Raw genomic sequence first — 49,790 nt, 5'->3', positions numbered from 1 at the left:
TTATTTAAAATTAGCACAAAATGCGTACCGCTTTGCACACCGAATTGCACACCAGAAGGGTGGTTTCAAACGATATCATATGATTGCAGAAAAAATGAAAAACCCTGATAATCATACGATTAGCAGGGTTTTGATATTGCCAGAATGGCAGTTCGTCGGGATGACAGGATTTGAACCTGCGACCCCACGCCCCCCAGGCGTGTGCGCTAACCGGGCTGCGCCACATCCCGAAATTTGGGATTCGAAACTTCTTTTGTAAAAGTTCCTTAAGATGTTGACTGACTAAGAATTTGAAAAACGCCAAACTTTAAAAATCAGACCAACGGACCTTATCCCTAAAAATCGAACGCAAAAATAGCAATTAATTAGTATTGAAACCGGTAAAAAAGTACTTTAATTTCGAGTAAGTTAATTAGTTACCAATTAGAAATTCCCGAATATCAAGATAAAGGGCCTCCCGTGCCTCGGCAGAGTCATTTTGAGGATTTAATAAAAAATAGCTGATGGTATGTTTCTCACAAAACTCTTCTATATCACTACCCTTCCAAGAGTGGTAGCTCATTAAAAGCGTATTAAAATCGATGGCGTAAGGTTTACTGGCATAATTCGGGGTGTTCAGATAGAGACTTAATTTAAGAAATGAAGACTGCTCTAGCTCGTTCTCACTATTCATTAAGAATGAACTTCTGAGACTGGTACTATTTTTTTTCATTAAATACCAATTATGATAATTAGGTTAATATTTTGTAAGACCGTTAAAGCTACGAAATAAAACTTTGCAAATAATATTTGGTCTAACTAAATAATAAAATGCCTTAAACACGGGTTGAATGACGCATATGAATGGTTGAGCTTAAAATACCCGTGTACCACAAAACCTTACCCATAATTCTTACCTGGAAAAGCCTCCTAGCTTTAATGGTTTTCGTTTATCGATACAAGGTAAAATGCCCAACGAACTGTTGTTTCTCGGTATCATTGGCATTGACCACATACCAATAATCACCTGTGGGCAAAGGACTGCCTGAATACGTACCGTCCCATTTTCGTACTTGATCCAACTCGGCCACCACCCTTCCGTAGCGATCATAAATGATGACATCGATGTCAGGAAAGAACTCTCGATTCTTCGGAAACCACTCGTCATTTAATCCATCACCATCGGGGGTGAAGAAATTTGGGAACTCTGGCATACCCTCAAAATTGAATGGAAAGACAACCTCCACAAAACAACCTTGGGCATCCACTACCCTCACGGTTATCGTTGCATCAAAGATAATATTGAAAACATTTTCACTTCCTTGCGACTCTCCTTGAAAGAAATATTCATAGTCGCCAAATCCACCTGTAGCTATTGCCGTTACCTCATCAGCATCAGTTTTCATCACTTCAACGGAAAGTGGTTCGTAGGCATCTATTGTAAATTCCACGAATGTGGTACAACCATTTGGATGATACAGAAATGCGGTATGATCTCCCGCAGGTAAATCCGCCCATTGTCGTTGTTCCGTAGCTATACTGATATCATCCACATCCAAAGAAATCAATACATCGGATAATGAAGACGAGTTAATCGGTACAATGGTTGCCGTACTATTAGGAAAAATCCCTTCACATCCGTATTCTACTTGGGCCTCTGCATTTATATCGACCCCTATACCGATAGGGACCACGATGTTCTCGGTACAGCCGTTAGCATCACGTACAAAGAACACATAGCTTTCGCCACCAACCAAATTGTCAAAAAACAGATTATCATTTCTAACAAAATCAATATCATCGGAAGAGTTTATGGCAACCTCGTAATAAGAGGCCCCCATGGCATCTACAAACGGTGTACCGCCTAAAATTGTCAACTGGGCCGTTCCGTCTGCGAAACCAAGACAAATTTCAGGGGTTTCAACAGAAGATATCCGGATTGTCTCAGGTTCAAAAACCTCAACAAACGCAGTTTCGGAACACCCTTCGGAGTCTTGGATCAAAATAGTATATTCCCGTCCATTTTCATCACCCTCCAAATCTTCGAAGGTGTAAATACCAGGATTATCGGGATCATTAAAGAACTCATTGAAATTAGGTCCGATGGCAAATTGTATCAGCCCTACACCCCCACTATTCACCTCAACAGTGATTGTACCATCTTCTTCACCACTACAACTTACAGGAGTCGCCGTGGCATTGAATACGATAGGTGCCGGTCTTGAGACCACGTATGGACCTTCAATATCTTGACAGCTTGCACCACTGGTGACCGCTATGTAATAATCCGTGGCGTCATCGAGTCCTTCAAACGTACCAAAATCATTTGATGCCACCATCGTAGCCATAGCCGATGGATTGAACGCATCTACGGGATCGCCCAAATACAAGGTGTAGGTATTGGACCCGACACCACCTGAGGAAAACGATTCTATACGACCATCAATTTCATTGGCACAAGAAATATCGTCGGGTTGGTTCACCACTAAATCGATATTCTGGGCATCTACCAAGGTCAATCCGTTTGAGTTTATGGTTCCGCAAGTATTTGTAGCATTAATCTTACGGACTTCATATTGATAAAAACCTTGAACCCCATCAATCAATACCTCGGTAGAAGGGTTACCAAGACCATCTTCGATTCGGATAAAAGGGTCGGTCAGATTACCTCCAGCAGTAATGGCCAAACGATATTCGTATTCAAATCCAACTTCAGGGTTTTCAATGCTGAGACGCATTTGCCCCATACCCCCACAACCTGGTGCCTGTACCTGCACCAAATCCGGAATTATAGGTGGTGGTGGATCGACATAGTATGGCTCCGTTACGCCAAAACACCCAAAACTTGAGGAAATTTCTATGGCATACCATCCTTGACTGATAAAACCACCACTTGCGCCTGTAAAGGTTGGCGAATCTTGCAAACCACTTCTAGAACTTTCGGTCAATGTTGTTGGATCAGCACTTGAATCTGTTTCTGAATAATAGATCAATTGATAAATGTATCCCGCGCCAGGTACTCCGCCCGCTGCACCAGGTACTGCTGTTGCCACATCCCCTGTTGACGGATCAAACGCTTCCAATACGGCATTGTTACCATCTGGGCACACCAAAGCCTGTGGTTCTCGTATACCCGCTAGAATTGGGTCTATGGCATTTAAGGTAATGTCAAAAGTAGCGGGGCAGCCTTCAACATCCCTAAATTGCACTTGGTAATCACCACTACTCAAATTCTCAAATCGATTGTTAATACTCCATGTTTGGACCTCTGTTTCAAAACTACCATTCGTATCACCATCTTGCATTAATCGGTATTCATAAGCCGCATAATCCCAACCTCCATTCAGATTGGCTTCGATTACACCACTATCATCATTACAACTGACATTTCCAATTTCAATGGCATTGGGCACCAAAGGTCCGTTTGGCGCACGTACCGTTGCCACGTTACTAAGCCCTGGACATTGGGGGTCAGCTGACGTCGTTACGGCGACCTCATAGTTTCCACCGACCAATCCCATGATACGTGCAGCGTCGCCATTACCATCTGGAAAATTGTTGGTATCGAAACTTCCCGTGGTCTGTGCGGGTAAAATCCTATTTCCATTAACATCCAATAAAAATGCCTCATAATTAAATACACCTGTATAATCGGTGACTTCAATAAAAAGACTTCCGTTGGCATCACCATCACATAATACTGGGCTAGCCTCCGTAATAACTACCGTAGGGCTGATAGGCGGATGAACGGTATACCTAGGTAGTGGGTAACTACATCCATTTGCACTATCATCTTGAACTTCAATTAAGTAATCGCCGGCATCCGGTAATTCGACGACTGCCGTGCCACCACCCGTTACAGTGACATTGTTGACCGTGGTACCCGAAGGCGCCGATGTGATTACCGTAAAGTCGGATGTGCCGACTACGGAAATCTCGACGCGTTCAGGATTTGCACAGGTCAAATCATTCAAGGTAGTAAGACTTGGTAGTACATCGGTCGGAGCAAAGACGTTCACTGTAAAACTGTCTTCGCATCCATTGGAATCTATAGCATAAATTGTAATTGTCTGGTCGGTACCAATGTCGACGATATCGAAATCAGGACTACTCTGATAACTGTCGGTAGGGTCAATACGATATCCGTAAGGTCCACCATTGCCCGGGCTTACCAATTGTGCGGAAATGGTTGCGGTACTAAACCTGTTGGTACCGTCTTCACAAATTAAGGTCTCATCATTCGCCGTTATTTCGAAAACCGGGGGTTCCGTCAGGGTAATCTCTGCTTCATCAGTACATCCTTTATCGGTAACCACTTGAACCACAAACGTACCCATACCAAGGCCATTAAAAGAACCTGAACCATTGGTTGCAATTGGCGTTTCGGTACCCGAAAGCGGTAATGAAGTAGCATACAACCGAAACTCATCAATACCATCACTGTCAGTACCTGGGCTAAGAACGGCATTGATACTACCGTCATTTGCTCCGTTACAGCTCACATTGGCCTCACCCATATCAGCTATGATAGGGCTTACCGGGGCGTCAGCAATGATACTGTTTACCATAGTGGTACAATTAGTGGTACCATCGGTCACAAGGTTGTCGGTTACCTCAACTTGATAAGTTCCTGGTAAAATATTTTCAAAAATACCATCTGCATTGGGATCAGTAATGTCCACCGCATTCGAATTAAGGTCGGTCCCTGTAAGACGATAGGTAAAATCACCACTTCCCCCATTCGCCAAAATAGTTATGGTTCCATCTGCATCTTCACAGGTGGGGTCCGTTGAAAATCCCCCGGATGCCGATAGTAGTTGGAATACTTCCGCGGTTGTGGTAATGTCGCAACCATTGGCATCGATAACATACACGTCGTATACCCCAACACTAGGAACATTAAAGCTTGCCACAGTTGGGTTGATACCATCATAAGCAGGGGTCAATGTCTGTCCCGCCAAAGTGAACGTAGGGTTATTAACGTTAGCCGGCATTTCTAAATCAATCTGAAAACCACCTACAGGAGGAGTTACATCACATTGATTGTTCACCGAAATAGTAGGTAGCGGCAAATCGGGATCTAACTGCACAATGGCTGCGGATGTCATAAATTCACAACCCCTAGAATCACGTACCCAAATATCATAAGATGTTCCCGGCGCAAGGGACCCCGCTAAGTATACGGTTGTTGCCGTATCGTAGTCCCCGGGCGTGGGCGTAAACCCTGCATCAACAAATGCATATTCATATGGGGAACCATCAGGGAGGGATCCAGCACCACTCGGAGGAAAAGGTGTACCGCCACTTCCCCTGACGGTTAATTGACCAAGTTCGTTACAATTTGCATTTTGATTGTCAATAACATCTACACGAGGCATGTTTAAGGTGGCATCAGCGGTTGCCCCACCCGTACAATCGGTTCCATTGTCAATGACAGAAATACCGTAGGGACCTTGTGGCACCAAAAAGCTATCATTAGTCGTAGTAGTTGTCGTATTGGTTACAACGGCACCCGTATCTAAATTAGTGATCACAATATCAAAAGTAGGGCCTGTTGCACCAGTGATCGTATATTCCAATGCCACATCATCTCCATTACAACTGCCATTGTCAATGGCAAGGGCAACATTTAACGGGTTAGGTCCGTCAGGTATATCTACGGTTTCAATCGTGGTACAACCAGTGGCCGTATCCAATACCTCAACAGTATAGCTGGCACCCGGAACTAAGTCGGCAAAGCAGTGTCTTCGAGGGCCACTATTGGGTGATACAAATGCAGGGTCGCCAACCAATCTAATATCAAAAGGTCCTGTACCATTTACGATATCAACACACTGCGCAATATTTCCCCTATCACAGACCAGCGGGGTGATTAAATCTGGAACAATATCTAAGTCAGTAACGGAATCAATAATGAGGTCATCAAAATCAATACAACCCCTAGAGTCTAATGTGATTACCGTATAATTTCCTTCAATGAGCGATGGGTCTGTTATGGATAAAGGTAAATCGGCGAGGGTCACATTCTCCCTACGCACCAATTCATTTCCAAAGTTATCTTCAACAATTATGGTAAAATCCGCCACTCCGTTGGCAATACCGGTTATTTGAACACCACCGGATAATACGCCTGCACCACACAAAGCATCAATAGGTGCAATGGTAGCATCGGGAGGATTAGTGGTATCTGGATTAACCGTTACCGTTTGAACACCAGTGGTACAGTTACGTGCGTCTTTTACGATATATTCATAGGTGCCAGCCGCCAAACCGGAATATATAGTCTGTGAACTGTAGTTGTATACCCCTAATGGATCTGGATTAAAAGGATCATCGACAAGACCGGTTCCACCTGGGGCAAAAGCGACTTCAAATGGTGGGGTCCCTAATGAAACATCAGGTATGATCTCAACATAACCACTACTTAAATCTCCACAACTTGGCCCGACCACATTCGTTGTGGCCACAATACTGGCCGGGGGTGAGAAATTTAAAGGAGGTGAAGTATTGGTACAGCCATTGCTATCCGTGACTTCCACGGTGTAATTTCCATCATTTCCTAAAGGCACCGTGTAATTAAAAGGGTTGGAAGGTAAGGGAAGACCAATGTGGCCCGCTACTGGGGTTCCATCCAAGAATATCGTATATGAAGTACTCGCCAAGGTGGTTATATCGCCCCCATTGACCGTAATCTGCATTTCTCCATTGCCACCGCAGGGGATTTCCGTAATTAAATCCAAATCAATCTGTACTTGTGGAGGAATGGTTACCTGCAATTGGTCCGTACAATTATTCCCATCTTCCACTTCCACGGTGTAGGTACCAGGTACCAAGCCGGTAAAAGTAGGACTTCCTTGTAAGGCACCACCATTAATACGGTATTGATGGGTACCCAAAGCTGCCGTACCCGCTGTTGAACTCACGGTAATGGAACCAGGATTAGTAGGTGAAAAACAATAGTCGACCGCCCCTAATGCAATCGTAGGTGGATTGACCGCACTTAAAGTAAAAGTAGTTGATGTAGAACAGCCTTCCGCGTCCGTAACGGTTAGGGTATAGGTACCTTCTGCCGTTAGGTTACCAAAAACACGACCACTTTTAGGTCCTTGGGTGATTCCAGGTGGCGTTGGCCATTCCAATTCATAACGATATGTTCCAAAACCTCCCGTAGCATTTGCCCGAACACGACCGATATTATTATTGGCACAGCTCATATCGGTGACATCCGCCGTTAAACCCAAGGGCGTCGTAGGTTCTTGTACGGTAATAGTTGCCGTATCTTGACATCCGCTATCTACATCGGTAACCGTTATGGTATAATTACCAGCACCCAATGCCGTGATAGGCACCTCTGCGTTATTTTGTGGTCCACTTTCGGCCCCGCCATTGATATTATAGGTATAATCTGTAGTAAAACCATCAATGATAAATGCACCATTGCCGTCCATTGCTCCCGTACATACATTCAAATCACCTCCTGATTTTACACGAGCCCGTATCGAACTTATAACCGCTGGGGTAAAGCTTTCTTCATAAATACAACCATTGACATCAGTAATTCTGAAGGTATGGTTGATATTATTGGTAAGCCCCACAAACGTATCACTGGCACCGTTGTTTATGGTAACCGGGCTTATTACTTCATAGGTTGCAATTGCAAAGTTTGCCGTAGGTGTCAATACCACATCTGAGGTATTGGCTGCACAATTGGTATTGCTTTGAACAAAATCAATATTCGTCGGGGGGTCTACAGCTGCAATCGTGATTGCAGTGAAGTCCCTGCGGCATCCTGAGGCATTACGAACTGCAGGGGTATAGGTTCCAGCTGGTAAATTGTTAAACGTTTGTTGTGTGAAAAAATCGCTACCATTGATACTAAATTCATAGGGACCTCCTCCAGCACCGGAATATGCGCCTGGAAAGGTAATGGAACCGTCATTTATACCTCCTGAACCATCACAGGTCAAATCGGTCCTCGTAGGGTCCGCCCCATTGATAGCCCCGCTCTCAGCAACTGTAATGGAATCAGGTAACGTAATAAAACAGCTAAATCCACCCTGTTCGTATTGTACTTGAATGGAATTGTACGTTCCGGCAGAAACCGATAATAAAGGATCCGTACTCCAAGGGTCGGTCGGTGTTGCCCGAAACGAAAGGTTATATCCTTTGGCATCCAATACGGTAATATCCAATCGTGCCCCACCATTGGTACAGGTTCCATCAATGCCGACTACCGAAACATCTGGCGGTGTCAATTCCTGCACATTTGCGGATGCCGTAATAATACACCCATTGGCATCGGTAATGGTGAAATCATAGGTGCCAGCAGTATTCACATTATAGCTGGTCTGGGTAGTGTAGGTACCACCCGAGTTACCTCCATCACTGGCTGTAAAGGTATAGGGCGGGGTACCCCCTGATGTTCTAACAATGATATCAACCGTTGCGGAACCACAACCAGGTTCAGAACTCAAACTTTCATTGACCTCCGTAGATGCGGATAATGGTACAATACCATCCCCTATGGTTATAGGGTCACCATTAACATCAAGACCTTGTCGTGGAGGCGGAATACCAGCGGCAATATCACCAGTACATTGTTGGGTCTCTACTTGTACACTATACGTACCAAAACCTACCGCGCTAAACGTGTAGGGATTGGATGTTATAAAAGTAGTAAACTCGATAGGGATACCTACCTCATCCAATAAGGTGTATTTGTAGGGTCCGGGAACATCATTTACCGATACCGTAATACTTCCGGTATCGCCAAAGCATTGGGCATCGATGAATTCAACATCGATACTGATATCCAATTGTTCAATAACAATGGGCTCATAGGGATACTCGCAGGTATTCGGTGTATTCTGTAATCTCGCTTTTACGATATAAGTACCTGGAGCAAGTCCATCGAATATCGGTGAGGCTTGCCATGCCCCAAAACCACTACCGGAATCAATACTAAACTCATAGGCACTGGAAAGGTTGGTAATTTGAATACGGCCATCAACGCCACAGATATAGTCCCTTTTTACAAAAGTCTGCGTAATCGTACTTTTTTTGACCTTAAAAAAGTATTGTTGCCCATCGGCAATTACCCGAAACTCGGCTCCGGAACCTGCGGGAATGGTACTGGCATCTAAATTAAAAGTTTGTGCGGTACCTACCGTAGTGTAACATGAAGTGGTGGTGTTGGGGCAATCTTCATTAATGTCAGGCGAACATGATCCTCCAAGAATCTGCCATTGTACCGAGCCATAAGGTCCGCCAGTAAGTGCGATAGTACGGTCATCAGAATCCCCACATAAATTAAAACGGGCAACCGTAAATCCGTTATTACTACATCCAACTTCTTCATCAGCACCTTGAATGATGGTCGTGAACATTGGTGCGACGGCGTTTGATACCTCGGTGAAATCTTTCTTTTTGGTATCTAAATCAGACTTTTCTAAAGACGAAGTGGTTTTCTCCTCTTTAGACATACCGATTACTGAACCAAATGCTAAATAATTTGGTCTTAATACTGCCGAATAAACTACAACTGATGATAACACCAATAGCAGGACATACAGATGACGCCTTGTTTTCTTGCGGGGCATAGGTTAAGCTAGGTTTGTTAGTATACCGGGATTTGGGAGCCTAATACACTAATTTGTAATTATCTAAACTTATAAAATCTAAATTAATTTTAACGTTTCATTGAACTACAGAAAAAAGCAGTTCAACTATTTTTATATACACTCTAACGATAAAATTATGAAAAAGCGTGCATTGTACCCCTATTTTTTCGTTGTACTGCTCTTTGATGCCTGCGGCCAGACTACGGATAAAAACATTACAACACCCTTAACTAATTCATTTACAGCATCTTTAGTGGTTGATGGACTTCAAAATCCATGGGGAATGGTTTTTTTACCCAATGGGAAAATTTTAACAACTGAAAAAGCCGGAAAACTCCTATTATTCCAAAATGGCTCTAAAACGGAAATAACCAATTTGCCCAATATTTATGTACGCGGACAAGGTGGCTTTCTAGATGTGGAATTGCATCCTAACTATAATGAAAATGGTTGGATCTATTTTTCCTATTCCTCTTCAGAGGGTAATGAAAGTGGGGGAAATACAGCCATTATGAGGGCGAAGCTAGTTGCAAATCAACTGACAAACAAAGAACTACTCTATAAAGGGGTGCCCAATACCCGTAAAGGGCAGCATTGGGGTTCACGACTGGAATTTGATGATAAAGGATATCTATACTTTTCTATTGGCGATCGCGGAAATCGGGATGTCAATCCACAAGATATCACACGGGATGGGGGTAAGATATACCGAATTCATGACGATGGGCGTATTCCAGACGACAATCCCTTCATAGACCGTAGAGGGGCAAAAAAAGCCATTTACAGCTACGGACATCGCAATCCGCAAGGTTTGGTAAAAAACCCCTTTACCGGAGAAATTTGGAATCACGAACATGGTCCGCGTGGAGGCGATGAAATCAATATCGTGGAAAAAGGAAAAAATTACGGATGGCCGATCATCACGTATGGCATCAATTATTCAGGGACCAAGATTACCGATCAAACCGCAAAATCAGGTATGGAACAGCCAGTTTACCAATGGACGCCTTCCATTGCACCATCTGGAATGACCTTTGTGAACTCAGAAAACTATCCCGATTGGCAGGGAAGTCTATTGGTAGGGTCTTTGGCTTTTCAATATTTGGAGCGCTTAGAACTAAAAAATGGAAAAGTGGTCCGCCGTGAAAAACTGATGGATGGTCTGGGTAGGGTTCGAAACGTTCGCCAAGCCCCAGATGGTTTTATTTATGTAGCCGTTGAGGGCAAGGGCATTTATCGATTGGATCCTAAATAAGCTATCCACACTATTTCTTTTTAGCTTTTTAAAAAGGTTTTCAACGATAGTTTCATGTTATCTTGAGCGCAGTCTAAGGACTATTGCCATAAGAAGAAACCATATTGTTTCTTGATGTTTTATGCTGCATACCCTTTTCGAATACGCTTGAGATATATGTTCAATTCTTCCTTCGCCTTTGGAAATAAAAATAACAACCCAATGATATTTGGAAAGACCAATGCCAAAATCATGGCATCTGAAAATTTCAAAACGGCATCCAATGTAATCGCGGCCCCCATCACGGTAAACACTAAAAACAACAATTTATACAGTAATTCGGTGTACCTGCCACGGCCGAAAAGATATTTCCATGATTGAAGCCCATAATACGACCAAGAGATAATGGTAGAAAAAGCGAACAATACCACGGCAAATACCAAAACATAAGACGATCCAGGAATAGCATTCTCAAAGGCCATAGCCGTCAAGTTCACTCCCCCTACCCGGGTGCCATCGCGCAGTAATGCGTGTTGGTCAATAACATCACCGTATACAAATGCCCCATCCATATTGAAAATAATAATGACCAGTGCCGTAATGGTGCAGATTACCACTGTGTCGATAAAGGGTTCCAATAGTCCTACCAAACCCTCAGATGCGGCATATTTCGTTTTCACCGCCGAATGTGCAATGGCGGCCGAACCTGCACCTGCTTCATTGGAGAAAGCGGCACGTCGAAAACCCTGGATCATTACCCCTATGAATCCTCCCGTTATGGTAGCCTTAGGTGAAAAAGCTTCGGTTACGATCAAAGCCATGGCTTCCACTACCCTATCCAGATTTAGAAAGATAATGACTAGAGCGGCACCAACATAAAGAGCGGCCATAAAGGGAACTATTTTCTCGGTTACCTTGGCTATTCGTTTAATACCGCCGATAATCACAATACCAACCAAGATGGCGAACAAGATTCCTATAAAAGTACCTGTACCATCTCCTTCAATACCAAACCTGCTGATAATCTGGGCGGCCGCTTGATTGGTTTGAAAAGCATTTCCCCCGCCGAAGGAAGCCCCAACACAAAGCAGGGCAAAAATGGTCGCCAGTAGCTTTCCCAACCACTTTTGACCGTTCTCTTTGAATCCGCGTGATAGGTAATACATAGGCCCCCCAAATACATTGCCCTCTTTATCAATATCCCGATAGTGCACGCCCAGGGTACACTCTACAAATTTTGATGACATGCCCAAAAGTCCAGCAATAATCATCCAAAAAGTGGCTCCAGGACCACCAATGGATATCGCTACGGCGACCATGGCGATATTGCCTAGACCTACCGTGCCGGAAACTGCCGTGGTCAACGCCTGAAAATGGTTGACTTCTCCTGAATGGTCATTATTACCATCCTTTTCCAACTCATCGTACTTCCCCCTGACAACACGTATCGCCATCGGAAAAAATCGAACATTGATAAACCCAAAATAAACCGTGAAAAACAATGCTCCGAACAACAATAAAATCAATACGATTGGAATACTGGAACCTAAGAGGATCACTTCAGAGAAAACAAGGTTTTCCCACCATATTGCGAAAGGCATAAAGGCTTCGTTGATACGTTCATCGAGTCCTTTTTCTTGGGAACATACCACAGAAGGCATTAGACCTACTAGTAAAAACAATACCGTCCGTTGTGCTTTTTTAAAATACATAAATCGCTTTTTAATGAAGTTGAAATTGGCGACCCTGTGTACAAAATGAGCGAATGGTCAGAAAAAATTTAAAATTGTCGGAAAGTTGGCTTCTGACATTTTTTTGAAAAATAAGATATGGCTAAAGAACGATGGGTTTTGATTTCGACTGAAAACCGGCTTAAGATAAAATTGTTCGAATCAACGCTATACTTACATCGCTTTGCGCCTTTTTTGCGTGAAGTGTATAGCGCAAAGTGAACGGCGAATCAAACTAAGGTCTTCCTCTAAAGGTTAAGGATTTCATCCAAAATGACACACTAAAGGCTAATGTTTGTAGGATGTAAGCGGAGTCGTATTTTTCGCTCGCGCTTTTTCGAAAGTTCGAATAGTGTTTCTTTCAGCGGAATCAAATGAACGTCTTTATTCCAATTGCCCCTACCGAACAGACCATCTAAAAGCGCCACAAGCAGACGTTTGATCTCGTTATAATCGCTGATATCGTATAATTTCCCTTTTACGGGAAGGCTCTTCGGTCTGATTTCCAACCAATCGTTGCCATCTTTCTTTCTTTTGTTGGCAAAACAAAGTAACAATTCGTATTGGGCAGCCGTTAGTCTTATACTTCGTTCTTCATCACCCATAAAACCTTTTAGCAATAATAAACGTTCGACTTTGTCATTATGACGTTTGACCAAAAAGCGCATCCCTATTTTTTCTGCAGAAGGAATATGGTTCTCTGATAATTCTTTAACCCAACTTAAGGCTAGGGCAAAGAATATCATGATCAAAGAGGTTTTGAATATGGCGGAAAATAGGGTAACATTAATAGTTGATCCCGTTAGCTTGTAAAACTGTGCCAATAACGTTATCAAAACACAAAGTAACGAAAGGTAGGCCAAAGACTTGAGACGTCTCTTAGCAAAAGAGTACCATAATACGCCACCTAAAAAAAGTAATGTCAGAACAGCATAATACACATCGAGTTCGTTGATTACTTCAGAACGGCCAAAAAACACCTTATTCAGTGTGGGCAACAACGAAAAAAGAAATGGAAGGCCTACAATGAGGTTCCAGTATTTAGACTTGATAATGGGTTGTAAAAAGCTTGGTAAATAGCGAAACCAAGGCAAGGCCAATAGAATTAACAGGCTATTGAACAATGACAACACACTTCGAAAACCGTCAACGACCACAGCATCCATTTCCGGTCGTTTGGCGAAATACACTTCTACCAAACCTGACATACTCCAACACAAAACGGAAAGTGCCAACCAAACTTGCCCGAAGTCATTCTGCTTCTTGCCAATATGCCACCAAATGGACAACAAGGCAACAAAAGCAAACAAACAAGTGCCGAATTGCCACCAGCCGTAGAACAGAAATGTCTCGTTTACCGCGTTCGGTAATTCAAGATTCACTAAAAACGCCATAAAATTGATTACATTCAAATATAATGAATCAATGATTGTAGTGGTTCCTTTTGACTATAGGGCATCTTGGGTCTTTTTCGCCTTCTTGGCTACTGATTTTCGTGGGTCACTAGCCAGGCGTTCTAAGTGAGGTAGCAGCCAATTGGCTAATTTGGCATCTTTTTTGGCCCATCGCCCGAGGGTTTCCATAGTTTGGTTCAGTACGATCCAATCTTCATGGTTCGCAAGGTTATGCTTCATAATGTCACTGGCCTGCTTACGTTGTATTTCAGACATATGCCTTTCCAACATCAAAAACAACTGTGCCAAAGTCCATTGTGTAGAAGCTTGGTCTATTCTTGAGATTTCTTCCAGAAACCTATCTAAATAAGGTAACAGTAGTTTTAGGTTGACCTTGGCAATCCGCTTCATGGCATTGGAAACCCGTAATCGTACTACCTCATCGGCACTAAAATAACAATTAAAGAGTTCGTCGAAATGTTTATTATCGGCCAATACTTGGTCGACTACTGCGATGGTATTTCCTAAAGAATTCGGGTGCCCGCCCGCCAATTGTATTTCTATAGATTCCATTAGTTGTATTATACTGTTTTATGAAGTGTTCTAATAACATTAAATCCATTTGTTAGTTTTTCATTATGATTTCGATGGACTTCCCAACTCAATTACCTAGAGGCCAAGAATAACACTGGCCCTAAAGATTAGTCTCTTTTTCTAAAAACCAAATCCCCTCTCCTCCTAATTCTTTGTATTCAAGTAAATCCTGTAAATCAATTTCAGTGATGGTCCATTTACCAAACAATTTAGTCTTTGTATCGTCAAACTCACCGAAATATTCTATTTCGTGACTTTCATTGACAGATGTAGAAAAGGGATAGGTCTTTAAGAATGAAATTGTATCACCTTCATAAAAGCCTCTAATTTCAGATTTACCGTCTATTGAAATAGCACTTTTTTCTTCTTTACAATTTCCAGAAATCGAGCCATTGTCATCGACGATTTCCACTTCAATTGCTACCTTTTTGCCAAAGAAGTCTAAATCATAACCAAATCCGTATTGATAATAACCTTTCCATTTCCCTGATAAGTTCATATCAAAAGTCAATTATTAAGATTTAAGCGCGCTAATCGCCTCACGAACGGAACCATATTTTTTTAGTGCGGCCTTGGCATCAGAATATTCTAAATTAAGGGCCTCTACCAAATATCGCGTGCCACGGTCCACCAATTTGTTGTTGCTCAATTGCATATCGACCATTTTATTGCCTTTCACCCTACCAATTCGAATCATCAGTGCTGTCGAAATCATATTCAAAGCCAGTTTTTGACTGGTACCACTCTTCATTCGCGTGCTTCCGGTAACAAACTCGGGACCTACATTGATGGCAATGGGTATATCGGCCTGCTCTGCCAAAGGAGCACCCGGATTATTTGTAATACCGGCAGTCAGTATTCCATTGGCCTTGGCATCACTAATGCCGCCTAAAACATAAGGTGTCGTACCAGAAGCGGCAATACCGACCAATACATCGTTGGAATCAATATTGAAATCTTGTAAATCTTTCCATGCCTGAAAGGTATTATCTTCAGCAAATTCCACCGCCTTTCGTATCGCGATATCCCCTCCAGCGATAATTCCGATAACACGGTCGTGGGGCATGCCGAACGTTGGCGGAATCTCAGACGCATCCAGAATACCCAATCGACCACTAGTACCAGCCCCAATATAAAAAAGGCGTCCGCCTTTTTGAAAACGTTCGACGGTAGCATCTACCAGCTTTTCGATTTGAGGAATTACCTTGGTAACGGCTTGGGCAACTTTCTGGTCTTCTTCATTGATTTTTTGCAAAAGATCACCCGTTGAAAGTTGTTCCAAATCATTGTGAAGTGATGCTTGTTCCGTGATTTTTGTATACTCCATAAGTTATAACAAACGTATATTTTGATTTTTAAAAGGACGCAATAATTGATGGCTCGGCGGTAATTCGGTAATCATGGTATTAATCGCATTTATTTCGCAGGTCTTATACCGGTGTTGCGAGTTGAGCTTCTCGGAAATACACAATAACACTGGTTTTTTTGAAGCATTGATAACCGCTTTTTTGGTCTGTACGATATCCCAATCGAGTTCTGTCAATCCGTAATCCGCATCCACGTAACCCGTACCGATAAAGGCATAATCCGTTTTGATTTCAGATAGGTTGTGAATTGCACTGGAGCCAATGGCAATTTGGGAATCTTTTGAAAGTTTACCTCCGATGAATATGGTTTCTACGTTCGGCTTGTTCAATAACTCACTCGCTACTGCCAGACTTAAGGTGAAACAAGTCAATTGAATCTTTGGGGGTAGCAAACGTGCAAGTTCCAAGCAGGTAGTACCGCCATCAATCAGTACCACGCTATTCTCTTTAAGCAACTTTACGGCTTTCTCGGCAATCACCGTTTTTTCTTCTAAGGCATACACATTATTTCGAGCGGGGCTGTAATTTGCAAAGCCTAGGGAAACCGCGCCCCCATGTACTTTACGCAGGCGGTTTTCGGCATCGAGTTCTTTCACGTCTCGCCGAATCGTATCGATGGAAACGTCTAGTTTCTCGGCAATATCGGTTAGTAATACCCTATTGTGCAACTCTACCTCGTTTAAAATAGTTCGTTGCCGCTCTTCTTTAAGCATAGTTTTTCCTTTCGGACCACAAAGATATACAATTCCTTGAATTGCCGTTTTAATCCGTTTTTAGGTTAAATAATTGTTACTTATAGCAAAAAACAGCAAGTAAAAAAGCAAAAAACAGCAAATACTATTTATATTTGTACCGAAAACGAGTATAAATTGGTATAATGAAAGTAGCGATAGCGCAGTTTGAACCTAAAGATGGGGATAAGTCTTACAACTTATCCGTAATAGAGGCCCTAGCTCAAGAGGCGGGCAATCGCGGGGCCGACCTTATCAGTTTTCATGAAATGTCGATTACGGCATATACCTTCACAAAGGACCTAACTTATGATCAACTGCTTGACTTGGCGGAAGAAGTACCGAATGGCCCAAGTACGGAACAGTTGCTGAAAATCTCGAAGGCCAATGATTTGGCCATTCTTGCGGGATTGGTAGAAAAAGAGGGAAAAGAACTGTTCAACACCTATATCTGCGTGCATCGAGGCATGGTTGTAGCCAAATTTAGAAAACTACACCCTTTTATTAGCCCATTCCTATCCGCCGGCAATCATTATGAGGTATTTGACTTATTGGGTTGGAAGTGCGGCATCCTCATTTGTTACGATAACAATATTATAGAAAATGTAAGGGCAACGGCCTTGTTGGGAGCAGAAATCATTTTTGCGCCCCATGTCACTGGATGTACCCCTTCGGCAATGCCCGGAAGGGATTATGTAGCCGATGAATTTTGGCAAAATAGGGAAATAGACCCGGTTTCCCTGAGATTGGAATTTGACGGACCCAAAGGAAGAAGATGGTTGATGCGATGGTTACCGGCAAGGGCATACGACAACGGCGTGTATTATGTTTTCACAAACCCAATAGGATATGATGGGGAACACTTGAAAAATGGGAATTCAATGATCATTGATCCCTATGGCGAAGTGCTTACTGAGGTCAACTCTTTTGATGATGCCATTGCGATGACAACCCTTACTAAAGAAAAAATCCCCCTTGCCGGGGGGTTCAGATACCGAAATGCCAGAAGGCCCGAATTGTATCGAAACATCATCGGCAAAGCCCATGAATCAAATTTCAAACCCGTTTGGATAAAAGAAAAATGAGGTCACTATTTCAAAAACGGCTTCACCATCACATAAATCATCTAACATCAAGCTTATTCTAAAAAAAATGGATACCACAACAATACAACAAAAACGTTTTGACATCTCGTACCGGCCGGTCGGGCAGTTCGAGGAGACCCGTTTCGAAAAAATACACAATGTGATTTTTGATAGCTCTGGTGATGCATCTATCATTGTGGCCCAAGAAATCGCCGAACTCATCAGGGAAAAACAAGCCAAGGCACAGAATTGCGTTTTAGGTCTTGCCACGGGTTCTTCCCCGATTCGTGTTTATGAAGAGTTGGTTCGTATGCATAAGGAAGAAGGGCTCAGTTTTGCGAACGTAATTACCTTCAATTTAGATGAATACCTCCCTATGGAGAAAGATAACCGCCAGAGTTATTGGTATTTTATGCATGAGCATTTGTTCAACCATATCGATATTCCAGAAGGTAATATCAACATCCCCGATGGTACTTTAAGCGGTGAGGACATCATTCCTTATTGCTTGGCCTACGAACGTAAGATAAAGGATGCCGGTGGACTTGATTTTCAACTACTGGGTATTGGTAGAACAGGGCATATCGGGTTCAACGAACCCGGCTCACATCGCAATTCGGGTACCCGTGTGATCACCTTAGATCATATCACACGTGTTGATGCGGCCCCTGCCTTTCTTGGTATTGACAATGTACCCCGTCGCGCCATTACCATGGGCATTGCCACGGTACAAAGTGCAAAACGCATTGTTTTATTGGGCTGGGGACAGAACAAGGCGGATATTATCAAAAAAACCGTTGAGGGCGAAATTTCGTCAGAAGTACCTGCAACTTATCTGCAAGAACACGGCAACTGTACTTTTGTCTTGGACAATGGTGCCGGTAGTAAACTTACCAGAAACAAAACCCCATGGCTGGTAGATGAATCTTGTGAATGGACTGAGATCCTAACCGCGAAAGCAGTATTATGGTTGAGTATCACGCTGGGGAAATCCATTCTGAGCCTAACGGATAAAGACTACAACGATAATGGTATGTCAGGTCTTTTGGCCCAACAAGACTCGTATGACCTCAACATTCACATGTTCAACCGTTTACAGCGCACCATTACGGGTTGGCCAGGTGGCAAACCCCATGCCGATGATTCCAATCGACCAGAAAGGGCAAATCCAGAAAAAAAACGGGTCATCATTTTTAGTCCGCACCCCGATGATGATGTGATTTCAATGGGGGGTACGTTCGATAGGCTTATTGAACAAGGGCATGATGTGCATGTAGCCTATCAGACTTCCGGTAATATTGCCGTTACGAATACCGAAGCCCTAAAGTATGCAGAAATAGCCAAAAGCATTAATGGTTCAAAAGAACCGGAAGCCCTTATTGCTGCGATAAAAAGTAAAACGGAAAGTAGTATCGATACTCTAGAAGTAAGAAAACTCAAGGGTAATATCCGTAGAAGTGAGTCTTATGCAGCAATCAGATACTTGGGCCTGAATGAAGACAATGTCCATTTTTTAGACCTTCCTTTTTATGAGACCGGAACGGTCAAAAAGAACGGTTTGACCCAAGCCGACATCGATATCATGATCGATATTATCAGCAAGGTCAAACCGCATCAAATCTATGCCGCAGGTGATCTCGCGGATCCGCATGGCACCCACAGTGTTTGTTTAGATGCTGTTTTTGCAGCATTAGAGACCCTTAAGGCAGAACCTTACATGAAAGACTGTTGGGTATGGCTGTACCGAGGGGCATGGCATGAGTGGGATATTCACGAAATAGAAATGGCCGTACCCATGAGCCCGGCGCAGGTCATTAAAAAACGCAATGCTATTTTCTGCCATCAATCGCAAAAGGATAATGTTATGTTTCAAGGTGACGATACCCGCGAATTTTGGATGAGGGCCGAAGAACGTAACAAAAATACCGCGGACAAATATCGAAAACTTGGCTTGGCCGAATATGCGGCAATGGAAGGTTTTGTACGACACCATTTCATGTAATTCAACATTAAAAACCGATTTAAAGTTCTTTATATTTAGCCATTGCGGATTCATACATGCGAAAAATCTTATTCTGTTTAATAATTCTACTTGGTTCTTGCGCCAGCTTAAAATATGAGAAAGACCCAGAACGGGAATTTCGGGGTACATGGGTGGCTACGGTAGTTAATATTGATTGGCCGAAACAAGGCGAGGATTCCACAGAAAAGCAAAAAGCGGATTTTCTAAGACTCTTGGATTTTTATGGGGATTTAAACTTTAATACCATGATTGTGCAGGTAAGAACTGCCGGTGATGCATTCTATCCCTCTGAAATAGCACCATGGTCGCGTTTTTTAAGTGGTACCGAAGGTGAACCAAAAACGGATTTTCAAGATGTTCTCGAATGGATGGTTGAACGTACCCATGAAAGGGGGATGCAATTTCATGCATGGTTGAATCCGTACCGGGCAACTTTTGATTTAGATACCACACTACTTGCCGAAAACCACGATTTCGTTAAAAATCGTAATTGGATGGTGAAATATGGCAACAAATACTATTATGACCCGGGAATAAAGGAGGTTCAGCAACACTTGACAAAGGTGGTCAGTGAAGTGGTCGGGAATTACGCCGTTGATGGTATACATTTTGATGATTATTTCTATCCATATAAAGTTGCAGGTCAAGTATTCAATGATTCGCTTTCTTATGAGGAAAACAGGTTATCTGGGCAAAGCTTGGCAGCTTGGCGCCGAAGTAATGTGGACTCATTGGTTAAAAACGTCCACAAGGCCATTAAGGCCAAAAAGCCATGGATCCGTTTTGGCATAAGCCCTTTTGGTGTTTGGAAAAACAATACAACCGACCCGAAGGGTTCAGCGACCAATGCGGGGCAAACGACTTATGAGGATTTATTTGCCGACCCATTGCTTTGGATGGAAAAAGGCTGGGTAGATTACATGGTACCCCAAGCCTATTGGAGTATGCATTATGCGGCAGCTTCGCATGAGACCATAGCCAAATGGTGGGCCAAGAACACGAAGAACACCAATTTATATATGGGCAACGGAGCGTATAAAATCAGAAATAATGCCGACGACGCTTGGAACGATAAATCAGAGATCCCAAAACAACTCGCCTTGGCACGCAATACCCCACAAATAGGTGGCAATGTATTTTTTAGTGCAAGATCATTGATGAATGTTGGTGATGATATCAAAAAGCAACTGAAGAAAAAATTCTATCGAAAAGAGGCATTGCACCCACCTATGGCCATCAAAAAAAATCGAGGTATTACCACCCCTATAGTAACCAGTGCAGTAAGAAAAGATAAGGAAATCGAAATCCGTATATCACATTTTGATTCGGTTCCGCGCTTTCTACTGGTCTATAACGAAAACAAGGCAACCAAAAAATTATTGAAAAAAGCGTACATTCCCAAGAATAGGGCTAACTCATGTATTACCCTTGACACCAACATCAAAAGAATAAAAAAACACCTGGCAATCGTCATTGAAGATGCCTTTGGAAACCGAAGTACGATGATTTCGTTGACCAAACCGAACTAAGTATAGAATAAATGGCTGAAATACAAAAGAACAAATGGGCATGGGCATGGGTACCCATCCTCTATTTTACACAGGGCTTACCATATGTTATTGTAGTTACCGTATCGGTCATTATGTACAAAAAATTGGGTATAAGCAATGCTGACATCGGGCTTTACACCAGTTGGCTCTATTTGCCATGGGTACTCAAACCCTTGTGGAGCCCTTTTGTGGATTTAAAAGGAACCAAACGCAAATGGTTTTTATGGATGCAGTTATTGATCGCGCTTGCGTTGTTCGGAGTTGGCCTTACCCTACCAACAAATCTCTTCTTTACCACTACCCTTGCCTGTTTTTGGATGGCTGCTTTCGCTTCTGCAACTAATGATATCGCTTCTGATGGCTATTATATGATAGGGCTTTCCGAGAAAAAACAATCTTTTTTTGTGGGTATTCGAAGTACTTTTTACCGCTTGGCCATGGTCACTGGCGAGGGACTTATTGTAATTCTGGCGGGTTTTTTAGAAAACCATTATGGTGATAATACCAAAGCGTGGAGCGTAACGATGACAGCAACTGCCTTTTTAATGTTGGCCCTAACTGCCACCAACTTTTTTACCACTCCTAAATATGAAAGTTCGACCAAAATTGTCCTTGATAAACCACAGGGTTTTTTAGAGGTCTTTGTTTCCTTTTTCAAAAAACCGAATATAGGTATCGCACTCGCTTTTATCTTAACATACCGATTGGGCGAGTCACAATTGGTAAAAATGGCAGCGCCGTTTCTTTTAGATCCTTTAGAAAGTGGGGGGTTAGCCTATTCCACAGAAAAATTAGGGACCATTTTTGGCACAGTAGGGGTAATAATGCTCTCCATAGGAGGTATTTTAGGGGGTATCCTCATTTCTAGGGATGGCTTGAAAAAATGGATGCTTCCCATGATTTTATCGCTAAACGTACCCAATATACTTTATGCTATTTTAGCTTGGACGCAAACCACGAATACTATTGCCGTTACCATAACCGTAATTTTTGAAAAGTTTGGTTACGGGTTCGGCTTTGCCGCCTTTCTCATGTACCTGATTTATATTGCCGAAGGTAAATCAAAAACCTCCCATTATGCCATTGCTACCGGATTTATGGCCTTAGGCATGATGTTGCCCGGAATGTTAAGCGGATTCATGCAAGAATGGTTAGGCTATGGTGGCTTTTTCATTTGGGTTGTCATTGCGGCCTTACCCGCACTATTTCTATTGCCCTTTTTAAAATATCCTGCCGACTATGGTAAAAAAAATGAAACTGAAAATGGCTGATCTGATTCCCTATAATAAAGCAAAATCCCAACTTAGCACCATTGAAAAAATCGGGCAGTTTTTTATGCCTGCCGTTTTCATCAATGACACCGAAGAAGAAATCCAAAAAATGGAGCGGCTCATCGCTGAAAAGGGTATTGGATCCATCTGTTTCTTTCACAGTCGCGCCAGTGCCGCAACCAACTATGAAGGTAAGAAGGAGGTGCTTTACAATGCCAATAGCCTTGATAAGCTAAAAGAGTTGATCTCGCGTTATCAGGCTGTCTCTAAATATCCGCTTTTAATAGCCATCGATGCCGAATGGGGGCTTGCGATGCGTATCGAAGAAACCCCACAATATCCTTATGCATTGACCTTAGGGGCGATACAAGACAAAGCCTTGATCGAAAAGGTAGGTATGGCGATAGGCGATGATTGTCAAGAAGCTGGTATTCATTGGAACCTATGCCCGACCGTTGACATCAATAACAATCCTAATAATCCGGTAATAGGTTATCGATCTTTTGGAGATAATCCGGAGGATGTTTACGAAAAGTCCAGAGCTTTCATTTCAGGAATGAACAAAAGTGGTACCCTAAATTCCATCAAACATTTTCCGGGTCACGGCGATACGGCCGTAGATTCACATTTGGGCCTACCAAGAATCGATAAATCCAAACAAGAACTATTGGCCTATGAATTGTATCCGTTTAAAAACCTGATTGATGAAGGTGTAGACTCCGTTATGGTGGGTCATTTGGCCGTACCGAGCATCAGTAAAAGTAATACCCGGTCATCGACACTGTCAAAACCGATAATCACCGACTTGCTTCGTAACGAATTCAAGCATTCAGGGGTAATCATTACCGATGCATTGAACATGCATAGTGTCTCTAAGTTATACGATACCAAGGGGCAGTTGGAATGGGAGGCCTTTGAAGCGGGCAATGACGTGTTATGTTTTGCTGAACATACGGCAGAAGGTATCGAACTCATTTTACAAAACGCCACGGCTACACAAGTCGAGGCAAGTTTTGAACGGTTCTGGACCCTTAAGGAAAAAGGGCTGGGCACTAAAACCAATAGCCATAGCGTCGACTACGATACCATAATGAAGCAACTGGCAAAAGAAACGTTGACCTTGGTAAAAGGAACCGATGAAGGGATTCAAACCATCAGGGAATCCGAATTCGAATATATCCAAATGGGAAAAACGATCGACACCCTTTTTTCAAAAAACATTCCTACAAATCATACACAAACCGCAAACAAGGTCATTGCCCTTTTCCCCCCTGAAATGAAACCGACCCAAAATTTTGGGCTGAAGAAAAATGAAATTGAACGTGTGAACGAGGTATTATCGTCGCATAATTGTGCACTCTATCTCTTTGGCAATCCATATGCACTTGACCTCTTTCATTGGAAAGATGCAAGTTCGGTTGTTGTGGCGTATCAAGATTTCGAGGCTTTTCAAGAAAACGCCATCAACCATTTTAACGGTCAGGTAACGGCCAAAGGCCAGTTGCCGGTAACATTAAATAGTGCGACCCCATGAACGATGCGGTTTTAAAATCGTGGCAACAAAATGCCGGCGAATGGATAAAAGCCATTACTGAAAACACCATTGCCTCCAGGACATACACGAACAAAGCGATTGTTGATACGGCTTTAAAGTTGGATAGGGCTAAAATCATCGATATCGGATGTGGGGAAGGTTGGTTGGTCAGGGTACTTGAAAATCAGGGTAAAAAAGTTTTGGGTATAGATGCAATCGCCGAACTGTTGCAGAGTGCGCAAAGCAAACGCATTGGCACTTTTCATCAAATGACATTTGAAGAAATCATGGATGGTAAACCCTTACCAAACGCTCCTTTCGATATGGCCATTTTCAATTTTTGCCTGTACCAAAAAGAAGGCTTGGTAACATTGCTTTCAAATACGGCAAAAGCGCTCAATGACGATGGGCATATCTTGATCCAGACCTTACACCCGTACCTATTGATGCAACAGGGAAAGGCTTATCAGAGTCAGTGGTTATCAGACTCGTGGAAAGGCTTGTCAGGAAACTTCTCCAACGGCCATGCGTGGTATGCGCGAACCCTTGGCGACTGGTCAGAAACCTTGAACGAAATTCCGAACACCAAAGTTGTTTTTCAAGAAGTGACCAATGAAGAAGGCAATCCAATTTCCCTATTGATACATATTGAAAAGCATCTATGAAAATTTATAAAACCATAGGAATGATGTCGGGTACCTCTTTGGATGGGCTTGATATTGCCTATTGCCATTTCTGGAAAAAAGCCAACCAATGGGATTTTGAAATACGCCAGACTTCGGCCATTTCATATGATAACACGCTATATGAAAAATTGAAAAATGCCATCCACCTTACGGCGGAAGAACACCAACAATTACATTTAGATTATGGTGTTTGGTTAGGTAAGCAGGTAAAATCATTTATTGAAAAACATGATTTAAAAATTGATTTTATCGCCAGTCATGGCCATACCTCGCACCATCGACCTGAAGAAGGTGTCACTTTTCAATTGGGTGATGGACAATTGCTTGCCAATACCTCAGGGCAAAAGGTCATCTGTGATTTTCGCTCTTTGGATGTCGAATTGGGCGGACAGGGAGCACCGCTCGTACCTATAGGTGACGAATTACTACTTTCTGAATATGAGTTTTGCCTGAACCTGGGCGGCATCAGTAACATATCTTTTCAAAAAAAAGGGGAACGTGTTGCTTATGATATTGGCCTCGCAAATATGCCCTTAAACTATATTACCGAAAAAATAGATTTAAAATATGATGAAGGGGGTGCCATGGCCAAAAGCGGAACGTTGCTACCAGGTTTATTAAAAGCGTTGAATAATCTAGACTATTACCACCTACCCTATCCAAAGTCAACGGGTTATGAATGGTTTTCATCGGCGATTATACCACTACTGGAAAAATATAGTAGTGCGACCGAAAACCTATTACATACGGTAATCCACCATAATTGTGAGCAAATTGCATTCGCCATCAAAAAAGAAAAGCCTGAGAAAGGAAGTCAGGTCCTGGTTACAGGTGGGGGCGCTTTAAATGACTTTTACATCGCAACGCTGAGGGAAAAGCTCGGAGCAAGTTGTGAGGTTAAGATTCCCCCAAAAAAGTTCATAGAATACAAAGAGGCCTTGGTATTTGCCTTTATGGGAGTATTGTATGAATTGGGGCAGACTAATGTATTTTCATCGGTTACCGGGGCTAGACAAGATTCTTGTAGTGGGGTCGTTTTCAGGCCGAAGGAGTGAACTTTCATGCTAAATTCGTCACAGAAGCCGCTTTTAAATTCAGGTTTCATCACAAACTACACTTTTGTGTGGCGGCATTTTCAACTTATTCCTTTTAATTTGTTTTATAACAGGGCCATGAGGTCAATTCAAACCTCTTTCAAATCGTATTGATAATGTTGATTTGATGCGTTCAGACCAAAATGATATTAAGATGGGTTTTATAGGATCAATGAAGTATTTCGGCATAATGATCGTTGCCACTTTCCTCACATTTTTTTTTCACGAAATGAGTCATTGGATTGCTTATGGACTCTTGGGGTATGATGCCGGATTTACCCTTAATGGAGCCTCATTAAAAGATTCCTCTATCGTGTTATCCAATACGCATCGCGTAATTACCAGTGCCTCAGGGCCCCTATTTACGATAATACAAGCGATCATATTTTATTTTATACTCTTAAAGTATAAGAGCAAAATGCTTTATCCATTTTTGTTCTTGCCTTTTTTGATGAGATTGGGGGCTTCTTGGGCCAATCGATTTGAGCCTAATGATGAAGGGCGAATCAGCCTAATTTTAGGATGGAACCTCTATACGCTCTCTGCTATCGTCGTCACTTCTTTGTTAATTCTGGTATTTCAGGTCTCACGAAAGAACAAATTCTCGTTGATTTTCAACATCGTAACTTTTGTCGTTAGTGCCATACTGATGTTCGGCCTTGTCTACTTGAACATGAAACTTAAAATTAGATTTGTTTAAAAATGGGCATGAAATACCCAAGAGTACGGAAATATTGAGCTTCTTCAAGTCAAATATAAAATAACTCATTGTTGAACCATGGCATAGCGTATACCTCTTTTCAAGACCCGGTTTTATTCAGAAAAACCGGTTTCTTTCTTCTTGAAAGTAAAATTAGTGCTACGGCACCCAAACCACAGCAAGCCAAACCAACGAACAAGGGCAATGCCAAATCTTCAAGAAATGAACCTATAAGGGTGGCAATAGGTACGGAAATCAAGGTCGAAACAAAACCGTTGATGGCGGCACCGATACCGGCAATATGCCCTATGGGCTCCATGGCAATGGAACGAAAATTACCCCACATAAAGCCCAAACAGAAAAACTGTAAAAACAGAAAAGCTACCAAAACGCTAACATTGGGGTTAGGCCCATTCCAAAAAAACAGCACATAGCCTATGGCAATCAAACTAAAAAGTACGGTTGCCGCAAATGATAAGTTTCGCATGCCGAAACGCATGACCATGGTGCCGTTAGTAAAAGTCGAGGTTCCGATAGAAATGGCAAGCCCTGCAAAAATATATGGAAATGCTTCTCGAAGTCCGTATTGGTCTTCAAAAATATGCTGTGCTGAACTCAAGTATACCAAAAAAGCACCGGTAACCAAACCCGAAACGAAAGTATAGATTACCGTTTCAGGATGTCGTAACATTTCTTTGGTACCAGCTATAAAGCTCTTTGATGAGAACCTGACTTTATATTCAGGCTTAAGGGTCTCTTCTTGTCGTTTCCAGAACCAAATCCACAATACCAGACCCAAGAAAAGATGCACGTAAAATATGCTCTGCCAATTAAAATGGTCTAGAATGAACTTCCCTAAAGCAGGTGCCACTACGGGAACCAAAATAAAAAACGCGGTGATGAATGACATGACCCTTGCCATATAATCACCACTATATGAGTCACGTATGATTGAAATGGCGATAGTACGGTGGGATGAAAGCCCAATCCCCTGCAAAATTCGACCAATTACCATTACTTCAATGTTGGGCGCCAACAGACAAATGAAACTGGCTACACCAAAAACAACGAAACCCGCATACACCATAGGCTTACGACCATATTGGTCTGACAACGGACCAAAAAACAATTGCCCCACCCCTAGACCTAAGAAAATCATGGTCACGAACATTTGGTTCGCTTTTGGGTCTGTACTATGAATCGTTTCACCAATAGCGGGTATCGCAGGCAGAAGCGTATCAATTGCCAAGGCCACAATGGACATCAACGAGGCCATCAGTGCAATAAATTCAAAGTGGGGTTTCTGCTGCGTTTTTTGCATTGGACAAAAGTACGGCTACTGATTTTCCTGATTTATTTTTGAGCAAAGTATTTTTGCCAAATCACCATTAAGTTTTGATTAGGACAGAAGTATTCAAAATCTCGCAAATTAAATAGCAAACCCTAAATGTCAGGTCGAGCGCAGTCGAGACCTCAATGTATGATGAAATGCTACTACGTCTATATTCTCCTTTGTTCCGACGGTATGACCTATACCGGGATTACTGACAACATTAACCGTCGATTCAAAGAACATCAAAACGGATTCAATAAAACTTCATTCACTCATAAACGACGTCCTGTAAAACTTATCTTCCATCAAGAATTCAATGATGTACTTCAAGCCATTTACTTTGAAAAGAAAATCAAAAAATGGAGCGCTAGAAAGAAACTGGCCTTAGCAAACGGTGATTTCGATATGTTACGGATTTTAGCCGAATGTAGAAATGCCTCTCATTTTAAATATGCTGACCCAGATTGAGGTCTCGACTGCGCTCGACCTCACAAACTAGTCTTATAAAAATGTTGTTTCCCTTATAAAAGCACTTGAGTCTTTTGATACTTTTTTAAAGATAAATTCATAAAGGAATATTCCCATGCTTCTTCTTCGGGGTCACTATCTTCTTATTTTCCAACATGGCAAAAGCTTTTAGCAATTTACCCCTGGTATTCTCGGGTAAAATAACCTCATCGATGAAGCCACGACTTGCCGCTCGGTAGGGATTGGCAAACTTATCGGCATACTCAGCTTCTTTTTCTTTTAATTTGGCTGCTGGGTCATCAGAAGCGGCGATTTCCCTTCTAAAGATTATCTCACTGGCCCCTTTGGCCCCCATTACCGCAATTTCTGCCGTTGGCCAAGCAAAGTTGAAATCCGCACCAATATGTTTCGAATTCATTACATCATAGGCACCTCCATACGCTTTTCTAGTAATGACTGTTACCCTAGGTACCGTTGCTTCACTCAATGCATATAAAAGCTTGGCACCATGCATGATAATACCGTTCCACTCTTGGTCAGTACCCGGTAAAAAGCCCGGCACATCAACCAATACCAATAACGGAATATTAAAGGCATCACAAAAACGGGTGAAACGGGCAGCTTTTGAAGAGCTATTGGAATCAAGTACCCCTGCTAAGAACATAGGTTGGTTCGCAATAATCCCGACACTTCTTCCCCCTAATCGGGCAAAACCCGTTATGATATTTTCGGCATAGTCTTTATGGATTTCGTAAAATGATTGCGCATCAATGATCCCTTCAATGACCTCATGCATATCATAAGGCTTGTTCGCATTATCTGGAACGATATGGCGTAATTGCTCCCTAACCTCGTCACCTAGCTCATAGAAGCGTGTCGAAGGTCTTTCCCGATTGTTTTGTGGTAGGTAATCCAATAGTTCTTTAAGGTCTTCTAGACAAGCGGCATCGTTGGCCGATGTTTTATGGGCAACACCGGATTTAGAGGCATGGGTCAACGCTCCACCTAATTCTTCAGAGGTTACTTCTTCATTGGTAACGGTCTTTACCACATTAGGTCCGGTAACGAACATATAACTGGTCTGTTCCACCATCACAATAAAATCGGTCATTGCCGGCGAATAGACCGCACCACCAGCACAGGGACCCATAATTGCGGATAATTGCGGAACGACTCCCGATGCCTGCACATTACGGTAAAAGATATCGGCATAACCTCCTAAAGATTTCACTCCTTCTTGAATTCGGGCCCCGCCAGAATCATTCAAACCGATAATTGGGGCCCCGACCTTCAGGGCCAAGTCCATCACTTTGCATATTTTTTCAGCATGCGTTTCTGAAAGTGCCCCGCCAAACACCGTAAAATCTTGGGCGTACACATAAACCAATCGACCATTGATCGTGCCGTAACCGGTGACTACCCCATCACCATAGTAGATTTCCTTTTCCATTCCGAAATCCGTGGTACGGTGGGTAACCAAAATACCCATTTCTTCAAAAGAACCTTCATCCAACAGATAATCAATCCGCTCTCGGGCAGTTAATTTCTTCTTGCCATGCTGTTTTTCTATTCTTTTCTCCCCCCCACCTAAATGAGCTTTTTCGATTCGGTCTTGTAACTTTTTCAATTTGGCATCCATTTGCATCAATTTATGGGCAATCGCACTATTTTTTGGTCCTCGAAATATTGTTTTAAAGCAATCTTTGCGGCTATTTTAGCATTTTGTTCCCTTTTTGCCTGCAATACCTCTGGCGCATAATGATCTTTGACGAAATGTGTGTCAAAATTGCCCGACCTAAATGCTTCATGCTGCATTACATACAGGCCGAATGGTAAGGTGGTCTCGACACCTTTTACTTCATAACCTACAATGGCCCTTATCATTAATTCAATCGCTTCTTCGCGGGTCTTACCGTATGTAATCAATTTTGAGAGCATGGGGTCATAGTAAATGGGAATATCCATACCTTCTTCAAAACCATTATCTACACGAACCCCTTCACCAATAGGCAATTGATACCGTGCTAAGTTCCCTACACTCGGTAGAAAATCGTTAAGTGGGTCTTCGGCATAAACACGAAGCTCCATGGCATGGCCCTTTATTTTCAAGTCCTCTTGACGTATATCCAATTGCTCCCCTCGCGCTACCTTGATCTGTAGCCCTACCAAGTCCACCCCTGCGATCAGTTCCGATACGGGGTGTTCAACTTGCAATCGGGTATTCATTTCCAAAAAATAAAACCTCATGTCGGCATCCAATAAAAACTCCACTGTTCCCGCGCCTACGTAATTGCAGGCTTTCGCTACTTTGACCGCCGCAATCCCCATTTCATTCCGTAATTCCGGTGTTAAAATGGAAGATGGTGCTTCTTCCACCACTTTTTGGTGCCTTCTTTGAATACTACATTCCCGCTCAAAAAAGTGTAGTACAGTGCCATGGGTATCGGCCATTACCTGAATTTCAATATGTCGCGGAGAGGTGACGTATTTTTCAATAAATACGGATCCATCCCCGAAAGCGGACGTGGCTTCACTAATGGCCCGCTTCATTTGGGATTCTAGATCTTCTTCCCGGTCTACAACCCGCATTCCTTTACCACCACCGCCGGCAGAGGCCTTGATAAGCACAGGAAAACCGATTTCCCTAGTAACCTCAAGGGCTTTATCTATATCGGTAATTGCTTCTTCTATGCCGGGAACCATAGGTATATCATATTCCTTCACGGCTTCTTTCGCCGCCAACTTACTGCCCATGATACGAATGGCGTGTGATTTAGGCCCGATGAATATCAGTTCATTTTTTTCTACGGCTTCTGCAAAATCAGCATTTTCACTTAAGAACCCATACCCTGGATGAATTCCATCAACATCCAAGTCTTTTGCAACAGCGATTATCCTATCCCCCAACAAGTACGATTGATTGGAAGGGGGTGGGCCAATACAGACTGCTTCATCAGCAAAACGAACGTGCGGTGCGTCCCGGTCCGCTTCTGAGTAGACCGCAACGGTTTTAATACCCATTTTTTTTGCGGTACGCATCACCCTTATCGCAATTTCGCCCCTATTGGCGACTAATATTTTTTTCATTTTATGATGGTTATTCAAAAGTGATTAAGGTCTGCTTCTTTTCAACTGCCTCACCCTGTTTGATGTTGATGCCTTTAATAATTCCGTCGCGGGGCGATGTAATTACATTTTCCATCTTCATTGCCTCCAATATAAGTAATGGCTCGTCCGCTTTTACCTCTTGACCTTCCACCACCGAAACTTCCAATATCAAACCGGGCATAGGCGCCTCAATAGTACTGACAAGGTTGGAAGCATTGAGTACATAACCCATACTTTCGATAAGATTGTCCAATGGGGTCGCTATGACTACCTCATAAATGGTATTATTGATTTTAAACCTGTAGCATTTATTCCTAAAATCACTGGTTATCAATTCAATATGATACGATTCCTTATTTTCCAATAAATGATAGGCGGCTTCAGTAGTGGTAATAATATCCAAGTTGTCGATATCTGCCGCTGAAAGCTGAAATTCATGTTGGCCATTTACGGTCAATTTATGCGTTTGCCCCATAATTTTAATTTGGTTTTAGCCCTTTCAATATAATTCATTCTTATGCAATCACCAACAAAACCATTCTAAAGATAATTTGTGTTTTGTGAAAAATAGCGTATTCCAAAAAAAGGGAACCCCATGACTACGCAAGGTGTTTAATTGTGGGGCCATGTACCTAACTATACTATCAAATTCTTACTTTTGGGTCAAATTATTTTATATGCTGATTATCGGAATAGCTGGGGGTACAGGTTGCGGAAAGACCACGGTAGTCAATCAGATAATTGAACAATTACCTGAAAACGAAGTTGTTGTAATCTCACAAGATTCGTATTACAATGATTTGGCACACCTCACTAAAGAAGAACGAAGCAAAGTAAACTTTGACCACCCGAATTCAATAGATTTCGAACTGCTGATCTCACATTTACATCAGTTACGCGAAGGCAATTCCATAGCCATTCCCGTTTATTCTTTTGTTGAAGAAACCAGATTGGCCGAAACAGTGTCCACTTCACCGAAAAAAGTGATTATTGTCGAAGGTATCTTAGTTTTGAGCAACCCCGAACTCCGCAAATTATTCGATATTAAAATTTACGTACATGCCGATTCTGACGAGCGTTTGATACGTAGGTTGCAACGGGATATCAAAGAGCGCGGTCATGATCTTGAAAAAGTGCTACACCGTTATCAAACAGCAGTAAAACCAATGCACAATGAATTTATAGAGCCCTCAAAGGAATTTGCGGATATTATAATACCCAATAACCACTATAATAATGTAGCCGTTGATATGGTACGCACCATTATCATTGAAAAATTAGTCTAAAATGGGGTGGGCAGCTTTAAAACAGAAAAAATGGTTTAGGATCGTAACCAATATGTATGTACTCGTATTGACCTTATTTGTGATTTGGATGAGTTTTTTTGATACCAATTCGCTGCTTATCCATCTTGAGCTGAAAAAAGAGATCGATAAACTGGAACAACAGAAGACCTTTCTCAAAAATGAAATCGAAAAAGATAGGAAAGCACTTGAAAAATTGGATGATGATGATGAACTTGAAAAATTTGCCCGTGAACAGTATTATATGAAAAAAGACAATGAGGAGATTTTTTTGATTGAGCATAAAGATAGCATTGAACGTAAACCGTAAGCTGCAGGCAAAAATCATAGCATAGCGATGGACATAAAATCACTTTTTTCAGAGTTTCCGGAAGTTTCGGCAAAACAGTGGAAACAAAAAATCCAGTTTGATTTAAAAGGTGCCGATTACAACGAGACCTTGCTTTGGGAAACCCTTGAAGGTATCCACATCAAACCTTTTTATCATGCTGAGGATCTAGAGGCCATCCCTACTTTTCCCTTACCACCCAATCACTCTTGGCAAATAGGCCAGTCGATATATGTCGCCAACGAAGTATCTGCCAATAAAAAAGCGCTGGACGTGCTGTCTCGAGGGGCTACCAGTCTGTTATTCGTTGTAGCGAAAACCAAAATTTCTTGGAAATCATTGTTTAAGGGAATCGCCCTTTCAAGCACCCCTATCTATTTAAAATTTGAGTTTTTAGACCCTATTCCAGTTACGAATCTCATGAACTATGTGGGTACGGAACCCTGTGGGATTTTCTTGAATATTGACTTTATCGGTCATTTGGCCGCGACCGGAAATTGGTATCATCATAAAGATAAAGATTACCAATATTGGAATGAAATTTTGACCATATGCCAAAAAAATAGGGGTATTTCGGTTTCAGGAATAGGCATTTCCTTATATCAAAATTCTGGTGCAACCATAGTACAACAACTGGCTTATGCACTTGCACAAGCCAATGAATACCTAAATTCGATGGCGGAACAAGGTGCCGTCGAAATCAAAGCGAATCCACTAATGGTTTTTAACGTCGCCATTGGTAGCAATTACTTTTTTGAAATCGCAAAATTGAAAGCCCTTCGATGGCTTTGGAGGAGCCTAGTTGTTGAATATGGCATTGACAGTGATTGCCACATCGTTGCACACCCAACCAAACGGAATAAGACAATTTACGATTACAACGTAAATATGCTTCGTACGACTTCAGAGTGCATGGCCGCAGTACTTGGCGGTGCCAACATGGTACACAACATCCCTTACGACTCGCTATACCATAAAGACAACGAATTCGGGGAACGCATCTCACGTAACCAGTTGTTATTGCTAAAAGAAGAGAGTTATTTCAATGAGGCCTTACATGCTGCGGAAGGCACATACTATATTGAGGCACTTACAAAACAACTTGCAGAAAAAGCCTTGGAACTCTTTAAACAGATTGAAGCCTCAGGTGGTTTCTTGAAACAGCTCGAACAAGGTACGATTCAAAAGAAGATCAAGGAAAGTGCTGCTAAGGAACAAGGGAAATTCGATACTGCCGAACTTGTGTTGGTAGGAACGAATGCCTATCAAAACCCACAAGACAAGATGAAGGCCGATTTAGAACTGTACCCTTTTTTAAAACGGGAAAAGCGAAAAACCGGTATAGCACCTATTTTGGAAAAACGACTTGCGGAAACGCTAGAACAGAAGAGACTGCAAGATGAGCATTGATCCACACTCAGTTTTACACAAAAAAAATAAAGAAAGAATAGTAAAATCATTATTCTTCGTTTGTAGCCTGCTTTATTCTTATTGTAGTTTTTCCCAAGCTTATTTTCTAAAAGTTGATAGACTTAAAAAGGGGGAGATTGTTAAAACTAAAACCTATTACGAAGGGCATTGGGTAAAACTGAAAACCATTAATGGAAGTAAGTTAAAAGGCAACTATTTTATTTATGATGAAAACACTATCATCGTAAACGATCAAAAAGTGGCACTGAATGATATATTAAGAATCAGATTTGATAACAGGCACTTGTTCAGTGGAACTTTACTTACCATTTTGGGTCCGCCAACATTCTTAATAGGTCTTACGGCTACGGCACTTGAAGATTCTTTTTCTAGGGAAGATAACAATAGTAATGCCGAAATAGCCACAGCACTTGGGCTAGGGGCTTTAATTGGGGGAATCGTAATTTTATCCAACAAAAACAAAAGACCGCTTAAAAAGAAATGGAAAGTCTCAATATTGGTACAATGAGTAGAAAAGACGTTCAACATATTAGATTGATCAATGATGTCGAGCCCAACCCTGCCGAAACCCCAAAACCTTTTACGGGTGATTTTGCAGCGGGAATACCACCGTTTTTGAGGGGACCATACTCCACGATGTACGTACGTCGACCATGGACGATTCGCCAATATGCCGGTTTTTCTACTGCAAAAGAGAGTAATGCGTTCTACAGAAGAAACTTAAAAGCAGGTCAAAAAGGGTTATCGGTAGCTTTTGACCTACCCACCCATCGGGGTTATGATAGTGATAATGAGCGTGTAATCGGTGATGTAGGTAAAGCGGGGGTTGCCATTGATTCCGTAGAGGATATGAAAATCCTATTTGACCAGATTCCGCTTGATAAAATGTCCGTTTCAATGACTATGAACGGCGCCGTGTTACCCATAATGGCCTTTTATATCGTAGCTGCCGAAGAACAGGGCGTGGGTCTAAACCAACTCTCCGGTACCATACAGAATGATATCCTCAAAGAGTTCATGGTGCGAAACACCTATATCTATCCACCGGCTCCATCGATTCAAATCATCGCTGATATCTTTGAATATACCAGCAAAAATATGCCGCGATTCAATAGTATCAGTATTTCTGGGTATCATATGCACGAAGCTGGGGCCCCTGCTGCCCTCGAAGTAGCGTATACCTTGGCCGATGGTATCGAATACATAAGAACGGGTATCAAGGCAGGATTAAAAATCGATGATTTTGCCCCTCGACTATCCTTTTTTTGGGGTATCGGCATGAACCATTTTACGGAAATCGCAAAAATGCGGGCCGCCCGAATGCTCTGGACGAAATTGGTAAAACAGTTCCATCCTAAAAATGAAAAATCACTGATGCTCCGCACGCATTCACAAACAAGTGGTTGGAGTTTGACCGAACAAGACCCCTTCAACAATGTAGCCCGAACTACGATTGAGGCAATGGCCGCAGTTTTTGGAGGAACACAAAGCCTACATACCAATGCCTTGGATGAAGCGATTGCCCTGCCGACCGATTTTTCTGCAAGAATAGCAAGAAACACCCAGATTTATTTGCAAAACGAGACCTTGATAACCAAGACCGTAGACCCATGGGCCGGAAGTCATTATGTTGAAAAATTGACTGGTGAAATAGCAGGGGAAGCTTGGAAACTCATCAATGAGGTAGAAGAACTGGGCGGTATGACAAAAGCAATAGAATCAGGCATACCTAAACTGCGAATAGAAGAGGCGGCTGCCAAAAAGCAGGCGAGGCTTGATAGCGGACAGGAAGTTTTGGTGGGCGTAAATAAATACGCTTTAGAAGATGAGGAAGAATTGCAGATCTTAGAAGTAGACAATGCCAAGGTACGACAACAGCAATTGGAAAGAATCGCAAAAACAAAGGCGGACCGTGATACTAAAAAGGTAGCAATCGCTTTGGAACATATTTCTTCTGCAGCGAAGCAAAAGATGAAGGATGGTAAAAGTGAAAATTTATTAGCTTTAGCCGTAGAAGCTGCCAGACATCGTGCAACACTGGGTGAAATAAGTGATGCCTTGGAAAAGTCTTTTGGCAGGTATCGGGCACAAATACAATCAGTTAGCGGCGTGTACTCAAAAGAAATCAAAAATGATGGTAATTTTCAGCAAGCAAGGGAACTAGCCGACAGGTTCGCCGAGAGCGAAGGTAGAAGGCCGCGCATCATGATCGCCAAAATGGGCCAAGACGGGCATGACCGCGGGGCGAAGGTCGTTGCGACAGGCTATGCGGATCTAGGCTTTGATGTTGATATCGGTCCCTTATTCCAGACGCCTGAAGAGGTGGCCAAACAGGCTGTGGAAAACGATGTGCACATTCTTGGTGTTTCTTCCCTTGCTGCAGGACATAAGACCCTAGTACCAGCAGTCATAGAAGAATTGAAAGCGTATGATCGAGAAGACATCATGGTCATTGTCGGTGGGGTTATACCCAAACAAGATTATGATTTTCTTTATGAAGCTGGGGCTTTGGCCGTTTTCGGACCTGGAACGAGAATAAGCGATACCGCCATCGAAATCTTAAAAATTCTTATGGATGGGAATTAGGATTTTGAACTTTAACCAAAGTTAACGATAGTCACTTCCATTATTCACTTTCTGTTAACAAAATTCATTTTTTAACGTTGTAAATAATTGTATTTTTACCCTTTAACTTACTTAGTGAATGGGCAAAATTATTGCTATTGCGAATCAGAAGGGCGGTGTCGGAAAAACCACGACGACCGTCAACTTAGCCGCATCTTTAGGGGTTTTAGAAAAAAAGATCCTTTTAATTGATGCAGATCCCCAAGCAAATGCGACCTCAGGTCTTGGTGTGGATGTTGACAATGTAGCCATTGGCACCTATCAGCTCTTAGAGCACACCAGTAGCGCCAAAGAAGCCATTGTACAGACGAATTCGCCGAACGTGGATTTGATTCCTGCACATATTGATTTGGTGGCCATCGAAATCGAATTGGTCGATAAGGACAATAGGGAGTATATGATGAAACAGGCCATTGAGGGCTTAAGTGCCATATATGACTATATTTTGATAGACTGCGCACCTTCGCTTGGTTTACTGACCCTAAATGCACTTACCGCTGCTGATTCCGTTATCATTCCCATTCAATGCGAATACTTTGCACTTGAAGGTTTGGGTAAGTTATTGAATACCGTAAAGAGTGTTCAAAAAATCCATAATGCCGATCTTGATATCGAGGGCATGTTGTTAACGATGTATGATTCTCGGTTGCGATTGTCAAATCAAGTGGTAGAAGAAGTTAAAAAACATTTTGCCGATATGGTTTTTGAGACCATTATTCAACGCAACGTAAAATTGAGCGAAGCCCCAAGTTATGGGGAAAGCATTATTAAATATGATGCTAGTAGCAAAGGGGCATCAAACTACCTCAATTTGGCAAATGAGCTCCTACAAAAAAATAAGGAAAAGGTTTAAATGGCGAAAGCAACCAAAAAACAAGCTTTGGGCAGGGGGTTATCAGCCCTACTAAAAGACCCGGAAAACGATATTCAATCGGTGGCCGACAAGAATGCCGATAAGGTTATTGGCAATGTGGTCGAACTCGAAATCGATTCCATAGAAGTCAATCCGTTTCAGCCCAGGTCCAACTTTAACGATGTGTCGCTACAAGAATTGGCGAGTTCCATACGTGAATTGGGCATTATCCAACCTATTACGGTTCGAAAACTTGATTTCAATAAATTTCAATTGGTATCAGGGGAACGCAGATACCGTGCCTCAAAATTGGTAGGCCTTCAAACGATACCGGCTTACATAAGAATTGCCAATGATCAAGAGTCATTAGAGATGGCTTTGGTCGAAAATATACAACGTCAAGATCTTGACCCCATTGAAATCGCACTTTCTTACCAACGTTTGATTGATGAAATTCAATTGACCCAAGAAAAAATGAGTGAACGGGTTGGCAAGAAGCGTTCTACCATAACCAATTACCTGCGACTTCTAAAATTGGATCCTATCATACAAACGGGAATGCGCGATGGTTTTTTAAGTATGGGGCATGGACGGGCTTTGGTCAATGTCGAAAAGAAAAAGAACCAGCTTGCGCTCTATGAACAGGTTCTTGCTAGAAAACTATCCGTTAGGGAGACAGAACAATTGGTAAAGGAGTTGCGGGAGGGCAAAAAGGAAACCCCTACCGCAACGACTGAGGATACGACCAAAGAATTGCCTGGGTACATCACGAAAAATGTAGATGCCATTAAAAAACATTTAGCGGTGAAAGTCGCTATTACCTCATCTGCTTCCGGAAAGGGCAAAATTGTCATTCCGTTCCATTCCAAAGAAGAATTTCAGCGCTTAAAAAAAATACTATCGGGTGATTAGATTTTTATCCATTTTTAGTTTTGTACTTATGGGGTTCGTTGGCTTTTCACAAGAAAATGACCCACCTATCACAGAAAAATCGGCAGATTCCTTACAAAACAATTTGGCCGATAAAGGTGTTGTTTTTGAAGAAGTCGTGTATGAACCGGTAAAAATCAATCCATTGGCCCCAAGTAAGGCGGCATTTTACTCTGCCCTATTGCCCGGGTTAGGCCAGATTTACAACAAACGATACTGGAAAGCCCCTATTGTATGGGGTGCAATTGGCACTGGTATATATTTTTACTCTTTAAATAATTCCGAGTACAATAAATTTAGAGACGCCTTTAAAAGGCGTAAGGCCGGTTTTATCGATGATCAGTTCTTTCCACAGAATGATGGTACCGTAATTCCAGGTAGTCCAAGATTTTCGGATTCTGCTTTGCAAGATGCCCAAGAATCGGCCCAAGAAAACAGGGATTTGGCCTTGTTGGTCACCATTGCCCTTTATGCCTTCAATATTATTGATGCCAATGTCGATGCCCATCTTAAACAGTATAATGTTGATGGCCGGTTGGGTATAGACCTCAAACCCTATATGGATTTGAACCCTATTGATTACAACCCAAATTATGGCTTAACTTTGGTCGTTAAATTCTAAGTAATGAATATCGCATTGTTCGGTTACGGTAAAATGGGTAAGATGTTAGAAAAGCTAGCTGTTGACCGTAGTCACAAAATTGTGGCCAAAATTGATGAGGATACCGCAGCCATTGATTTTTCGAATGTCGACGTAGCCATTGATTTTAGCACACCCGATGCCGCGTTTCAGAACATCACCTCTTGTTTTGAAAAGAATATACCCGTGATTTCGGGTACCACGGGTTGGTTGGCCAAATATGATGAGGCATTAGCATTGTGCGCTCAAAAAAAGGGAGCTTTCATCTATGCCTCTAACTTTAGTCTTGGCGTCAATATTTTTTTTGAACTCAACATTCAATTGGCAAAAATGATGGCCCATATCGAACAGTACCATGTTACTATGGAAGAAACCCACCATACCCAAAAATTAGATGCCCCAAGTGGAACCGCAATTACACTGGCCGAGGATATCATCGAAAACTCGGGGTATGCGAACTGGACAATGAAAGAACCGCAGACCAATGAAATTGCGATAACGGCCAAAAGGGAAGGTAATGTACCCGGCACGCATGGTATCAACTATAAAAGTGCCGTAGATACTATTGAAATCAAACACACTGCCCATAATCGAGAGGGATTCGCACTGGGTGCCTTGATCGCCGCAGAATGGATACTTGGCAAAACGGGTGTTTTTTCTATGAAAGATGTGTTAAACCTAAAATAAATCGTAACAAAGACCTCTTGTTTGGGTCTAAGAAAGAAATACTATTATGAACGGCACACAATGGATCATCTTTATTCTTATTGTACAGGTCATACACTTTTTAGGTACATGGAAACTGTATGTGAAAGCAGGCAGAAAAGCTTGGGAGGCAGCCATACCCGTATACAACGGCATCGTTTTAATGCAAATTATAAATAGGCCGAAATGGTGGGTACTCTTATTGTTCATTCCCATCATCAATTTATTGATGTTCCCTGTGGTTTGGGTAGAGACCATACGCAGTTTCGGCAAAAACAAAATGCTTGATACTTGGCTGGTCATTCTGACACTCGGTTTTTATATCGCCTATATCAATTATGCTGAAGACGTAAAACATATCGAAGACCGGGATCTTAAACCCAAAACCGGGCTTGGGGAATGGGTAAGTTCCATCGTATTTGCCATAGTCGCCGCTACCTTCGTACACACCTATTTTATACAGCCCTATGTTATCCCTACGGGGTCTTTAGAACGAACACTTCGGGTCGGGGATTTTTTGTTCGTCAGTAAGTTCCATTTTGGGGCAAGAACACCTATGACGGCTATTGCTGCACCAATGGTCCACGACACCTTGCCGTTGTTAAAGAGAAAATCGTATCTGAACAAGCCGCAAATTCCTTACTTCAGATTGCCAGGATTCCAAACTCCCCAAAAAAACGATATTGTAGTATTCAGCTGGCCCGCCGATACGGTACAGCAGTTTTTTGTAAAATCAAAAGGCGTCGAAAAACCGATTGACAAAAAATCAAACTATGTAAAAAGATGCGTTGGTACCCCAGGGGACTCTTTGGCCATCATCAACGGAAAGGTTCATATCAATGGGGAACCACTTCAGCTATCAGACAGGGCAAGGGTAATGCAAAATTATATAGTTTACGCGCAAAAAGGAGTCTCTAGCAGACTGCTTCGCGAAGTGGATGCCTCAGATTATATTCGAATCTACAAGCCTAAGAACATTGACCAAAATCAACTTAACGCGTTAAGGGCGAACGGCATTGCCGTAGGGGCCGATGAGAATGGTCAAGCTACTATTTATACGGATGAGAAAGGATTACCGACCGAATTCATTCGGCAGTTACGACTTTCGCTAACAGAAGAGACCCCAAGGGAAAGAGTTGCAAATATGACCCTTCAAATGGTGGCACAGCTCAAAAAGAACCCGGGCATTGACTCCGTTGTAATGGAGAACATACCCAAAGGGCAACCAGGAACCAATGTTTTTCCGCAAAATCCGTATTATCGTTGGAATGTGGATAATTTTGGTCCTATCTATATTCCAGAAAAGGGGGCAACGGTCGAAATCAATAAAAAGACCATCCCGCTTTACAAGAAAATCATTCGTGATTACGAGCACAATACGGTCAAGGTTGAAGCTGATCGCGTACTTATCAATGGTAAGGAAGCAAACTCATACACTTTTAAACAAGGGTATTATTGGATGATGGGTGATAATCGAGACCATTCTGAAGATAGTCGGGCATGGGGCTATGTAGCTGAAGATCATATTGTGGGTAAACCGGTTTTCATCTGGTTGAGCTTTGATAATTTTCAAGATGGAATTCGATTTAATGAGAAGTTTCGCTGGGATCGCATGTTCACGACCGTAGGTGGAAGTGGGGAACCCGTATCATACTTTAAGTATTTTCTTATCGCACTCGCAGGTTATTTTATTTTCGACTTTTTTAGAAAAAAACGAAAGAAAGAAGCATCATAATTCTATTTTGAAAGCACTTTTACATCCTACCTATTTTCCAAATATCGCCAGTCTAACAGTACTGGTACAATCTGAATTCATTTGGGAGGTATGGGATAATTACCAAAAACAGACCTTTCGAAATAGGTGTCATATCACTACCGACCAAGGCAGGCATACGTTGACCATTCCCATAAAACATACGGGAGGGGATAACGGGCGACAGAAATATAAGGAGGTTCGAATTGACAATAGCGTGAATTGGCAGAGACAACATTGGCGTACTTTACAGACCGCCTATCGCACCTCACCGTATTTTGAATTTTATGAAGATCATCTCGCCCCATTGTATACAAAAAAGTATGATTTTTTGATGGATTTCAATTTTGATACCATTGCTTTTTTGTTAGAGCATATTTCGGTCGAGACTTTTGGTTTAAAAACAGGAACTTTCGAGACAAATCCTGCCCAAGTAACGGATTACAGGGCACTTGCCACTGCCAAAAAAGGAAATATCTTTTCAAATACCCCTTATATTCAAGTATTTGATGACCGTAACTATTTCGTTACCAACGCAAGTGGTATCGATTTGCTTTTTAATGAGGGTACGAATGCACTGAATTACCTGCAACAACTAAGACCGCCTTCTTTGCATGATTAGGCTTTTCGTTCATTATGGCATTCATTTTTTAGTGCCGATTGGAATAGGCCTCTACTTTTTCAAAACCAATAGGTTGAAGGCCATCCTTATTTTGTTAGGCGGAATCCTGATAGATATCGATCATTTATGGGCTACCCCTATTTTTGATGAATATCGTTGTAGTATCAATTTTCACCCACTTCATAGTTATTATGCAATAGGTATCTATATTTTACTTTTTACCTTAAAGAAAACGAGAATTTTTGGATTGGCATTCCTCATCCACATTATAGCGGATTTTGTCGATTGCCTATTTATAAGCTTCCAAACGCAATGACGCCATTATGGGGTAATGATCTGAATATTCAACATCGTAGTTTTTATGCCCGGTTATCTTGAAATTGTCATCGGCGAATATATAATCAATACGCATGGGCAAATCGAATAACTCATAGGTCCTTCCAATTCCCTTTCCTTGCTTTAAAAAAGAATCTTTCATATTTGCTCGAATCGTTCGGTAAACATTTGAGAACTGGGTATTATTAAAATCCCCCATTATCAACGTGGGATACTTACATTTTTTTCGATGTTGATCAAGTTTAACGGCCTGATCATATTGCATATCAAAAGTTTCGGCGATTCGTTTGAAGGTCTCTTTGGTCTGCTTTTCTTGTGTGATTATGTTCGAATTGGGAACAATCTTATACGACTGTAAATGAACATTGTATACCCGTATGGTGTCTTTTTGAACGAGTATATCAGCAAAAATGATATTGTTTACCGTATTGGGCAACTCTAATGACCCGTTCCCTACGATCGGGAATTTTGAAAAAATGACTTGTGTAGCCCTTGGTCTACCGGTAATAGGGGTTTCCGTTCTGAATGGATACTGTCTTAGCTGTCTATGGCGTATCCTACTATGTTCTTGTAAGCACAATATGTCTGGATCTTCATCCCTTATAAATTCAATGATTTTATCCCCGATTCCGGGCTTTTTTATCCACTCATTTTTATTAAAACCCCAAACATTGAATGTAAGTACCTTTAATTCATCTTCATTTTTTAAGTCATTATCTTGGGAATTAAACCTATAAAAAGAACCAAATACCAAATAAGAGATTATTAGGGCCGTGAATGATAGCAGTGCCATTCTTTTTCGTTTCGCCAACCAGTAAAGAACAAAACCAAAGTGTAATCCGACCAAGATAGGGGTAAAAAGACTTAAAACCGCTATATAATTGAAGAGCTCAAAATAATATGACATCAACAGTAAAAGCAAAACTATCGTCAAGAAGACATTGAAACCAACTAAAAGTCCGTGCCCGATTTTATGTATTTTCAACCCTTAATCCTCTTTACCAGCTTTGAACAAAAAATCTTTTTCGGCTTGAGATAAACTCTCATATCCTGATTTACTGATTTTATCTAAGATACTATCAATTTTACGCTGATGCGCTTCTTTATCATAATCTACGGTTCTTGATGTGCGCCTTGTGGTATTTTTTTTATAAACGGTCTTCAACGGACCTTTTTTTTCCCTTGGCCTGAATAAACCACCTAAATAGGATAAAAGTTTGATAAAACCTTCTCCGATATCGGTTCCCTTCATTAACTGCCGCGCATAAACATAACCCAGGATCGCCCCACCGATATGGGCAAGCATACCGCCGACATTTTGACCCATCGAAAGGGTCAATACGTCTTTTAAGATCACGAATATGCCCAACTGCCAAAGTTTGATATTGAAAAAGATGATTCGAATCTCTTGATTGGGAATATAGGCACAGGTAAAGATCAATACCGAAGTTACACCGGCCGAAGCCCCTAACAATACCGCATTGGTATCGGAAAGTGTCGGAAAAATGTTGTAACCCAACATGAACAACAGACCACCACTGATCACCCCTAAAAAATATACCGCAATAAAACGTTGTTCATTGAACAGGTTAAGAAAGATCCTACCAAAAAAGTACAACAATAACATATTCCAGAAAATATGCCCAAATCCGGCATGGATGAAGGCATAGGTCACCAATGTCCATGGTTTTGACAAGAACCTGAGCAAATCTTCAGGTAATTCAAACCAAGTTAGAATTGAATTACTTGACAATCCGAAAAGTACGGGAATAAGATTGGCCAATAGAAAAATAGCTACGTTGATGGCTATTAACTTTTCTGCAATATTGAGCCGTGCAAATTGATATTGTAATCCTCCACTAGCCATATTAATCCCAGCGATTTTTGTTAAACTGATTTTTCTTCCAGTACCACATGATGAGAAAGCCGACGACCGCACCACCCACGTGGGCCATATAAGCGGTATTACTTGGACTGAAAAATGATTGCCCCGTGATTGCCGATATCACATCCAACAAAATGATACCCGGTATAAAATATTTTGCCTTGATGGGAATTGGCAAAAATATGAGCATCAACTTCGCTTCTGGGTTCATCATACCGAAAGCGGCCAAAATACCCATAATGCAGCCAGAAGCACCCACCATACGTGCTAAATAGGCATCTAGATAGGTAGCAGTGGTCTGCGAATTCAACATGTTCTTTTGTACATCTGACAAACCTTCGGTAAACTGTCTTGAATTGACGACATCCATAACCATATCTTCTGTCAGCCCCACATTTAAAAGTGCTTCTTGAGCAGGTAAAAAGCTAAAGTAGTAGAAGGCCAATTGAAAAAGTACTGCCCCCAGCCCTGCCGAGAAATAAACGAATAAAAACCGGTTTTTACCCAATGCTTGTTCTACCGGACCCCCAAACATCCACAGGGCGAACATATTGAAACCAATATGCGCAATACCCCCGTGCATGAACATATGGGTCACGATTTGCCATAACCCAAAATTTTCGTTCTTAGGAAACCATAGTGAAAACCACTGGTACATCTGCTCTGCATATAATTGGGTCGCCAAAAAGAATAATACGTTGATTATCAAGATATGCTTTACAGCTTCTGTTATTCTCAGCATCTATATAAATTTTTTTTCTATATCGTTAGTATCGATAGTTACATATATCACTTTATTGAAGGGGTCCAGTTTCGATTCTTCGCACCCGAATAAATCATTGACCAAGGCCATTTGGGAATCAGGGTCAAGTGGTTTTCCATTTTTAATGGCTAATGTACTACAAAGACTTTTGGCCATGATATCCGATTTCACTACGCCCCTATCCGCACCATGTACTTTCCCATGGTTACGCAATAGTTCATTAAAGACGGCACCAATTGAACTTTCGGTCATTATATTCGGTATACCCGTTATCGTCAATTTTTCATCATCGACAAACTTGATGTCAAAACCTAAGGCAATTAAATCTTCATGTATTGCCCGTAATATGGCAATTTCAGCCCTTGTAAAACCAAGTTGCTGTGGAAACAGCAATTGTTGGCTAATGCCTTTTTTCGTGCTATCGGTATTCAAGAACTTTTCATAGAGCACCCTTTGGTGGGCCCTATTTTGATTGATACATAATAAACCCGACTTAATAGTGGTAACAATGAACTTTCGATGCAGTTGAAATGTTTTTTGCTGTGATTCGAACCCTGTTTCATCTTTGTCAAAAATCTCCAATGCCTCTGTACTGGTTTCAAAGTGTACACTGCTAAAAGGTGCATCGAGATCATCTTGACCCTTATACAGGTCCTCCCAACCTTTAACCTGTTGTTTCTGATATGATGGGGCTGATCTACGATTGGGTGATTGCTTGGTTTCAAAGGGATTAAACCCAGCATCTACGACAACCGTTGGCAAAATACCTTCCTTATTACGGTAGTTATAAGGAGTGTCTAAATTTTTATCATGTTCAAAATCCAATGCAGGTATGACATTAAACTGACCGAGACCGTGTTTTATGGTCGATCTCAAGATGGCGTACAGGGTATTCTCATCATCAAACTTCACCTCTGTTTTCGTAGGGTGGATGTTAATGTCGATTGATGAAGGCGAAACCTCTAAAAACAAAAAATATCCAGGATGGGTATCAGACTTGATAAGACCTTCAAACGCGGCATTGACCGCATGATTCAAATATGGACTTTTAATGTATCTACCATTGGCAAAGAAAAATTGAGCCCCCCTACCCTTTTTGGCAAATTCAGGTTTACAGATAAAACCCGAAATATTGACTACGGCGGTTTCTTCCGTTACCGGAACCAACCGTTCATTCATTTTCGCTCCAAAAACATGCACGATACGTTGTCGAAAATTACCATGGGGCAAGTTGAACAGTTCTGAACCATTATTATAAAATTGAAAAGCCACTTCAGGATGTACCAGGGCTACCCTATGGAATTCATCGGTGATATGTCTCAACTCGACTTGATTGGACTTTAGAAAATTTCGCCGGGCAGGGATATTAAAGAACAGATTCTTTACGGAAATCGATGTTCCTACGGGGGTAGCGATAATTTCTTGGGCGACCACTTTGCTGCCTTCAATCTTGATATGGGTACCCGTATCTGAATTTCGTGGTCTTGTTTGTAGGTCTACATGTGCCACTGCAGCGATAGAAGCCAAGGCCTCGCCCCTAAAACCCTTGGTATTTAAATTGAATAGATCTTCGGCCCTTGCTATTTTTGAAGTGGCATGACGCTCAAAAGATAGCCTTGCATCAGTCTCGCTCATTCCACTACCATCGTCAACGACCTGTATCAGGGCTTTACCGCCGTCTTTTACGATTAACTTTATGCTTTTCGCACCTGAATCAAGCGCATTCTCCAAAAGCTCCTTGACCACCGAAGAAGGGCGTTGTACCACTTCACCAGCTGCAATTTGATTGGCAACATGATCTGGTAAGAGTTTTATAATGTCAGCCATTAGCGTCTAAAGAATATGGATAGGTCGAAATCGATTATGAAAAGAAAAACCAAAACCAAAACCGTTACTATGACCCAAAATCGAATCCTTAAATTTTTATCGCCTTCCCTTTTCAAATCTTCAAAGGCAGAGGAAAACTTATTTTTTAGGCCTCTTTGACTGTTGGCGGTACTGCGATACTTATCCAGTTTGTGCTCAATTTTATAAGGACTACCCTCGCCCTCATAATATCGGGGCTTGTAGTCGAAAGTCCTGTTTCTTCTTAGTTTTAAAAAATTTCGCATAGTACCTGAACCGTCCTACCCAAAGGTACTTAAAAACAAAAAAAGCGGTAACGCTAGGTTCACAAAAAATGTTAACACTGTGGTTATTTAAATATGAAAAGACGGCTAAACTTACATTAGTTACCCAGTGATGCCATTTTGATGGCGGCTATGGCCGCTTCAATACCCTTATTGCCATGCTTTCCACCACTTCGATCAATGGACTGTTGAAGGGTATCGTCTGTAAGTACACAAAAAATAACGGGAATGTCTCGTTGAACGTTCAGGTCTTTTATACCTTGTGCGGTAGCACTACATACGTATTCAAAATGACTGGTCTCCCCTCGAATTACACTACCGATGGCGATGACAACATCGACCTCTTGGGTATCAATCATCTTTTTACAACCAAAGACCAATTCATAACTGCCAGGAACATTCCAGCGTATCATATGTTGTTCTTGGGCCCCACAATCCAAAAGTGCCTCCCTTGCCCCTTGAAAGAGTGGCTCTGTAATCGTACCATTCCATTCTGACACAACAATACCGATTCTTAAATCTTTGGCACTAGGTATCGTAGCTTTATCGTATACCGATAAGTTTTTGTTTACTGTAGCCATAACGCCACTTAGTTAACAGAACCGATTAAGGCGTCTATATTATTGGCTTGTTGTGCCGTGGGAAACTCTTCTTTAATACGCTCAAAATACGTTGCTGCCCGCTCATTATACCCGAGCTCCATCGCTATAATACCAGCTTTGTAAAGATATTTCGGCGTAGTGAAGTCATTCGTACCATGACCATGGGCGATAGCCTTATCATAATAATCCAAAGCATCCTCATTTTGATTCAATTGTGAGAATGCATCACCTATGGCCCCTTTTGCCAAAGCACCCAATATGGCATCATCTGATGAAAATTGTTCTAAATATGTTATGGCCTCTTGGTAATTCTGTTGGTTTAAATAGGCCATACCGGCAGAGTACGAAGCCAAATTGGCTGCTTTTGTGCCGCTGTACTCCTCAATAATATCCAAAAAACCATATTTACCCTCGGCACCATTCAACGACAGGTTCAACAAAGAATCTTTTGCAGTTTCATTTGCCATGGCCTGTTCAAAATATTGCTGTGGATAATACAGTTCATTGGCCGCACTTGCTTCTTTAGGTTTTTGAATGAACTGATTGTAGGCCAAATACCCTAAAATGCCTACAGCTACTGCGACGATAACCCCCAAAATATAATTTTGGTTTTTGGAAACCCATGCCTCGGTCTTCGAAGCACTCTCGTCTAACGTGCTAAATACCTCAGCGGTAGTGCTATTCTGCTCATCCAGCGCTATCTCTTCTTCTTTATTCTTTGGTTTAAAGCCCCGTTTTTTATATGTAGCCATTCTAATTTTTATTAATCGCGCAAAAATAAAGTTTTTATCCAAAACCGAAAGGTAAATTATTCGTTATTTTTGGAATCTTTGCCATAGAAAAATCCAATAGATTTAAAGGGTTATATGTTTTTAAAGCACTTATCTTTAATCAATTACAAAAATTTTACTTCGCACAACCTTGAATTTGACCCCATTATCAATTGCCTGGTCGGAAAAAACGGTGTAGGTAAGACCAATATACTCGATGCCATATACCACCTGTCTTTCGGCAAAAGCTATTTCAATCCGGTAGCTACCCAAAACATAAAGCACGGAGAGGATTTTTTCGTAATTGAAGGGGAATTTGAAAAGGATGATCGTACCGAAAAAATCGTCTGTAGTTTTAAACGAGGGTTAAAAAAAGTCATTAAACGAAATGGCAAGGCATATGAAAAGTTTTCTGACCATATTGGGTTCTTGCCCTTGGTCATTATTTCACCAGCCGATCGTGACTTAATTACGGAAGGTAGTGATACCCGACGGAAATTCGTGGATGGGGTAATCTCGCAATCCGATAAAGCTTATTTGAAAGTCTTGTTAAACTACAATAAGGTACTTACCCAACGTAACTCGTTACTCAAGTATTTTGCACTCAATCGAA

Annotated in this window: 42 protein-coding genes and 1 tRNA gene (1 of these 43 only partly in view); 23 read left to right on the top strand and 20 right to left on the bottom strand. The window is 41.8% G+C overall.

Going from position 1 to position 49,790, the window contains the following annotated elements:
- Positions 1-155: 155 nt before the first annotated feature.
- The 3 genes from AACM45_RS19905 to AACM45_RS19895 all read right to left on the bottom strand — a co-directional run bounded on the left by AACM45_RS19905 (position 156) and on the right by AACM45_RS19895 (position 9,578).
- A tRNA-Pro gene (locus AACM45_RS19905) sits at positions 156-230 on the bottom strand.
- Between the two features lie 182 nt (positions 231-412).
- On the bottom strand, positions 413-712 hold the full coding sequence (locus tag AACM45_RS19900; protein ID WP_339144921.1) for a hypothetical protein: 300 nt from the start codon (positions 710-712) through the stop codon (positions 413-415).
- Between the two features lie 217 nt (positions 713-929).
- Entirely contained in the window at positions 930-9,578 is an 8,649-nt protein-coding gene (locus AACM45_RS19895) for a T9SS type B sorting domain-containing protein (RefSeq protein ID WP_339144920.1), read from the bottom strand.
- A 157-nt stretch (positions 9,579-9,735) separates the two neighbouring features.
- On the opposite strand from AACM45_RS19895, the gene AACM45_RS19890 reads away from it, so the two are divergent.
- Positions 9,736-10,854 carry a PQQ-dependent sugar dehydrogenase gene (locus AACM45_RS19890; RefSeq protein WP_339144919.1) on the top strand — a complete coding sequence of 373 codons (1,119 nt, stop codon included), beginning with the start codon at positions 9,736-9,738 and terminating at the stop codon, positions 10,852-10,854.
- Positions 10,855-10,973: 119 nt separating this feature from the next.
- Here AACM45_RS19890 and AACM45_RS19885 read toward each other — a convergent pair whose 3' ends face one another.
- From AACM45_RS19885 to AACM45_RS19860, 6 genes are all read right to left on the bottom strand, one after another.
- Complete coding sequence (locus tag AACM45_RS19885) at positions 10,974-12,545, bottom strand: alanine/glycine:cation symporter family protein (protein ID WP_445227737.1); 1,572 nt, start codon at positions 12,543-12,545, stop codon at positions 10,974-10,976.
- Positions 12,546-12,844: 299 nt separating this feature from the next.
- Complete coding sequence (locus AACM45_RS19880) at positions 12,845-13,957, bottom strand: hypothetical protein (protein WP_339144918.1); 1,113 nt, start codon at positions 13,955-13,957, stop codon at positions 12,845-12,847.
- Between the two features lie 54 nt (positions 13,958-14,011).
- Positions 14,012-14,530, bottom strand: a complete 519-nt coding sequence (locus AACM45_RS19875; protein ID WP_339144917.1) for a hypothetical protein — start codon at positions 14,528-14,530, stop codon at positions 14,012-14,014.
- A gap of 121 nt (positions 14,531-14,651) precedes the next feature.
- Positions 14,652-15,062 (bottom strand): hypothetical protein, encoded by a 411-nt coding sequence (locus AACM45_RS19870; RefSeq protein ID WP_339144916.1) that lies wholly within the window; start codon positions 15,060-15,062, stop codon positions 14,652-14,654.
- A 3-nt stretch (positions 15,063-15,065) separates the two neighbouring features.
- Complete coding sequence (gene murQ, locus AACM45_RS19865) at positions 15,066-15,878, bottom strand: N-acetylmuramic acid 6-phosphate etherase (protein ID WP_339144914.1); 813 nt, start codon at positions 15,876-15,878, stop codon at positions 15,066-15,068.
- Positions 15,879-15,881: 3 nt separating this feature from the next.
- Positions 15,882-16,631, bottom strand: a complete 750-nt coding sequence (locus AACM45_RS19860; protein ID WP_339144912.1) for a DeoR/GlpR family DNA-binding transcription regulator — start codon at positions 16,629-16,631, stop codon at positions 15,882-15,884.
- Positions 16,632-16,795: 164 nt separating this feature from the next.
- On the opposite strand from AACM45_RS19860, the gene AACM45_RS19855 reads away from it, so the two are divergent.
- From AACM45_RS19855 to AACM45_RS19820, 8 genes are all read left to right on the top strand, one after another.
- Positions 16,796-17,734, top strand: a complete 939-nt coding sequence (locus tag AACM45_RS19855; protein ID WP_339144910.1) for a nitrilase family protein — start codon at positions 16,796-16,798, stop codon at positions 17,732-17,734.
- Between the two features lie 67 nt (positions 17,735-17,801).
- Positions 17,802-19,736, top strand: a complete 1,935-nt coding sequence (gene nagB, locus AACM45_RS19850) for a glucosamine-6-phosphate deaminase (RefSeq protein ID WP_339144908.1) — start codon at positions 17,802-17,804, stop codon at positions 19,734-19,736.
- A 56-nt stretch (positions 19,737-19,792) separates the two neighbouring features.
- A complete protein-coding gene (locus AACM45_RS19845; protein ID WP_339144907.1) occupies positions 19,793-21,286 on the top strand; it encodes a glycoside hydrolase family 10 protein in 1,494 nt (497 codons plus the stop codon).
- Positions 21,287-21,297: 11 nt separating this feature from the next.
- Complete coding sequence (locus AACM45_RS19840) at positions 21,298-22,578, top strand: MFS transporter (RefSeq protein ID WP_339144905.1); 1,281 nt, start codon at positions 21,298-21,300, stop codon at positions 22,576-22,578.
- Entirely contained in the window at positions 22,571-24,112 is a 1,542-nt protein-coding gene (locus AACM45_RS19835; RefSeq protein WP_339144904.1) for a glycoside hydrolase family 3 protein, read from the top strand. The genes AACM45_RS19840 and AACM45_RS19835 overlap by 8 nt, the downstream gene beginning before the upstream one ends.
- Positions 24,109-24,777: a class I SAM-dependent methyltransferase gene (locus tag AACM45_RS19830; protein ID WP_339144902.1), complete on the top strand. Its 669-nt coding sequence runs from the start codon at positions 24,109-24,111 to the stop codon at positions 24,775-24,777. Before AACM45_RS19835 ends, AACM45_RS19830 begins: the two co-directional genes overlap by 4 nt.
- On the top strand, positions 24,774-25,853 hold the full coding sequence (locus tag AACM45_RS19825) for an anhydro-N-acetylmuramic acid kinase (protein WP_339144901.1): 1,080 nt from the start codon (positions 24,774-24,776) through the stop codon (positions 25,851-25,853). Before AACM45_RS19830 ends, AACM45_RS19825 begins: the two co-directional genes overlap by 4 nt.
- A gap of 193 nt (positions 25,854-26,046) precedes the next feature.
- On the top strand, positions 26,047-26,592 hold the full coding sequence (locus tag AACM45_RS19820; RefSeq protein ID WP_339144900.1) for a hypothetical protein: 546 nt from the start codon (positions 26,047-26,049) through the stop codon (positions 26,590-26,592).
- A 100-nt stretch (positions 26,593-26,692) separates the two neighbouring features.
- Here the strand turns inward: AACM45_RS19820 and AACM45_RS19815 are convergent, their stop codons facing one another.
- The gene (locus AACM45_RS19815; RefSeq protein WP_339144899.1) at positions 26,693-27,913 is read right to left on the bottom strand and encodes a multidrug effflux MFS transporter; all 1,221 of its coding nucleotides are present in this window, start codon (positions 27,911-27,913) and stop codon (positions 26,693-26,695) included.
- A gap of 162 nt (positions 27,914-28,075) precedes the next feature.
- Here AACM45_RS19815 and AACM45_RS19810 point away from each other — a divergent pair, with 162 nt between their 5' ends.
- A complete protein-coding gene (locus tag AACM45_RS19810) occupies positions 28,076-28,393 on the top strand; it encodes a GIY-YIG nuclease family protein (protein ID WP_339144924.1) in 318 nt (105 codons plus the stop codon).
- A gap of 97 nt (positions 28,394-28,490) precedes the next feature.
- Here AACM45_RS19810 and AACM45_RS19805 read toward each other — a convergent pair whose 3' ends face one another.
- From AACM45_RS19805 to AACM45_RS19795, 3 genes are read right to left on the bottom strand one after another with little or no spacing between them, the layout of a single operon-like run.
- Complete coding sequence (locus AACM45_RS19805; protein ID WP_339144897.1) at positions 28,491-30,032, bottom strand: acyl-CoA carboxylase subunit beta; 1,542 nt, start codon at positions 30,030-30,032, stop codon at positions 28,491-28,493.
- A 5-nt stretch (positions 30,033-30,037) separates the two neighbouring features.
- Positions 30,038-31,480, bottom strand: a complete 1,443-nt coding sequence (accC, locus tag AACM45_RS19800; protein ID WP_339144895.1) for an acetyl-CoA carboxylase biotin carboxylase subunit — start codon at positions 31,478-31,480, stop codon at positions 30,038-30,040.
- 10 nt (positions 31,481-31,490) lie between these two features.
- Positions 31,491-31,976: an acetyl-CoA carboxylase biotin carboxyl carrier protein subunit gene (locus tag AACM45_RS19795; protein ID WP_339144893.1), complete on the bottom strand. Its 486-nt coding sequence runs from the start codon at positions 31,974-31,976 to the stop codon at positions 31,491-31,493.
- A 202-nt stretch (positions 31,977-32,178) separates the two neighbouring features.
- Here AACM45_RS19795 and udk point away from each other — a divergent pair, with 202 nt between their 5' ends.
- The 12 genes from udk (at position 32,179) to AACM45_RS19735 (ending at position 43,008) form a co-directional block, all read left to right on the top strand.
- A complete protein-coding gene (udk, locus tag AACM45_RS19790) occupies positions 32,179-32,787 on the top strand; it encodes a uridine kinase (protein WP_339144892.1) in 609 nt (202 codons plus the stop codon).
- Between the two features lies 1 nt (position 32,788).
- On the top strand, positions 32,789-33,115 hold the full coding sequence (locus AACM45_RS19785; protein ID WP_339144890.1) for an FtsB family cell division protein: 327 nt from the start codon (positions 32,789-32,791) through the stop codon (positions 33,113-33,115).
- 27 nt (positions 33,116-33,142) lie between these two features.
- Positions 33,143-34,543 (top strand): methylmalonyl-CoA mutase subunit beta, encoded by a 1,401-nt coding sequence (locus AACM45_RS19780; RefSeq protein WP_339144888.1) that lies wholly within the window; start codon positions 33,143-33,145, stop codon positions 34,541-34,543.
- The gene (locus tag AACM45_RS19775) at positions 34,533-35,072 is read left to right on the top strand and encodes a hypothetical protein (protein WP_339144886.1); all 540 of its coding nucleotides are present in this window, start codon (positions 34,533-34,535) and stop codon (positions 35,070-35,072) included. Before AACM45_RS19780 ends, AACM45_RS19775 begins: the two co-directional genes overlap by 11 nt.
- The gene (gene scpA, locus AACM45_RS19770; protein WP_339144885.1) at positions 35,069-37,150 is read left to right on the top strand and encodes a methylmalonyl-CoA mutase; all 2,082 of its coding nucleotides are present in this window, start codon (positions 35,069-35,071) and stop codon (positions 37,148-37,150) included. The genes AACM45_RS19775 and scpA overlap by 4 nt, the downstream gene beginning before the upstream one ends.
- A gap of 118 nt (positions 37,151-37,268) precedes the next feature.
- Positions 37,269-38,042 (top strand): ParA family protein, encoded by a 774-nt coding sequence (locus AACM45_RS19765; protein WP_339144884.1) that lies wholly within the window; start codon positions 37,269-37,271, stop codon positions 38,040-38,042.
- Positions 38,043-38,954, top strand: a complete 912-nt coding sequence (locus AACM45_RS19760; RefSeq protein WP_339144883.1) for a ParB/RepB/Spo0J family partition protein — start codon at positions 38,043-38,045, stop codon at positions 38,952-38,954.
- A complete protein-coding gene (locus AACM45_RS19755) occupies positions 38,947-39,594 on the top strand; it encodes a DUF5683 domain-containing protein (RefSeq protein ID WP_339144882.1) in 648 nt (215 codons plus the stop codon). The genes AACM45_RS19760 and AACM45_RS19755 overlap by 8 nt, the downstream gene beginning before the upstream one ends.
- A gap of 3 nt (positions 39,595-39,597) precedes the next feature.
- Complete coding sequence (gene dapB / locus AACM45_RS19750) at positions 39,598-40,299, top strand: 4-hydroxy-tetrahydrodipicolinate reductase (RefSeq protein WP_339144881.1); 702 nt, start codon at positions 39,598-39,600, stop codon at positions 40,297-40,299.
- A 46-nt stretch (positions 40,300-40,345) separates the two neighbouring features.
- Positions 40,346-42,052 carry a signal peptidase I gene (gene lepB / locus AACM45_RS19745; RefSeq protein WP_339144880.1) on the top strand — a complete coding sequence of 569 codons (1,707 nt, stop codon included), beginning with the start codon at positions 40,346-40,348 and terminating at the stop codon, positions 42,050-42,052.
- 7 nt (positions 42,053-42,059) lie between these two features.
- A complete protein-coding gene (locus AACM45_RS19740; protein WP_339144879.1) occupies positions 42,060-42,692 on the top strand; it encodes a WbqC family protein in 633 nt (210 codons plus the stop codon).
- Positions 42,685-43,008 carry a DUF6122 family protein gene (locus AACM45_RS19735; protein ID WP_339144877.1) on the top strand — a complete coding sequence of 108 codons (324 nt, stop codon included), beginning with the start codon at positions 42,685-42,687 and terminating at the stop codon, positions 43,006-43,008. Before AACM45_RS19740 ends, AACM45_RS19735 begins: the two co-directional genes overlap by 8 nt.
- On the opposite strand, the gene AACM45_RS19730 is transcribed toward AACM45_RS19735, so the two are convergent.
- The 7 genes from AACM45_RS19730 to AACM45_RS19700 form a co-directional block, all read right to left on the bottom strand.
- Positions 42,982-44,013 (bottom strand): endonuclease/exonuclease/phosphatase family protein, encoded by a 1,032-nt coding sequence (locus AACM45_RS19730; protein ID WP_339144876.1) that lies wholly within the window; start codon positions 44,011-44,013, stop codon positions 42,982-42,984. The genes AACM45_RS19735 and AACM45_RS19730 overlap by 27 nt on opposite strands.
- A 3-nt stretch (positions 44,014-44,016) precedes the next feature.
- On the bottom strand, positions 44,017-44,895 hold the full coding sequence (locus tag AACM45_RS19725; RefSeq protein ID WP_339144875.1) for a rhomboid family intramembrane serine protease: 879 nt from the start codon (positions 44,893-44,895) through the stop codon (positions 44,017-44,019).
- A gap of 1 nt (position 44,896) precedes the next feature.
- Positions 44,897-45,655 carry a rhomboid family intramembrane serine protease gene (locus AACM45_RS19720; protein WP_339144874.1) on the bottom strand — a complete coding sequence of 253 codons (759 nt, stop codon included), beginning with the start codon at positions 45,653-45,655 and terminating at the stop codon, positions 44,897-44,899.
- Positions 45,656-47,503 carry a DNA mismatch repair endonuclease MutL gene (mutL, locus tag AACM45_RS19715; RefSeq protein ID WP_339144873.1) on the bottom strand — a complete coding sequence of 616 codons (1,848 nt, stop codon included), beginning with the start codon at positions 47,501-47,503 and terminating at the stop codon, positions 45,656-45,658. It abuts the gene before it with no gap.
- Positions 47,503-47,787: a riboflavin synthase subunit beta gene (locus tag AACM45_RS19710; protein ID WP_339144871.1), complete on the bottom strand. Its 285-nt coding sequence runs from the start codon at positions 47,785-47,787 to the stop codon at positions 47,503-47,505. The genes mutL and AACM45_RS19710 overlap by 1 nt, the downstream gene beginning before the upstream one ends.
- 116 nt (positions 47,788-47,903) lie before the next feature.
- Positions 47,904-48,386 (bottom strand): 6,7-dimethyl-8-ribityllumazine synthase, encoded by a 483-nt coding sequence (gene ribH / locus AACM45_RS19705; protein WP_339144870.1) that lies wholly within the window; start codon positions 48,384-48,386, stop codon positions 47,904-47,906.
- Between the two features lie 8 nt (positions 48,387-48,394).
- Positions 48,395-49,159, bottom strand: a complete 765-nt coding sequence (locus AACM45_RS19700) for a tetratricopeptide repeat protein (RefSeq protein WP_339144868.1) — start codon at positions 49,157-49,159, stop codon at positions 48,395-48,397.
- A 114-nt stretch (positions 49,160-49,273) separates the two neighbouring features.
- On the opposite strand from AACM45_RS19700, the gene recF reads away from it, so the two are divergent.
- Positions 49,274-49,790 carry the 5' end (the start) of a DNA replication/repair protein RecF gene (recF, locus tag AACM45_RS19695; protein WP_339144866.1) on the top strand. 563 nt of this gene lie beyond the right edge of the window, so 517 of the gene's 1,080 nt are visible here — the first part of the coding sequence; it begins with the start codon at positions 49,274-49,276; the stop codon falls past the right edge of the window.

Origin of the sequence: Croceitalea sp. MTPC5, assembly GCF_036985505.1 — a bacterium.
Classification (GTDB): Bacteria; Bacteroidota; Bacteroidia; order Flavobacteriales; family Flavobacteriaceae; genus Croceitalea.
This window is presented reverse-complemented; position numbering and strand designations above follow the sequence as displayed.

Excerpts from the sequence above, each read along its gene's own strand:
- AACM45_RS19900 (WP_339144921.1), bottom strand. The coding sequence starts at position 712 with ATGAAAAAAAATAGTACCAGTCTCAGAAGTTCATTCTTAATGAATAGT.
- AACM45_RS19895 (WP_339144920.1), bottom strand. The coding sequence starts at position 9,578 with ATGCCCCGCAAGAAAACAAGGCGTCATCTGTATGTCCTGCTATTGGTG.
- AACM45_RS19890 (WP_339144919.1), top strand. The coding sequence starts at position 9,736 with ATGAAAAAGCGTGCATTGTACCCCTATTTTTTCGTTGTACTGCTCTTT.
- AACM45_RS19885 (WP_445227737.1), bottom strand. The coding sequence starts at position 12,545 with ATGTATTTTAAAAAAGCACAACGGACGGTATTGTTTTTACTAGTAGGT.
- AACM45_RS19880 (WP_339144918.1), bottom strand. The coding sequence starts at position 13,957 with ATGGCGTTTTTAGTGAATCTTGAATTACCGAACGCGGTAAACGAGACA.
- AACM45_RS19875 (WP_339144917.1), bottom strand. The coding sequence starts at position 14,530 with ATGGAATCTATAGAAATACAATTGGCGGGCGGGCACCCGAATTCTTTA.
- murQ (WP_339144914.1), bottom strand. The coding sequence starts at position 15,878 with ATGGAGTATACAAAAATCACGGAACAAGCATCACTTCACAATGATTTG.
- AACM45_RS19860 (WP_339144912.1), bottom strand. The coding sequence starts at position 16,631 with ATGCTTAAAGAAGAGCGGCAACGAACTATTTTAAACGAGGTAGAGTTG.
- AACM45_RS19855 (WP_339144910.1), top strand. The coding sequence starts at position 16,796 with ATGAAAGTAGCGATAGCGCAGTTTGAACCTAAAGATGGGGATAAGTCT.
- nagB (WP_339144908.1), top strand. The coding sequence starts at position 17,802 with ATGGATACCACAACAATACAACAAAAACGTTTTGACATCTCGTACCGG.
- AACM45_RS19845 (WP_339144907.1), top strand. The coding sequence starts at position 19,793 with ATGCGAAAAATCTTATTCTGTTTAATAATTCTACTTGGTTCTTGCGCC.
- AACM45_RS19840 (WP_339144905.1), top strand. The coding sequence starts at position 21,298 with ATGGCTGAAATACAAAAGAACAAATGGGCATGGGCATGGGTACCCATC.
- AACM45_RS19835 (WP_339144904.1), top strand. The coding sequence starts at position 22,571 with ATGGCTGATCTGATTCCCTATAATAAAGCAAAATCCCAACTTAGCACC.
- AACM45_RS19830 (WP_339144902.1), top strand. The coding sequence starts at position 24,109 with ATGAACGATGCGGTTTTAAAATCGTGGCAACAAAATGCCGGCGAATGG.
- AACM45_RS19825 (WP_339144901.1), top strand. The coding sequence starts at position 24,774 with ATGAAAATTTATAAAACCATAGGAATGATGTCGGGTACCTCTTTGGAT.
- AACM45_RS19820 (WP_339144900.1), top strand. The coding sequence starts at position 26,047 with ATGGGTTTTATAGGATCAATGAAGTATTTCGGCATAATGATCGTTGCC.
- AACM45_RS19815 (WP_339144899.1), bottom strand. The coding sequence starts at position 27,913 with ATGCAAAAAACGCAGCAGAAACCCCACTTTGAATTTATTGCACTGATG.
- AACM45_RS19810 (WP_339144924.1), top strand. The coding sequence starts at position 28,076 with ATGAAATGCTACTACGTCTATATTCTCCTTTGTTCCGACGGTATGACC.
- AACM45_RS19805 (WP_339144897.1), bottom strand. The coding sequence starts at position 30,032 with ATGGATGCCAAATTGAAAAAGTTACAAGACCGAATCGAAAAAGCTCAT.
- accC (WP_339144895.1), bottom strand. The coding sequence starts at position 31,480 with ATGAAAAAAATATTAGTCGCCAATAGGGGCGAAATTGCGATAAGGGTG.
- AACM45_RS19795 (WP_339144893.1), bottom strand. The coding sequence starts at position 31,976 with ATGGGGCAAACGCATAAATTGACCGTAAATGGCCAACATGAATTTCAG.
- udk (WP_339144892.1), top strand. The coding sequence starts at position 32,179 with ATGCTGATTATCGGAATAGCTGGGGGTACAGGTTGCGGAAAGACCACG.
- AACM45_RS19785 (WP_339144890.1), top strand. The coding sequence starts at position 32,789 with ATGGGGTGGGCAGCTTTAAAACAGAAAAAATGGTTTAGGATCGTAACC.
- AACM45_RS19780 (WP_339144888.1), top strand. The coding sequence starts at position 33,143 with ATGGACATAAAATCACTTTTTTCAGAGTTTCCGGAAGTTTCGGCAAAA.
- AACM45_RS19775 (WP_339144886.1), top strand. The coding sequence starts at position 34,533 with ATGAGCATTGATCCACACTCAGTTTTACACAAAAAAAATAAAGAAAGA.
- scpA (WP_339144885.1), top strand. The coding sequence starts at position 35,069 with ATGAGTAGAAAAGACGTTCAACATATTAGATTGATCAATGATGTCGAG.
- AACM45_RS19765 (WP_339144884.1), top strand. The coding sequence starts at position 37,269 with ATGGGCAAAATTATTGCTATTGCGAATCAGAAGGGCGGTGTCGGAAAA.
- AACM45_RS19760 (WP_339144883.1), top strand. The coding sequence starts at position 38,043 with ATGGCGAAAGCAACCAAAAAACAAGCTTTGGGCAGGGGGTTATCAGCC.
- dapB (WP_339144881.1), top strand. The coding sequence starts at position 39,598 with ATGAATATCGCATTGTTCGGTTACGGTAAAATGGGTAAGATGTTAGAA.
- lepB (WP_339144880.1), top strand. The coding sequence starts at position 40,346 with ATGAACGGCACACAATGGATCATCTTTATTCTTATTGTACAGGTCATA.
- AACM45_RS19735 (WP_339144877.1), top strand. The coding sequence starts at position 42,685 with ATGATTAGGCTTTTCGTTCATTATGGCATTCATTTTTTAGTGCCGATT.
- AACM45_RS19725 (WP_339144875.1), bottom strand. The coding sequence starts at position 44,895 with ATGGCTAGTGGAGGATTACAATATCAATTTGCACGGCTCAATATTGCA.
- AACM45_RS19720 (WP_339144874.1), bottom strand. The coding sequence starts at position 45,655 with ATGCTGAGAATAACAGAAGCTGTAAAGCATATCTTGATAATCAACGTA.
- mutL (WP_339144873.1), bottom strand. The coding sequence starts at position 47,503 with ATGGCTGACATTATAAAACTCTTACCAGATCATGTTGCCAATCAAATT.
- AACM45_RS19710 (WP_339144871.1), bottom strand. The coding sequence starts at position 47,787 with ATGCGAAATTTTTTAAAACTAAGAAGAAACAGGACTTTCGACTACAAG.
- ribH (WP_339144870.1), bottom strand. The coding sequence starts at position 48,386 with ATGGCTACAGTAAACAAAAACTTATCGGTATACGATAAAGCTACGATA.
- AACM45_RS19700 (WP_339144868.1), bottom strand. The coding sequence starts at position 49,159 with ATGGCTACATATAAAAAACGGGGCTTTAAACCAAAGAATAAAGAAGAA.